General features: G+C 47.0%; 49 protein-coding genes, 1 tRNA gene and 1 pseudogene (1 of these 51 cut by a window edge). 33 read left to right on the top strand and 18 right to left on the bottom strand.

Going from position 1 to position 57,671, the window contains the following annotated elements:
• The 14 genes from ACSHX2_RS01790 to ACSHX2_RS01725 form a co-directional block, all read left to right on the top strand.
• Positions 1-308, top strand: the final stretch of a protein-coding gene (locus ACSHX2_RS01790; protein WP_435689993.1) for a hypothetical protein. The gene continues 1,636 nt to the left of window position 1, outside the view; only the last 308 of its 1,944 coding nucleotides appear in the window; the start codon falls outside the window, past its left edge; it ends in the stop codon at positions 306-308.
• Positions 309-334: 26 nt separating this feature from the next.
• Positions 335-868: a hypothetical protein gene (locus tag ACSHX2_RS01785; protein ID WP_435689992.1), complete on the top strand. Its 534-nt coding sequence runs from the start codon at positions 335-337 to the stop codon at positions 866-868.
• Positions 850-1,386, top strand: coding sequence for a hypothetical protein (locus ACSHX2_RS01780; protein ID WP_435689991.1), 537 nt, complete (start codon positions 850-852; stop codon positions 1,384-1,386). Before ACSHX2_RS01785 ends, ACSHX2_RS01780 begins: the two co-directional genes overlap by 19 nt.
• Before the next feature lie 178 nt (positions 1,387-1,564).
• Entirely contained in the window at positions 1,565-3,277 is a 1,713-nt protein-coding gene (locus ACSHX2_RS01775; RefSeq protein WP_435689989.1) for a type II secretion system protein GspD, read from the top strand.
• 30 nt (positions 3,278-3,307) lie between these two features.
• Positions 3,308-3,853: a hypothetical protein gene (locus tag ACSHX2_RS01770; protein ID WP_435689987.1), complete on the top strand. Its 546-nt coding sequence runs from the start codon at positions 3,308-3,310 to the stop codon at positions 3,851-3,853.
• Positions 3,850-5,544 carry a GspE/PulE family protein gene (locus ACSHX2_RS01765; protein WP_435689985.1) on the top strand — a complete coding sequence of 565 codons (1,695 nt, stop codon included), beginning with the start codon at positions 3,850-3,852 and terminating at the stop codon, positions 5,542-5,544. Before ACSHX2_RS01770 ends, ACSHX2_RS01765 begins: the two co-directional genes overlap by 4 nt.
• Complete coding sequence (locus tag ACSHX2_RS01760) at positions 5,537-6,691, top strand: type II secretion system F family protein (protein WP_435689983.1); 1,155 nt, start codon at positions 5,537-5,539, stop codon at positions 6,689-6,691. Before ACSHX2_RS01765 ends, ACSHX2_RS01760 begins: the two co-directional genes overlap by 8 nt.
• 19 nt (positions 6,692-6,710) lie before the next feature.
• The gene (locus ACSHX2_RS01755; RefSeq protein ID WP_435689982.1) at positions 6,711-7,115 is read left to right on the top strand and encodes a hypothetical protein; all 405 of its coding nucleotides are present in this window, start codon (positions 6,711-6,713) and stop codon (positions 7,113-7,115) included.
• Positions 7,116-7,117: 2 nt separating this feature from the next.
• On the top strand, positions 7,118-7,531 hold the full coding sequence (locus tag ACSHX2_RS01750; protein ID WP_435689980.1) for a type II secretion system protein: 414 nt from the start codon (positions 7,118-7,120) through the stop codon (positions 7,529-7,531).
• 12 nt (positions 7,532-7,543) lie between these two features.
• Positions 7,544-8,008 (top strand): hypothetical protein, encoded by a 465-nt coding sequence (locus ACSHX2_RS01745; protein WP_435689978.1) that lies wholly within the window; start codon positions 7,544-7,546, stop codon positions 8,006-8,008.
• A gap of 97 nt (positions 8,009-8,105) precedes the next feature.
• Positions 8,106-8,777: a hypothetical protein gene (locus ACSHX2_RS01740; RefSeq protein WP_435689976.1), complete on the top strand. Its 672-nt coding sequence runs from the start codon at positions 8,106-8,108 to the stop codon at positions 8,775-8,777.
• Entirely contained in the window at positions 8,777-9,460 is a 684-nt protein-coding gene (locus ACSHX2_RS01735; protein ID WP_435689975.1) for a hypothetical protein, read from the top strand. Before ACSHX2_RS01740 ends, ACSHX2_RS01735 begins: the two co-directional genes overlap by 1 nt.
• Positions 9,461-9,462: 2 nt before the next feature.
• Positions 9,463-9,885, top strand: a complete 423-nt coding sequence (locus ACSHX2_RS01730; RefSeq protein ID WP_435689973.1) for a hypothetical protein — start codon at positions 9,463-9,465, stop codon at positions 9,883-9,885.
• Between the two features lie 106 nt (positions 9,886-9,991).
• Positions 9,992-11,758 (top strand): protein kinase domain-containing protein, encoded by a 1,767-nt coding sequence (locus ACSHX2_RS01725; RefSeq protein ID WP_435689971.1) that lies wholly within the window; start codon positions 9,992-9,994, stop codon positions 11,756-11,758.
• Positions 11,759-11,777: 19 nt separating this feature from the next.
• Here the strand turns inward: ACSHX2_RS01725 and ACSHX2_RS01720 are convergent, their stop codons facing one another.
• Together ACSHX2_RS01720 and menD are read right to left on the bottom strand one after the other, a co-directional pair.
• Complete coding sequence (locus ACSHX2_RS01720) at positions 11,778-12,389, bottom strand: YcbK family protein (RefSeq protein ID WP_435689969.1); 612 nt, start codon at positions 12,387-12,389, stop codon at positions 11,778-11,780.
• Between the two features lie 397 nt (positions 12,390-12,786).
• Positions 12,787-14,355: a 2-succinyl-5-enolpyruvyl-6-hydroxy-3-cyclohexene-1-carboxylic-acid synthase gene (gene menD / locus ACSHX2_RS01715; RefSeq protein WP_435689967.1), complete on the bottom strand. Its 1,569-nt coding sequence runs from the start codon at positions 14,353-14,355 to the stop codon at positions 12,787-12,789.
• A 110-nt stretch (positions 14,356-14,465) separates the two neighbouring features.
• Between menD and ACSHX2_RS01710 the strand changes: the two genes are divergently transcribed.
• Positions 14,466-15,626 carry an acyltransferase family protein gene (locus ACSHX2_RS01710; RefSeq protein WP_435689965.1) on the top strand — a complete coding sequence of 387 codons (1,161 nt, stop codon included), beginning with the start codon at positions 14,466-14,468 and terminating at the stop codon, positions 15,624-15,626.
• 257 nt (positions 15,627-15,883) lie between these two features.
• Positions 15,884-17,515 (top strand): SpoIIE family protein phosphatase, encoded by a 1,632-nt coding sequence (locus tag ACSHX2_RS01705; RefSeq protein ID WP_435689963.1) that lies wholly within the window; start codon positions 15,884-15,886, stop codon positions 17,513-17,515.
• Between the two features lie 51 nt (positions 17,516-17,566).
• Here ACSHX2_RS01705 and ACSHX2_RS01700 read toward each other — a convergent pair whose 3' ends face one another.
• The 5 genes from ACSHX2_RS01700 to ACSHX2_RS01680 form a co-directional block, all read right to left on the bottom strand.
• Positions 17,567-19,678: a RecQ family ATP-dependent DNA helicase gene (locus ACSHX2_RS01700; protein ID WP_435689961.1), complete on the bottom strand. Its 2,112-nt coding sequence runs from the start codon at positions 19,676-19,678 to the stop codon at positions 17,567-17,569.
• The gene (dgt, locus tag ACSHX2_RS01695; protein ID WP_435689959.1) at positions 19,679-20,959 is read right to left on the bottom strand and encodes a dGTP triphosphohydrolase; all 1,281 of its coding nucleotides are present in this window, start codon (positions 20,957-20,959) and stop codon (positions 19,679-19,681) included.
• 53 nt (positions 20,960-21,012) lie between these two features.
• Positions 21,013-21,906 carry a bile acid:sodium symporter family protein gene (locus tag ACSHX2_RS01690; RefSeq protein ID WP_435689957.1) on the bottom strand — a complete coding sequence of 298 codons (894 nt, stop codon included), beginning with the start codon at positions 21,904-21,906 and terminating at the stop codon, positions 21,013-21,015.
• A 115-nt stretch (positions 21,907-22,021) separates the two neighbouring features.
• Positions 22,022-22,516 (bottom strand): hypothetical protein, encoded by a 495-nt coding sequence (locus tag ACSHX2_RS01685; protein WP_435689955.1) that lies wholly within the window; start codon positions 22,514-22,516, stop codon positions 22,022-22,024.
• 133 nt (positions 22,517-22,649) lie between these two features.
• A tRNA-Arg gene (locus ACSHX2_RS01680) sits at positions 22,650-22,721 on the bottom strand.
• Between the two features lie 163 nt (positions 22,722-22,884).
• Between ACSHX2_RS01680 and miaB the strand changes: the two genes are divergently transcribed.
• A complete protein-coding gene (gene miaB, locus ACSHX2_RS01675) occupies positions 22,885-24,261 on the top strand; it encodes a tRNA (N6-isopentenyl adenosine(37)-C2)-methylthiotransferase MiaB (RefSeq protein ID WP_435689953.1) in 1,377 nt (458 codons plus the stop codon).
• Positions 24,262-24,340: 79 nt separating this feature from the next.
• On the opposite strand, the gene ACSHX2_RS01670 is transcribed toward miaB, so the two are convergent.
• A complete protein-coding gene (locus ACSHX2_RS01670; protein ID WP_435689951.1) occupies positions 24,341-25,363 on the bottom strand; it encodes a hypothetical protein in 1,023 nt (340 codons plus the stop codon).
• Between the two features lie 477 nt (positions 25,364-25,840).
• Between ACSHX2_RS01670 and ACSHX2_RS01665 the strand changes: the two genes are divergently transcribed.
• From ACSHX2_RS01665 to ACSHX2_RS01655, 3 genes are read left to right on the top strand one after another with little or no spacing between them, the layout of a single operon-like run.
• Positions 25,841-27,277 (top strand): Wadjet anti-phage system protein JetA family protein, encoded by a 1,437-nt coding sequence (locus ACSHX2_RS01665; protein WP_435689949.1) that lies wholly within the window; start codon positions 25,841-25,843, stop codon positions 27,275-27,277.
• A 30-nt stretch (positions 27,278-27,307) separates the two neighbouring features.
• Positions 27,308-28,099, top strand: a complete 792-nt coding sequence (locus tag ACSHX2_RS01660; protein ID WP_435689947.1) for a DUF4194 domain-containing protein — start codon at positions 27,308-27,310, stop codon at positions 28,097-28,099.
• A 38-nt stretch (positions 28,100-28,137) separates the two neighbouring features.
• The gene (locus ACSHX2_RS01655; protein ID WP_435689945.1) at positions 28,138-31,479 is read left to right on the top strand and encodes an SbcC/MukB-like Walker B domain-containing protein; all 3,342 of its coding nucleotides are present in this window, start codon (positions 28,138-28,140) and stop codon (positions 31,477-31,479) included.
• Between the two features lie 97 nt (positions 31,480-31,576).
• On the opposite strand, the gene ACSHX2_RS01650 is transcribed toward ACSHX2_RS01655, so the two are convergent.
• The 3 genes from ACSHX2_RS01650 to ACSHX2_RS01640 form a co-directional block, all read right to left on the bottom strand.
• A complete protein-coding gene (locus ACSHX2_RS01650; protein WP_435689943.1) occupies positions 31,577-32,158 on the bottom strand; it encodes a thioredoxin family protein in 582 nt (193 codons plus the stop codon).
• A gap of 37 nt (positions 32,159-32,195) precedes the next feature.
• Positions 32,196-32,741 (bottom strand): hypothetical protein, encoded by a 546-nt coding sequence (locus ACSHX2_RS01645; protein ID WP_435689941.1) that lies wholly within the window; start codon positions 32,739-32,741, stop codon positions 32,196-32,198.
• A gap of 95 nt (positions 32,742-32,836) precedes the next feature.
• Positions 32,837-34,684, bottom strand: coding sequence for a DNA topoisomerase IV subunit B (locus tag ACSHX2_RS01640; protein ID WP_435690219.1), 1,848 nt, complete (start codon positions 34,682-34,684; stop codon positions 32,837-32,839).
• A 226-nt stretch (positions 34,685-34,910) separates the two neighbouring features.
• Between ACSHX2_RS01640 and ACSHX2_RS01635 the strand changes: the two genes are divergently transcribed.
• The 3 genes from ACSHX2_RS01635 (at position 34,911) to aspS (ending at position 41,878) form a co-directional block, all read left to right on the top strand.
• Complete coding sequence (locus ACSHX2_RS01635; RefSeq protein WP_435689939.1) at positions 34,911-38,609, top strand: Calx-beta domain-containing protein; 3,699 nt, start codon at positions 34,911-34,913, stop codon at positions 38,607-38,609.
• Positions 38,610-38,661: 52 nt separating this feature from the next.
• The gene (gene hisS, locus ACSHX2_RS01630; protein WP_435689938.1) at positions 38,662-39,963 is read left to right on the top strand and encodes a histidine--tRNA ligase; all 1,302 of its coding nucleotides are present in this window, start codon (positions 38,662-38,664) and stop codon (positions 39,961-39,963) included.
• Between the two features lie 85 nt (positions 39,964-40,048).
• Complete coding sequence (gene aspS, locus ACSHX2_RS01625) at positions 40,049-41,878, top strand: aspartate--tRNA ligase (protein ID WP_435689936.1); 1,830 nt, start codon at positions 40,049-40,051, stop codon at positions 41,876-41,878.
• Between the two features lie 136 nt (positions 41,879-42,014).
• Here aspS and ACSHX2_RS01620 read toward each other — a convergent pair whose 3' ends face one another.
• A complete protein-coding gene (locus ACSHX2_RS01620) occupies positions 42,015-42,617 on the bottom strand; it encodes a PEP-CTERM sorting domain-containing protein (RefSeq protein ID WP_435689934.1) in 603 nt (200 codons plus the stop codon).
• Between the two features lie 297 nt (positions 42,618-42,914).
• On the opposite strand from ACSHX2_RS01620, the pseudogene ACSHX2_RS01615 reads away from it, so the two are divergent.
• Positions 42,915-43,193 (top strand): annotated as a pseudogene (locus ACSHX2_RS01615) (amino acid--tRNA ligase-related protein); the annotation flags it as partial.
• Positions 43,194-43,641: 448 nt separating this feature from the next.
• Here ACSHX2_RS01615 and ACSHX2_RS01610 read toward each other — a convergent pair.
• A complete protein-coding gene (locus ACSHX2_RS01610) occupies positions 43,642-44,178 on the bottom strand; it encodes an aspartyl/asparaginyl beta-hydroxylase domain-containing protein (RefSeq protein WP_435689932.1) in 537 nt (178 codons plus the stop codon).
• A 303-nt stretch (positions 44,179-44,481) separates the two neighbouring features.
• Here ACSHX2_RS01610 and ACSHX2_RS01605 point away from each other — a divergent pair, with 303 nt between their 5' ends.
• From ACSHX2_RS01605 to ACSHX2_RS01585, 5 genes are read left to right on the top strand one after another with little or no spacing between them, the layout of a single operon-like run.
• Complete coding sequence (locus ACSHX2_RS01605) at positions 44,482-45,243, top strand: sulfotransferase (RefSeq protein WP_435689930.1); 762 nt, start codon at positions 44,482-44,484, stop codon at positions 45,241-45,243.
• A 3-nt stretch (positions 45,244-45,246) separates the two neighbouring features.
• Positions 45,247-45,753: a hypothetical protein gene (locus ACSHX2_RS01600; RefSeq protein ID WP_435689928.1), complete on the top strand. Its 507-nt coding sequence runs from the start codon at positions 45,247-45,249 to the stop codon at positions 45,751-45,753.
• 26 nt (positions 45,754-45,779) lie between these two features.
• Positions 45,780-46,349 (top strand): phage tail protein, encoded by a 570-nt coding sequence (locus tag ACSHX2_RS01595; RefSeq protein ID WP_435689926.1) that lies wholly within the window; start codon positions 45,780-45,782, stop codon positions 46,347-46,349.
• 12 nt (positions 46,350-46,361) lie between these two features.
• On the top strand, positions 46,362-47,081 hold the full coding sequence (locus ACSHX2_RS01590; protein ID WP_435689924.1) for a PEP-CTERM sorting domain-containing protein: 720 nt from the start codon (positions 46,362-46,364) through the stop codon (positions 47,079-47,081).
• Positions 47,082-47,093: 12 nt separating this feature from the next.
• On the top strand, positions 47,094-47,396 hold the full coding sequence (locus tag ACSHX2_RS01585; RefSeq protein WP_435689922.1) for a hypothetical protein: 303 nt from the start codon (positions 47,094-47,096) through the stop codon (positions 47,394-47,396).
• Between the two features lie 278 nt (positions 47,397-47,674).
• On the opposite strand, the gene ACSHX2_RS01580 is transcribed toward ACSHX2_RS01585, so the two are convergent.
• From ACSHX2_RS01580 to trkA, 5 genes are all read right to left on the bottom strand, one after another.
• Entirely contained in the window at positions 47,675-48,373 is a 699-nt protein-coding gene (locus ACSHX2_RS01580) for a potassium transporter TrkG (protein ID WP_435689920.1), read from the bottom strand.
• Between the two features lie 91 nt (positions 48,374-48,464).
• A complete protein-coding gene (locus ACSHX2_RS01575) occupies positions 48,465-48,605 on the bottom strand; it encodes a hypothetical protein (RefSeq protein ID WP_435689918.1) in 141 nt (46 codons plus the stop codon).
• Positions 48,606-48,766: 161 nt separating this feature from the next.
• Entirely contained in the window at positions 48,767-49,354 is a 588-nt protein-coding gene (locus ACSHX2_RS01570; protein WP_435689917.1) for a PEP-CTERM sorting domain-containing protein, read from the bottom strand.
• A 537-nt stretch (positions 49,355-49,891) separates the two neighbouring features.
• Positions 49,892-51,376 (bottom strand): TrkH family potassium uptake protein, encoded by a 1,485-nt coding sequence (locus ACSHX2_RS01565; RefSeq protein WP_435689915.1) that lies wholly within the window; start codon positions 51,374-51,376, stop codon positions 49,892-49,894.
• Positions 51,377-51,388: 12 nt separating this feature from the next.
• Positions 51,389-52,735 carry a Trk system potassium transporter TrkA gene (gene trkA / locus ACSHX2_RS01560; protein WP_435689913.1) on the bottom strand — a complete coding sequence of 449 codons (1,347 nt, stop codon included), beginning with the start codon at positions 52,733-52,735 and terminating at the stop codon, positions 51,389-51,391.
• A 175-nt stretch (positions 52,736-52,910) separates the two neighbouring features.
• On the opposite strand from trkA, the gene hprK reads away from it, so the two are divergent.
• The 4 genes from hprK to ACSHX2_RS01540 all read left to right on the top strand — a co-directional run bounded on the left by hprK (position 52,911) and on the right by ACSHX2_RS01540 (position 57,628).
• A complete protein-coding gene (gene hprK / locus ACSHX2_RS01555; protein WP_435689911.1) occupies positions 52,911-53,894 on the top strand; it encodes an HPr(Ser) kinase/phosphatase in 984 nt (327 codons plus the stop codon).
• Positions 53,895-53,989: 95 nt separating this feature from the next.
• On the top strand, positions 53,990-54,253 hold the full coding sequence (locus ACSHX2_RS01550; RefSeq protein ID WP_435689909.1) for an HPr family phosphocarrier protein: 264 nt from the start codon (positions 53,990-53,992) through the stop codon (positions 54,251-54,253).
• A 74-nt stretch (positions 54,254-54,327) separates the two neighbouring features.
• Positions 54,328-56,103: a phosphoenolpyruvate--protein phosphotransferase gene (gene ptsP, locus ACSHX2_RS01545; RefSeq protein WP_435689907.1), complete on the top strand. Its 1,776-nt coding sequence runs from the start codon at positions 54,328-54,330 to the stop codon at positions 56,101-56,103.
• A gap of 49 nt (positions 56,104-56,152) precedes the next feature.
• The gene (locus ACSHX2_RS01540; protein WP_435689905.1) at positions 56,153-57,628 is read left to right on the top strand and encodes a carboxypeptidase M32; all 1,476 of its coding nucleotides are present in this window, start codon (positions 56,153-56,155) and stop codon (positions 57,626-57,628) included.
• Positions 57,629-57,671: the final 43 nt, after the last annotated feature.

Genomic DNA, 57,671 nt, shown 5'->3' with positions numbered 1-57,671 from the left:
ATGCCTCCAATAAAAAGATTCCGGTCTCACGTAATTGGGCAATCACCGGCCAAGCAAACAAAAGCGGCAAACGCCTACTCGACAATCTCAATACCCGCGGAGGCATCATCGACGTATTTAAGCAAATTGAGACTACCACTGGAGACAACTCCTTCAACCCCGAGCTATACAATCGTACTCCGATTGCCGACATCCAAATCTCTACCCAGTCATCGAAAGTAAGTAACGATCCCTACACTTACAAATTCAGCATGAAACTGACCCAAAAATTTAATAATCAGGATCCACTCACTCTCCCTTCCAAGTAATTACTCTAAACAAAACCTTTTACGAAATGAAGAAATTTTATATCCAGTCGATAAGCGTCTTCTCGATCATCATCCCCCTCATCATCATCATCATAGCCTGGGTAGCCATAACCGTCGTGAAATCAACAATGCTCGGTGATTTTGAAAAAAACAAAGTCACCTACCAAACCGATCAATCACTCAACCAACAACTAAATATCCTCAAGAAGCAAGCCGGCTACGCCCAATACGTCCCACAATGGGAAGAACTCATGCAGGGTGACAGCTTTGCGAAAATGAATGGCCAGCTCGAGAAATCAATCGAATCAGCCAACAAATCAAAAACCCTCACCCTCACAAGCCAAAAACGTGAAGGCCGCCCAAACTTAGGAGTTGCTGGCCCATATTCAGCTTACAGCTATGGAATCCAAGGCACCTACGCTGAAGTTCAGCAGTGCCTTCTAGACCTCGAATCTAATATGCCTAACAGCATGCTCACAAAGCTCACAATCAATGCATCCAATAGCGGTAACTTCTATAACTTCAACCTCAATTTCACCACATGGGAACTCACCAAATAATCCTCCTGGTTTCATCTTTGCTAGCCTTACTCGCACACTCTGCTGATGACAACAAGAACGCCCGTTTCGAGCTAGGAGTCATTGACCAGTTCGTTATCGACCGTGGGGCAGAACTAGCTCTAAATGGTCGCAGCATTGACCCGTTCGGCAGACCTCTTGACCCAAACGTGAAAATCGAAACTCCAAAAGATGAGCCCGCAGTCGCTATCAAACCGCAAGTACAGCGCGTCCTCATCGAGAAAGAAATCACCCGTTTAGCGAAAAAAGCGAACATAGTAGGTCGCAGTATGATTATTGAAGGCCAACCCTATTTCCGAGGAGATACAATCAAAGTCAAAGTTAAAGGTAAAACTTTCCCTCTTAAGATTACTTCCATCACACGTTCGAAAGTCACTTTTTACGACGCAGATGATAAAAACGTTATCTCGCTCGACATGAATAACCTTCCAGATCTCCCACTCGGATCAAACGAAGAGGTAGACCTCGAAGGCAACCAAAAGACCCACGAGCTCAAGTAGTTAAAAATGCCGAAGCTAGCCTTGGTCACAGGAAAAAAAGTAATATTTAAACAAAAAAATAATTCAAACCTAGCCTAGAAACACTGAATAACTAGTCGTTAGATTAAACTTGCAGTCTAACAAGTTCCCCTATCTAATAAAAATAATCTCCCTACATATTAACAACATACATAAAACCATGAGAAGCTACACAAACAAGTTACTACCAAGTACTCTTGCCGCCTTCGCGCTTTATTCAGCGACGGCTCATGCGCAAGAAGAAACAACTCCAACCCCACCTCCAGCCCCTCCGGCTGTGGATACTGAAGAAGTAGTCATAGAGACATCTGAAAATGTGATCCCGACACCAGATGTTGCAGACATGACTACAACACCACCTGCTCCGGCCCCAGTTCTTCCAGGTGAAGAAGTAGCAGCTACTATTGAAGTAGAAGATACCGTTGTAGAAGTCGCTCCAGCTCAAGAAGAGCTCGAGGACGGAATGCGCCTAAACGATGCAGATCTCAATACAGTTTTTGAAGTTCTAGCGCGTGATGCTGGACTCTCCTACTTCCATAATAACCGTATCGCAGGCGAAGAATTTAAGGTGAACGGGTACCTTCGTGACGGTGATACAATTATCCAAATGGAAGACCTTGCGTTTAACAATGCACTCACACTCCACCGCCGCGGCAACACCATTTACGCTCTCACTAGTGACCAGCTTAGCCAACTTCCAGCTACTGAGTGGAACTACAACCTTCGCTATCTCCGTTCCCCTAACATGAAGGAACACATCAGAGAACTCGTATCTCCGCTTCTCAGTCCGAACACAGGTATTGTCAATTATGAAGAGAAGACAAACACTCTAATTATCATCGACACCCCCTACAAAATTGAGCGCGTTAAAAGTCTTCTTGAAAGAATTGATCGAGCCAAAGGTCAGATCGTAGTAGAAGTTAAAATTTACCGAGTCAACACATCAGCGGGTCAAAGCCTTGGTTTTGACTGGTCTGATTCACTTGGACCAAATGCTACTATCCCTACAAGAGCTGTTCTAGGAGTCAATAATCTACTTGGACTTCCAACAGACCTTACCACTCCTCTGGCAGCAAGTGATCTAGTGTTCTCACCCAACACTATCTCAGCAGTCCTTACAGCACTTAACGACGGTGGGGTAATCAAGCTTCAAAACAACCCAGTAATCATTACTGAAGATAACGAAGCTGCATCAATCACTATCATTGACCGTATTCCTATCATTACTACTGAATCCACTCAAAACAGTTCTGGTGGCAATCCAACAGTAACTGAAGAAGTTCGCTACAAAATCGATGAAGAAGACTCCACAGATCCAGAGGACACACGTGAAATTGGTACCACCATTTTCGTAACTCCGACACTCCTACCTGATGGAACCATTCGCCTCATGATGCGTCCACGAGCAGCAAGTGTGACTCGTTATGTTGAAAGCCTTGCCACAGGTAACTCCTATCCAGAAGTACGCGAGTCAACACTCACCACTATTGCTCGTATTCCAGATGGTCATTCTCTCATAGTTGGCGGCTTCTTCCAAGAGAGTGAAATTGAGGAGGAAACTAAAGTGCCCCTTCTTGGTGACATCCCAGTCATCAACTTTTTCTTCAAGAGTAAAACGACAGCAAAAGTACAAAGCAGCCTTCTCTTCGTAGTAACACCGAGTAGTTACTCTCCTGAGAATCATTCTTCGCACCACCGTATGCACAACAGAATTGAATCAAACCTCCAAGTGCGAGACAAGGACACTACATGGGATGATGAATCCAACTATGACCTAGAGAAGCCCAATCTAGAGCGTACATGGAACAACATCAAAAAAAGCGTAGCTGAGCCTGTAGAGTCTTCGAATAAGCGTCGTAACTACCGTCGTTAAGAAACCCTATTACGTTCCACGCTACTCAAGATGCAATCTGCAGATAACAGCGCAATCACTGAATGGCATAGCTATGCTCTACAGCAAAGCTCAGACATTTTCCTCAAGTCCAAAATCGCGACTAAGGAAGAAGTCTTCACCATAACAGAGCAATGCTTGAAAGCGTGGAAACAAGGCCTCGCTGCTGAGCCCCTTCATAGGCTCGCAGCCCTGGAGGATGACGATGAAAATCAATTTGAGGCAAGTATCGAGCGCTGGAGCGCCGTGCTTGCCTCACTAGTCACTCCAGTCATGCCCCCGGCTCCGTTTGCGTCGAAAATGATGACTCCGAATGGCTTCTATGAAAAACATGAGCCAATCTTCGAACTTGCACGCTCCCTACAGTGCCCTATCCTCTATAATGAAGATGCGGATGTAATAGGAGTGGGATCTATCAGTCCTGTCACCTGTACTATCTTTGCTCAAGCAGTGCATGCATACATCAGCGAAACCCAAGGCATCCTTCCATATATCACCTGTGTCCGACTCAACTACACGTCCTGGAAGGCACTCAATGCTAAACACTTTATACGATGATTGAATTTGATGGCCTTCAATTCAACGAGCTGATCTCAAAGCAGCTCATGCAGAGCCTCGGCGCTCATGATTCAGAATTCTCTGAAATATCACACGATCAAGTCCAAAACCGCGTTACAAAAACTACCTTTATGGCTGCGGTGGCTCAACTCAATGGTCTAGCCTTCTTCCCAAAAGTTGCGGAATTCTGTGATGGATCTTTACTGGAAAAATGCGACCCATCCACGTTAACTCGGGGTGATTTTACGCCCCTCTGCGTACACAACAACATTCTACTAATTGCGGTAGTCAACCCTTGGAACACTTCTGCTGATGAATATATCATGCAGCGCTTCCCTGAACTCGAGCTAGCTAAGATCGTAACTCTGAAATCTGAGATTTCTCGGACGATCGAAGCGACATCTGCTGGCGGCGGACCAAGTAGATCCGAACTTGAGTCGATCGAAGTTGAAGACTTTGAAGAGCACACCAAAGACTTTGACGTCACCTCTACCGACTGGGAAGAACCCATGGCATCCCTCACAGCCAACATTATGGCGGATGCCGTGAAACAAAGGGCGTCAGATGTACACATCAAGGTTGAGAAAGAGAGTTTCTATTATAGTTTCCGCGTCGATGGCAGTCTAGGAGACAAACGAGAACTACCCATGAAGTTAAAGGATCGTATTGATGCCTTTCTCCTCAACCTCATGAACCTCCCAACAGAAATCCGCGCTACAGCCGTGGGTATTTCAGGGCGCTTTACTATTTCCTATTTCCACCGCCCTATCGATATTCGTTATGAACGCCACCGTACTTATCGTGGATACCACGTGACGATGCGTTTGTTAGATAAAGGTCACTTAAACGTTACACTAGGGAAAGGTTCACTCGCGTTCGATGAAGAAACGCTTTTTGCTGTACGCCAAGTGATGAAAGTTCCTGCTGGAATTATCGTAATGAGTGGACCTACAGGTTCCGGAAAATCAACGACTATGAACGCGATGCTGCGTGAACTAAACAGACCAGATGTAAATATTCTAACCCTAGAAAATCCGGTAGAAGATGAAGTTCCAGGTATTACCCATTGTGACATGAAGTCAGCAGCGGAGTTCAAACCGATGATTTCATCCTTCATGCGTTCTGACCCAGATATTATCCTGATGGGTGAGGTGCGTGATATAGAATCAGCCGAGCTAGCTATTGAGGCAGCCGTGACTGGCCACAAAGTTCTTACAACTGTGCACACAGCTCGAGCCTCCCAGATCATTGAACGTTTTGAACAATTAGGAATTGAGCGGTGGAAAATCGCCCAAACGCTGAAAGCTGCATGTGCTCAACGCCTCCTGAAAATACTCTGCCCTTATTGTAAGGTTGAGATAGACGGTCTTTCTGAACTTGACCGCAGGACATTTCAATTAGATGATAGCTGGTCCAACAAAAAACTCTACGAAGCACACCCTGAAGGCTGCCAAGAGTGTCGTAATTCAGGCTATGCCGGACGTACTGCTATCTTAGAGATCATCCCCATCACCCCAAAAACTTCTGACCGGCTCTCCAAAGGAGAGATCTCCCCCTATGACCTGGAAGTACAAATTGCCGAAGAGGGTATTCTACCCAACCTCCGCCGCAGTGGCCTCAAACTGCTTGAAGCCGGAAAAACTGACCTCAATGCAGTCAGCAAAGTAATCGATATGACATCCGATGAATAATTCACAATCTCCACCAATAGCAACTGATTCTGCGACGAAGCCTAAAAAAAAGAGTCTAGGCCAAAAGGAAATAAAAATCCCGTTTCTCGATTCGGGCAAACCCAAGACATTTAAAACGAAGGCCCTTATTCAATTTTATCGTGGGGTGGCTTCGATGTTACGTGCTCAAATCAATACAGCTGATGCACTTAAATACTATGCTGATGGTTTGCCCGATAAGGTGATGGCTGATGCTTTAATCGAGATCAAAGAAGACATCCAAGCAGGCATATCAGTTTATGATGCGTTCAAACGTAGTAAACGCTTCGACGACATGACACTCGGACTGGTCAAAGCTGGCATGGACTCAGGTAAGCTTGACACGGCATTCAGTGACCTAGCAGAACGTGCTCAGACAAACATGAAGTTCAAAAAGCAGCTTCGTAAGATTGTACTCATTCCTTCATTTGTATTTCCCGCACTTATTTGTGCATTCATCTACTCTCAGGCCAGAATCGTCCCTCAAATCAAGGAGATGGTGGTCACTGGTGATTATGAGCCTCAAGGACCTGTACGATTTTTCTTCACCTTAAGTGATTTTGTCATCAAATGGTGGCCACTAGGAATCGCTATTCTAATTGCTATAGTTGTTTCTTTTGTCGTCTCAAATAAGCTACGACAAGGAGTACTTGTGCTAGCAATGTCAAAGATTCAAATTTTAAGAAAGCTCATCCAAGGATTCCGTCAAGTGACTTTCCTTGGTGTCATCAAGCTCCTCCACTCCAATGGTATTAATATGGCAAAAGCCATCCGCACCTCCGCGACAGCAGTCAAAGGCACTCCCTACGAAGCTGAACTACTCAGAGCTGCTGACCAGTACGAGAAAGCTGGCGTACCTCTCGCTATTGCTTTCACTAAATACACATCAGTAGACGCTCAAGTAGTCCACATGATGGCGATTGGTGAAAAATCCGCATCAATGAGCACGCAGCTCGACATGCTTGTAGAAATGTACGAGATTGATTGTGATCAATATATGGAGGATTTCACCAATATACTTAATTTCTTCGTTATGGGTGGTGCGGTTAGCCTTGTTGCCTTCGTTTTCTTGTCTGTATTTATGCCAGTCTTCTTGATGGGGCCAGAGATGATGCAACAAGCAATGTAACTTAACCTAAGTAAGTATTATGTTTCAGACAAAACTAGACAGATGGTTAAAAGAAAACCTCATCTACGAACATCATATCAAAGTAGTCAGCCTACCTGAAAAACTTCCTCGAGGTGTAAAAGTTTCTGAACTCCCTTCAAAGAATTACCACTATTTATTGATTGCTAAGAAGACCCAAGTTGCGGAAAGGCTCATAGCTCAACTCACACATACAGGATCTGCCTTTTCAACTAGGATCGCTGAAGGCTCTCATTGGTACAATCCGCTTATTAACAATAAGAAAAAAAGTTTTACGTTCCGAATTTTCTGGTGGGTAGTTGTCTTAATTATCGCGTATATACTCTATATACAAATTTCGATCTTCCTTGAGAGCGAATTTTTCTTTAAAGTAAAACAAGATCTCATAGAATTGCTCGGTAAATAATTATGAACACCACAACTCAACTCCCCGGTAAAAAAACGCTTCAACCGAAAGGTGTCACCCTCGTGGAGCTGTCCGTGGTGATGAGTGTTCTCATCATCTTAGTTTCAGCTACTACTTTTAGTGTGTCCGCCTACAAAAACTGGAAAACGGGTCTACAAGCGGGTGAAGACCTTAAAGCTATCTATCAAGCACAAAGGCTCTACCTAGCGGACAATCCTACTGTCGCCCCAGGCGCGCTTACAGCTGCATTAATCATCCCCTACTTGCCAGGAACGAATCCAGTAGCATTACCCGTAATCAACGACCTTGATGGCAATGCTCTCGCTATAACCATCACTGTGGTCCCTCCAGTTTTCGCCAATGGATACGACCCTTCCCCTCCAGCCAACAATGGAGTTTGGGATGCTGGTCAATAATCATTCAAAACAATGGGGACTGTGATTCGGAGCCTTACCGCCCTTCTTTTTTGTGCTTTTGTAACACTCCATGCAGCCCCTCCTGCAGCGCTAGTTGTAGAAGACGACACAGTACCCCAAGGCTATGACTTGTATGGGGAATATGAAGTTCATTCAATCATCCGTGTAAGCTCAGCCAAATCACGTTCCGTACCATTGCGCAATACGGTTTATAAAGTCTACTCGAACGGCCAAAAACTCCGCCTCTACCAAGAGGGGCTTGGCTCAGTTTTTCATAGCTATGAGATCTATCGAGCTGACGGCATTTCAGATCAGGATGATAACGGGAATATCTCTATCAAGCCGGGACTACAAGCTCGCCTAATCACAGATAACCTCGTCAAACAAATTTCCGTCACCCAGCAGAAACTCACCATCACTCAGTTTCCTCCTCTCTCAGACACTGTAGTGATTACCTACGCAAAGCTCGCTCAATGACCCCCATACCACTAGGGCTCAAAATGAATAAACTGAATACTGGTAACTATTGACTCCACCAGCTAAGACCAACTCGTAACACAGATACTACTTTTTCATGTCTCAGACAAATCAGAGCGAGATTACGCTCACCTATAAGTTTTTACTCATACTCAGCACCTTGAGTGCCGTTTTTTTTTGCTACCTCTATGTCACAAAACCTTGTGAGACAGTCATTTTGACGGAGCAGCCAAAGTCTGAGCAAATCGAACCTAGTCCAGAAGAAATAACGACAAGCCCAGTCAATAGCTTTGAAGCACTTTCTTCGAATTCTTTACCTTGTGAACTCTCGAGTAACTCAACAGAAGACACTTCTGATAATACACTAGATGGGATACCCCTCCCCCAAACTCCAAGTACTGCGGACAATATTGGATGGGAAGAGACAAACGACAGAGTTCAGCATGTCGTCACCGCTGAATATGGAGCTCAGAGTCAGCGAGTATTGATTGAAATACCTGTTATCTACAAAACACGCGGCCTACGCCTCGGTCCAGATCAAGCCAACGAAGCTCAACGTGTTCTCAGAGCTCTAAAAATCTATCAACAACAGATTAAGAAGCTTCACCAAGACGGGGAAAACATCCAAATGGCATGGAACTCGCTACTTCTATCAGCTCAACCCATCGAAGCTCTTCGAGCCGACAGCCCGTCGATCCCTCAAACTAGCTCCAGCAATCCCGCTCTTCTCAATGAGAACAGCGCACAAACCATTAAAGTTTCCCAATAATGAAAAAGCGCACACTTATCGCCAGTCTCATTTCTTGTCCCATATTGCTCTTTGCGCAGGACTCTCCAGCGGTGATCATCGTAGAAGAAGATGAACTCACTTTTGAAGAAGCTGCAGATGCCATTATGCAAGAGGAAACAGAGGAGAGCTTTCCAGGAGAAGATAATGGAGTTGAAGCAAAAGACACTGAAGATGACTTCTCTGAAGTAGCTGAAAATCTCGAATTCCTCGCTGAAATCCCTGACGAGGTAATTGAGGAAGAATTCACTCCAGAAGAGCCTGTCTTAATAAAAACTGAAATCCCACGTCCGATAGAACTGGCTCAAAAGCAAGCTGCAGATGTCATCTTAAAATCCCCCTGGGCTCCCAAACCTAAGCAAACTCCCCCAAGTGGTTGGCGCTATATCCCAGCACCCGCAAGTGAGGCACACCCGATGGAAATCTCTCTCAAGAACGGCAAAACCCTCAAACTATCTGTGACTCCCCACAAACTAGTCCCGGAAGACTCTCCAACCATTGTTCAAGCCGTAGAACCTGGCTACAATCCAGATCAAGGCTACCAACAAACCAACAGTGTATCTGCCCGTCTCCAATCAACAATTGACACACTATCACAGGCATCTAGCTCCCTTGACTCGAGCATTGAGCAACTTAGCCTCTTGGTGAACTCTCTTCCTAAATAGCAATGAACTACATACTCGCGATTGTCTGCGCATGCATCACTGGCATCGCGATTGGCATAGGCATAAATCATAAGCTAGATGACAAAAACTCAGTCATTATGCCTGCTGATGCAAGCTCACCACTGAGGCCAGTCTCCGACTTTGAGCATTCCTCTGATGAGAGTACCTTCACTGAGCTTGAGATTGGTGAAAACTTTGATTCTACCGCTTTAAGCCAAATGCAGGAACAACTCCAGCAACTCATCGCTCAACACGAACAAATGCAGAACCACCAATCCGAATTGAACCGTGAGGTCAATGCCATCCAATTCAGACTGGACACCCATAGTGAAAGTTTCAGACCATTACGCTCAGAGCGTGACACTCAAACGACTCCTCCCACTGCACCACAAGGCGTCAGCCCTCTCCTCCCACCACTCAGGTAACCCCTTATCCCTCGCCTGTTAGTAAATATAAATGCCCAGCATTAAAATGCTGACATCCCAGTTAAACATAGCGAAAGCCTAAAGTTTTGCTCGTCCTACCTAGAAAATGAAAGAGAGACACCAAATTATCGAACTACTTGGCACAGGCGGCTTTGGTAGTGTGTACAAGGCGCGTGACACAGAACTCGACCGCGATGTTGCAATCAAGCGGCTCAAGGCTGAAAAATTTGAAGACAATCAAGATCTGAAAGAGCAACTACTCGCTGAAGCTAAAATTCTTGCGGGTCTCAATCACCCGAACATCGTGACCATTTATGATGTAGTGAATTCTCCAGAAGGAGGCGAGATCATCATGGAGTTCGTCTCTGGACTTACTCTTGATAAATACCTTGAGGCTGGCCCTCTTAGCTTAGCCCAATTTTTATTTGTCGCACCTCAGCTTCTTAGTGCTCTGCAGACTGCTCATGAAAATGACATTCTGCACTGTGATATCAAGCCGACCAACATCATGATGCGTAAGCTCGGTGATGATAATTTCGAGACCAAGTTACTCGACTTTGGCCTTTCTCCGTCACGTGATGAACCAGACAAAAAGTCTACTAAAAAGCTCTTAGGATCTATCCACTTCATGGCACCAGAGACCATGGACTCTGGTGATTTCTCAGAACAATCAGATCTCTATTCACTCGGATGTATTTTCTACTACTTACTCACTTCTGCATTCCCTTTTCAAGGCGACTCACCAGTGCAAGTGATGGCTGCTCATATTCAAAATCAGTACACCCCGATCAAAGAACTGCGTTCAGATCTGCCTGAAAGCCTTTGCCAATGGGTTCAGGGATTCATGCAGACTAAACTAGAAGATCGTACAATGAGCGCCAAAGAGGCACTCAATGACTTACTGGATCTTCCGGAGCTCGATATTCTTAAAACAATTTCTGATGCTACTGAACGTTTGGGTAAAAACCGAACAATGTACTACAACCTCTCCGCTATGAAGCAGGGGTTAAAGACCGAACAAGTACGCCTCTCTGATAAATACAAAAGCGAGTTCACGAATAAAAAGCCGAAAAAGACATCTGCACCGCAATCAAATGTACCTATCGCCGAGCGCTATCAACAGGCTCGTCCTGAATCTCTTTGGTATTTCTCTATTGATAATGTCCGTAAGGGTCCTGTCCACTTCACTAAAATCTGTGAACTCATTGCACAAGGCTACGTGCAACCAGACGATACCATTTGGCATCCTCGCATCGGCCAGTGGACTCCAGCAAACCAGATCCCTGAGTTTAAAGATGAGTTCACTGAAGGAGAGAAGATGCCTCCACGGCCCAAAAAGAAAAAGCCGGTTAGTTTAAGAAATACAGCGAAGATCAAAGCTCAGCAAGTCATCCAAAGTCTCAACCTGCAGCAACAAGAATTTTTCGAAGAGGAGGAATACACCTCACCCGTAGAGATAATTGTCGTCCTTTCAGCCTCTATAATCACTGTAGCTTTGATCTTATGGAATAAAGATATATGGCAATTAGCTATTCTAGGATTTGCTACTTTTCTGCTTCTATTTGCCTTTGTATTCAATCGTATACGTATGAAGCAGCAAGATACTAAATGGTTGATCTCCGGGCTTATACTTCCATTGGTTTCAGACCTTATATTTGCCATATTCCGACCGCGCAAAGGAGCCCAGTGTCTTATACTCATGGTGCTGGCCGTCGCTTTTATCGGCTACGCGACTTCACATAGGTATACCGATGACTCCATCGGCAAAATGCATTTAGACTTCTTAGGAAATTGGAAGAGCTGGAATATAGCCATCCCTAATATGGAATTGCCAAAGCTCGAACTCTCAGAAATCAAGATCCCCTTTCTCTAGATCGGCATAAATAGCAGCTTCACCAATCTGCTTTTGAGCCACGCGTGTCTACGTGGGTGAAACTCGAGTAGGTACCGATTCCGCCGTTAAAGAGCCCTTCGGATCGTAGACGCCTAGCAATACCAGCAACAGTACGAGGGCTCACACCTTTGAAACGCATATCAACGGCAATATTCTGCATGTGATATGAACGAGATTTACCACGAACCGCACGGTTATATGTGGGACTACGGTAAATCGACAGTAGATCATCCACTGGGCGCTTCATTCTACTCGCCATCATATCAATAACCCGAAGGATTGGCGCAATACTCTTCCACATATAGCGTGGTGGCAGGCTATTTCTAGTACTACCACGTGTTTTAAAATGAGGTGACAGCACCATTCGTGGAGTCACATTAACAAGTTTAAGACCTTTAATGTAATTCGCGTAGCGTAGGACATCCAGTCCCTTTTGGTCGACCCAAGACTGGGGAATACCAGCTACGGGCTTAGTTGAGTAGAATAAACCAGCCTTCGCGTTTTCAATACCGATGTAGGCTGTTGTCGCAAATGCTGAAATCCAACCAAGAAAACGTCGACGGCTAACGAATGTTAGCGGGGTTTCTTGTTTGGTGTTCGTTTCCTTCATCCCTTACTTTTTTGCACATTCCGTAAAGCGCTTACCAGTAGAAAATAGCTGATTTTGAACTAATTCTACTTATCTTCTATTCTCCTAATTTTTTTGAACAATTCCTAAAAACTGTGACGTTATATTTTAATCATTCTCCACCAGATAGCTAGGATTTACTCACCTTTCATAGTTTTTAATAAATCATATAGCGCAAAGAGCATAAGAAAACACACTGTGCCAAAAACACCCAACCAGTAGCAGATGAACAATACCATGCTAGAGCTCAGCCAATCATCTGCGACCCAGCAACCAATTGCTACCAGCCCGACACTTAAAAGCATGGTTCCTAGCAACCACCTCCTTCGAGTGTCTCTATGATGTAAAATTGCCCTAGTTAGCTGAACCCACTCTTTCATCAATCTATGATTCTTAGTTGAGCATACGCCTCCCAAAAGGCCTCTGTCTGACTTTTGCTTGGTACTAATTCTACAACGAGAGGTTTTTCTCCTCCCTCAATCTCAATCTCGTCGACACTACTGGCTAGTTTATAATCCATCCCCCACATCTCAGCCCACTTTTGGAAATGAAATTGGTGAGCATTTGAGACAATCTCCTGAGTGGGCTCTGACATTTTTTTCACACGCGGTAAGCGCTCAAAAATCCTCCCTCCTCCATTATTGATAATTACAATCACTCTACCACTGGCATCACAGCCATCGAGTAGAATGGGGGCTGACATGTCATAAAGCGCTGTGAGGTCTCCCAACACACACCAAGCGTCTTCCAAGCCATGAGTAAGTCCAATCCAAGTACTGAGTTGTCCGTCGATTCCATTTGCTCCGCGATTCGCTCGTACATGCTCGATAGGATAGTCTCTCTGCGCGAACTCACTCCACTCTCGAATCGGTAAGCTATTACCTAAATATAGGCTCTCTGCGACACTCGCATAAACGGACAATGTACGGATCATCCCAGGCTCACTATCCGGGTAACCTTCTAACAGTTGATCGATCTGACCCCAGCGGCGGCGGCTGAGACGCAAAACATCGAGCGCGTCACCAAGTTCTCCTACTTCACCGAGCCCAGAAAGCACACGAGCGACATCACCTTGGATCACCGTACTCTCACGAGCCAAACCAGAGAAGCCAGTACGCGTAATCGAAAGAACTTCGATTTCTTTATCCTGTTCTAAATCTCTCCAAAATCGTCCCACTGGCACATCACCAATACGGAGAACTAATGACGGTTTAGCATGTGCTAATAGATACTCGGGGCTGGGTACCAACAAGGGGCCCAGCAACTCACGCAACCCTGAAGTAGGGTCAGCAATCACTGGCACTTTAATCTCCTTAAGAAAACCAAACACTTCCTCTCTATCCTCAGGTTCTATTCCTCCAAGGCAAACGACTAATCCTGACCAAAATTTCTCGAAAAAGTGCACGAGACTATTCACCTCAAAATTATCTTTTTTCCGCTTAAAATCACCTAAGGCAGTATTCACTGGGTGAATAACTTCATCCTCTTCCAAACAAATATTGAGATGGATAGGAGCTCGACCAGACCATTTCCCTAGATCAACTCCCTCTTCCGAATCAACTTCGATGCATTCCTCAACATAGGAACTAAAAATACCAACCTGCTCGATCGACTGAGGCGCACCGGTGCCGCGGTACTCTGAAGGACGATCCGCGGTTATGAGAACTAAAGGGCGCCCCTGATAGTAAGCCTCAACCACAGCAGGTAAAAGCTCGGCTACTGCGGTCCCGGAAGTGGTCACGACAGCGCACGGCTCACGTGAGTCCATTGAACGGCCAAGAGCATAGAATCCGGCAGAACGTTCTTCAAAATGAGACCAGATCACTGCATCGTCGCTAGTGATCAAAGTTTCTACCAGACTAAGATTCCTAGCTCCAGCACAAACTACATATTCTCTAACACCAGCTTGTAAGCATGCCTCAATAAGGGCTGTTCCCGCGTTCTTCACGCCACATCTCTATCGAATCAAAACTAAATCACAAAGCGCGAAAAGATATTTGTTTCCGCACTGGACGCTCATTGCTTGCTGACTAGCATCTGCCCCATCTTTCTCTACCCATGACCGAGCCCAAATCAGACACCTCAAAATGGCATTCATTCCTCTCTCGGTTTGGACGTGTCACCAGTTCTGGCTCATACCTGCCAGAGATCGACGGCCTCCGTTTTGTGGCCATCATGGCTGTGATCCTCTACCATGCTCACCTTTTTTTCTTCGCCAAACCAATCCCTAGTTGGATTCACTTTCCCATAACTTGGGACTGGCTTAATTTTGCTATGGGCCAGGGCTGGTTTGGTGTTCAGGTCTTTTTTGTAATTAGCGGATTTGTGTTAGCGCTTCCATTCGCTGGGCATTTTCTAGAAGAAAAAAAAGCCGTTAACCTTAAAACCTACTACTCTAGGCGAGTTGTAAGAATTGGCTTACCTTATTGTATAGCACTCACTCTCGGCCTCTTATTCGCGTTCGGCGGTGATCTCTCTATTGCTGAAGCTCTCAAGCGCTACGGAGCGGGACTACTCTATTCTCATGGTCTCATTTATGATGGAGCTCTCAACCCCATTCTTTTTGTTTCTTGGACACTAGAAATCGAAATCCAGTTCTATCTCTTAGCTCCATTACTCTGCGCTGTATTTAGACTCAAGAAACTACTCGTAAGAACTCTCGTCCTAACAGCTGGAATTTTCAGCATTCAGCACCTCTCAGGATTTCTGAATCACTACTTTGCTAGTCAGCTTTGGTCGCATTCTATCATCGGACAACTACAATTTTTTCTAGCAGGACTCATGCTCGGAGACTTCTACATCTCTCTCTGGAAAAATAAACCGAGGACGCTTACCTGGTTCTGGGACGTCATTGGTATTACGGCCTGGCTATTTATTCCTCTCGCACTCAAACTTCCCTCTTTTCATTCTTGGCTAGCTTTTCTCCTACTTATTTCCTTTAGCTGCGTACTACGTGGTAAACTACTAAAACGCTTACTTTCACTCCCACTCGTAGCAACGATCGGCGGAATGTGTTACTCTATTTATCTCTTCCATGGAGCTCTACTCTACAGTCTTTTCTTTAATTTCATCACGCCCATTTTCGGAGATCATAAAGGTAGCTGGCCTTACAATTTACTTCCTCTAGTAACTCTCATTTCCCTCACTATATTAGGCTGCTTTATTCCTTACTACTTTATTGAACGTCCTTCTATGCAATGGCGTGGAAAGAAAAAATAAAGCGTAAGGACTACGGAATTTTCAGGAATTCATAGTCTTTTATTAAAATGGCTAATGTGCCATGCACTCGTACTAGATTTTCGTCCCTAGAGAACTCGTCTCACCTAGATTAACTGTGCTCCTGTCTCTTGATTTTGGTGATATTCCCAACTAAGGAGACACAGCTAACATGCTTAGTTTCATTTATGACTGTCTTTTTTTGAGACATCTCATTAGAATAGTAGCCCCAGAAAACCGTCCCCCCATCTAACAAATCTATGCAATTCCCAACCCCAGCCAGAAATCTGAGATATATTTGTTATCTAGGACTTGTGTTTGTATTATCCTTCGTGATTTTTGTCATTGCGCGTGAAAGACATATCCATCGTGAAACCGAGCTAGATACGAAACACTATGGAGAACTCCTCTCATCATATCTCTGGAATATCGATAACACAGCGGCGCAAGAATATGTTAGAGTCATTGCAGAGGGAAATGAATTTAATTCGATCATAGTAAATCACGATGATGGAACTCAATTTGTTACATACACAGATTCGAGTACTCCTGGAGAAATTGAACAATACCTATCAGAGCTAGGCCTCATCCGCACCATCAGCTCTGAACGCCCCATTTTTTATAAAAATAAAAACGTGGGAACCATTTACACAGAGCGTGATAATCGCAATTTTTACACCTATTTTTATGTAGCTCTACTCCTCTTACTGACACTCACAGTGATTGCTCTAATTAGAATTTCACGGATTCATTACGCTCACCAAAAACAAATAGAACACGACCTTAGCGAGAATCGAGAGCGTTTACAAAGTGTTGTTTCCACCTCTCCACTCATCACATTCTCTCTCGACAGGCGAGGCCATTTCACGGTCTGCGAGGGCATGGGAATGAGTAAATTACACGACACACCAAATGACATACTAGGTAAGTCTATAGAGCAAGTGCATCACGACCTCCCCACTTCTGTGGACGACTTTCTACAGGCTTTACGAGGAGAGAGCTTTAGTGCAATCCGTAAGACCTCTGACCGCACCTTCGAAACTTGGTACACTCCAATGAGAGAAGATGGCCATATCACAGGAGTGATCGGTGTGGCTACTGACGTTACCGCCGCTATCCAAGCCGTAAATTTGCTCCAAGAAGATAAGCATGCACGCCAAAATGAACACCAACTGGCCCAACGAGCACATCAATCATTCCTCCCAAAAAAAATACCGCAACTCTCTGAATATGATGTCGGGTTTTTGTGTAAACCTTCTAAAAGCATAGGAGGAGATTACCTTCACTTTGAAGAATCTCCTCATAAGCTCGCTTTTACATTTGCAGAAATGTCGGGTCATGGGGTCTCCTCAGCACTCCTTGCATCGATTTTCCATACCCAGACTGAGTCCATACTTGCTGATGATTCCATTACCTTGAATAAAGCATTTTTAAAAATCAATGGCCTGATCCACGAACTTTTCCCCGAAGGACGCTTTGCATCCACTTTCCATGCCCAACTAGACTCAAAGGCTCATACCCTGTCTTATGTCAAAGCGTCTCCTGAGCCAGCCATCATATTTCGCAAAGGTGAAAAGCCGAAAGTCGTTGATGGCGGTGGCCCTGCAATAGGCCTTCTTCCATCTGAGCTCCTCAACGAGAAATCATTTAAACTACAGTCCTTAGAACTCGCACCTGACGACACCATCCTCGTCTACTCGGACGGAATAGTCGAAGTAGAGAATCGAAAAGGGAAGGTGATCGAACGCAGAGAAATCATCGAATGGGTTGAAACAGAAATCGACAAATCGCCTCAGCAAATTGTCGATTCCATCTACCGCCGCGTCTTGAGCCATGCTGGTAATAAAGAAATTCTAGACGACATCAGCATACTCGTTCTCCGACGCTCCTAGATTACTCCACACCATAGCGGTATTCTACGGTGTACTCATTACCAATAGGATCTAACCGTAAGTCTGAATCACCGTGATAAACTGTGCTAGGTAGCGATCAGCCTTAGCCTCACCCACCCCACGAATCTGCCTGCCGGCTTTAATGGACTTCGGTCTCAAACGCGTAAAATACTCCAGCGTCTTATTGGGAAACACTGCATACGCAGGGACATTTTCCGCCTTCGCTATTTCAAAACGCACTTGCTTGAGCCGCTCAAACAACGCCGGATCAAATCCGACCTCATTCATCTCCACTCCCTCGTCACCAGTAACTGCAGATTCTTCCTTGTGAACGCTTGGCCACACCAGAGTAGTAGTTGCTTTCCCTAGCATCACGGTTTCACCTCGTGGGGTAATACTCACTAGCGGGTACTCGCCTTTCTGGGTATAAATAAGCCCCGCATCATGCATGGCATGAAAAAGTTCATTCAAATATGCCGTTCCCTCTGACTTTAAAATCCCGTAGGTGCTCAAGGCGTCTAACCTATTCTTTTTAACCTCTTGAGACTTACTCCCCACTAACATCTGTACGATCCTTCCCCGACCAAAACGCCCCTCCCACTTTCCTCTCACCTTGTTACTCATCCGCGCCACACCACTAAGCGCTTTGCGCAAAACTAACACCTGAGCATCCGTCCCCTCACTGGCATCATCACCAAACTTACTCCGGCACACGTCACAGCTGCCACAAGGGGCCGCGTCTGCCTCACCGAAATATTCCATGATCCATTGCTGTCGGCACATCCTAGCGTAGCAAAGCTCCACCATAGCTCCGAGCTTGGAACTATCGCGCCGCTCCTTCTCTTCTAAGGCTTCTCGATCAATACCGATCCGACTAGTCAGAACGTCTGGCTTCAACAGTCGCGTGCCTTTCGCCCGCGAACCAGCCACATCAAATCGCTCAATCAGGCCATGCCGTAGAAGAGCAACCAGCGCGCTGCCTACTGCCATCCCATTTTTAACATCAGCTCCATCCTTAATCTGCTCCATCGTCTGATGCACCTCAAACTCTGGATCTGCCTGATTCTGCAAATACTGATACACGCTACAAATAGTCGCATAACTCGGATTCACTCCTTCAATAAAAAACTCCTGAGTCCGTGTGTCCGCATAATTAAAGAGTAATTCACAATAGGCCGCTTCTCCATCACGACCAGCACGGCCAGCCTCCTGATAGTATGCCTCGACACTTCCTGGGATCTCAAAATGAATCACAAAGCGAACATCAGAACGGTCAATCCCCATCCCGAAAGCATTTGTAGCCACCGCCACATCAGCCTCCTTGTTGATGAAGACATTTTGAGTCTTCTCACGCATTTCATCACTCATCCCACCGTGATAGGCGATACAGCTAACTCCCCAGTCATGGAGCATTTCAGAAACCTCATCTACCCGCTTACGAGTCGCACAATAAATGATTCCCGTCTTCCAACGCTTCACCACCTCACGTATCCGCTTGTACTTTTGATCGTGTTTAGAAACCGCTGTGATCACCAAGGAGAGGTTCGGTCTAGCAAAGCCACTCACTACCTCAAAGGGCTCACGCAGATCTAACACCTTAAGAATATCCTCTCTCACCACAGGTGTCGCCGTCGCCGTCAGAGCGATACATTGCGGTCGCCCTATCCTTTCTAGCGCCTTACCTAAACGCATGTAATCTGGCCTAAAGTCATGCCCCCATTGGCTCAGACAGTGTGCTTCATCTACCGCACAAAGCGCCACATCCACATCATCTAAAGCCCGAACAAAGCTCTCCACCTTAAATCTCTCGGGAGCCACATACACCAACTTGTATTCACCAGCTCGCATCCGAGAAATGCGATCACGTTGCTCAGGCAAGCTCAGTGTGGAGTTAATCATCGTCGCTGGGATCCCCTTAGCGACTAGGGCATCCACCTGATCCTTCATCAAGGCAATCAACGGACTCACCACCAAGGTCACCCCACGAAGACAGAGAGCCGGCAATTGATAACATAGCGACTTTCCGCCACCCGTTGGCATCACTACCAAACCATCTTTACCGGTTAAAATATTTCCAACGACCTCCTCCTGTGCATCCAGAAAACCGTCAAAACCGAAATGCTCCTTCAGAGCATCCAAAGGCTGTTTAATCACTCGCTCCATTTATACTAAATCCCCTATCGATCCAAAGTCTGCTACGAAAAGGCGCTTATACAGACGTGCTGTCGATCCATCTGTTAGACTCGCCAAGAAGTCACACAGCAAACGCTGCTTGTGCTCAGGCTGCTCGGCCTCAGCTATTTCAGCCGCAATATCACCAGGTAGCAAGTGGTACATCTGACCCTCTCCGTTTAAATAACGATCACATAGTAGATTCCACAACTTCTCTAACATGTAATTCCCTTTAAATTCTAACTGGTTGAGTTCCGTCGATAGAAACACCACATCAAATGCTAATTTTTTAAACACTTCAGACTCCTCCCGCATTTTCTCATCGACCACCAACTTGTAGTGATAACGATTAGAAACCGCGCTCATCCAGTTATGATCCTCCTCCAGACTCACTGCTTGCAGATATTTACCTATACGCCTGCCCATCATCGGCTCCAGCCGATCTCGACGGATCGCATCTAATAAGTCACCTAGAGCCGAGCCCTCAATAATGCTGAAGCCATTAAGCTCTGCCCACTGTTCAATTTTCTGAATCGTCAAGAATCCTGCGCGCACACTGTCAGCTAGGTCATTGAGACAATACGCCACATCATCTGCCCAATCCATAATCTGGCACTCTATCGCTTTGAACGCATCGCGCTGCTTGCCTGGCGTTTGCTCAATGGCGAAATCTCGACCATCGAACACCCAGTCCAGATAGCCCATTTGCTCATCGTAAATAAAATGATTCTTCGGTACCTTCCCGCCATTTTTCGATTTCAACTCAGACCAAAGAGTCTTGTACTTAAGCACGCTATCTAAAAACGCTCGAGTAGGATTCATTCCCGACTTACGAGCCGTGAAAATCCGTTCGGTCAACAAGCGCAACGTTTGGGCATTCCCCTCAAATCCACCCGCATTCGCCATCAATCGATTCAAAGACGTTTCACCAGCATGACCAAACGGCGGATGCCCTAAGTCATGTGACAAACAAGCCGCCTCGATTAAATCTGAATCGATGTAGTAATCTTTCGAAAGAAACTCTGAGGTCTTATTCAAGTATTGGCAGATCGATCTGCCGATCTGTGCCACCTCTAGCGAGTGGGTCAACCGTGTGCGATAAAAGTCATATTCACCGCTCCAGAAAACCTGCGTTTTACTCTGTAGCCTCCGAAAAGAAGGCGTGTGTAACACCCTGTCTCTATCAATCTGAAACGGGGTACGAAAGTCATCCCTCTCAGGCTCCTCCTTCAGTCTCTCAGTATCAAACGCAGTATAAAATCGGTTTTCCATAGGACGCAGCGCTAGCTTATGCAGCCAGCACCCTGCGACAATACTTTTCCAATCTAAGCTCTCACAGACTCAACATCACCGTCACCTGCGCGGCCACGAAACTTACTCAAGTAGACAACAAGAGCTGCTGGCACCATCATCCATAAACTATACACTATCGGAGCGATCGACATTTGGGCGTTTTCTAGAATCACTTGCGTAACCGTAAGAGCCACTAAGCCATTTTGTAGCCCAACCTCTAACATAATGGTCATGCGTTGTGCTCGATTAAGCTTCGTTAATAAAGCTATTCCAAAGCCTATCGCCATCCCACCTAAGTTTATGAGTAAACACGCAGGTCCAGCTTGCAGCGCGTATGATGTGAAATTCTCAGCTCCCAGCTCAAAATATCCGGCGGCAATCACCAATAAAAAAACGCCAATCGATCCTCGTCTTACGACATTTTCCACCACATCTAACTTCTCTTTCAAAAACTTCCTAATCCCCATTCCAATGATTACAGGAATGACAGAAATCACTAATAATTTCACGACTGTTGAAACCACAGGTAGAGAAAACCCATCATTGTCTAAACCTTGCCAACTCAGCCCCCAGCTCACAACTAATGGAATAGTAAAAGGAGTTATGAATCCAATAATCGCTGTAAGGCATACTGAAAGCCCTACATCACCTTTTGCCAGGTAAGAGAAAAGATTAGAAGTCACTCCACCAGGACATAAAGCTATTACCAATACCCCAATAGCGACTAAGCCACTCATTCCTAAGCCTGAAATAATCCCAATTGCTAATAGCGGGAGCAGAACCAACTGGCATATTGCCCCAATAAAAAATGCCTTGGGAAACTTCGCGACTCGAGCAAGATCACTTGGCTTCATTCCTATCCCCACTCCAGTCATCACCAAAATCAGAGCAATTGGCAGTGCTATTTCTATTATCTTCTCAAACATACTAACTAATCTATGCTGATAGCCCGTAGTATTTTATACGACCGTTTGCAAGAGTTAGCTCTCCGATAACTACACTAGTTTATTCCTGAAACTGCACACAGCCTTATGCCCACCTCTATTTAGGCTTCGCATTTTTTGCCTCTATAATTTCATAGTGCCAATTCGAACCATAAATTCTCAGTAACTCAGATTTCAGAAATTCACGATCCACGGACTGGTGCTTCCGAGCCAATACCGCCAATACGAAAGCATCATCGTCGATCAAACCTTCAGAAATCTTCCACGCCAGACCACCAGAGAGCTCACAGCCTGGCCACTTTGATTTCCATGACCAATATACCTGCTTCTTACGGTCTTTTCTACGGTACACATTCTTAGATAACCATACTCCTACCACTCCCGAAGCATTACGCGTGGTCAATCTGTTAACCTCATTCCGGCGGGATTCTGGCAAACTTGACTTCAATTCAGAAATCCAGCTTTGTGCAGCAGACTCCGCAGACTCCCACGAGCCATATTTCTTCAAGCTGAAATTCTCTTGGTGCTGCGTAGCATCTCTCATTATTCGTGCCATCACGACCTTCGTTTGTTTGTTTCGAGTGAGGTGCATATCCACATATTTAGCCGAACATCTCTATACAGCAACTTCAAACACACCCACAACAAGCTAACAATTAAAGTGATAGATCAGAAAAAATTCTACATCGAGCGAGGCAATGAGACGATCTACACTATCAAACAAATACCCCGGAGCGGAGTCGAACCGCTATCTAAGCTTTAGGAGAGCCTCGTTCTATCCATTGAACTACCGGGGCATTAATTGTCTGATGACGGCGTTACGCTAGAGTCAGTTGTTAGCACTGGCAAGTCTGCAATCCTCTTGCAATCTGTTGATTCCGCGTTATATCCCCCGAACTCGATAGGCCAAGATCGCTGCTGATTTGGCTAAGAGATTCACCCTAAAAGGATAGTAAAACGATGCCAAACGTATTCATCAAAACTTACGGATGCCAAATGAACCAACGTGATTCTGAGCAAGTCGCTCGGATGTTCACTGAAGGTGGGTATACAGTCACAGGCGACGAGTTCGAAGCCGACGCTATCCTCGTGAACACATGTTCCGTACGCGATCAAGCGGAACAAAAGGCACTAGGGAAAATGGGCCACATGGGCAAACACCGCACGCTCAAGCCACACGTAGTCTACGGCTTCATGGGCTGCATGGCTCAATCCCGTGGACAGGAACTCTTTCAAAACATTCCACATCTCGATGTCGTTGTCGGCACACAGAAGTACCATAAAGTATTCGAATACGTCGATACCATCCTACAGAGCCGCCTTGAGCGCCGGATGGACGACCTCGAACTGGCTTACAAAGGTGACCATATTTGTGACGTTGCTGAAGAAAAGGACTCCCAAAATACTATCAAGGATCATGTCAACACGACGACAGATCCAACAGCTTTCGTCTCCATCATGCAGGGCTGTAACATGAAGTGCTCCTACTGCATTGTCCCCGACACACGTGGACGTGAACGCGGGCGCCCGATCGCTGACATCGTTGCTGAATGCACTACTCTCGCCAGTCGTGGCGTGAAAGAAGTCACCCTACTTGGCCAAATCGTCAACCTCTACGGCCGTACAGAATTCCCCAAAGTTGACGGTAAATCACCATTCGTCCAGCTTCTCGAAGCCGTCCATGAAGTCGAAGGCATCGAACGCATTCGCTTTACCTCGCCGCACCCAGTTGGCTTTCGCGACGACCTCATCACAGCCTTCACCTACCTTCCAAAACTCTGCTCCCACATCCATTTCCCGATGCAGAGTGGCAGTGACAAAATTCTCAAAGCGATGCGTCGCCCGTACAAAAACGAGAAGTTTGTAGAGATTATCAAGAAGATGAAGACGGCTCGTCCAGACATGGCAGTCACCACCGACATCATTGTTGGCTTCCCAGGAGAAACTGAGGAAGACTTCATCGACACGCTGAACACCGTTAAGGAGCTCGAGTTTGATAACTGTTTCGTGTTCCGTTACTCTCAGCGCCGCAATACTCCCGCAGCGGAAATGCTTGAGCAACACACTGAACAAACGAAGGAAGACCGTAACCAGCGCCTCCTTACTTTAGTCAACGAAATAGCTCAGCGCAAGAACCACGCCCTTGTAGGTAGCGTTCAAGAAGTACTCTGCACTGGCCCTTCTAAAAGCAATGCTGACACGCTCAACTCTCGCACTCCGCAGAATAAGATCGTGATTCTCGAAGGCAACCCAGACCGACTTGTTGGCAAGGTATTCAAAGCTGAAATCACCGGCTGCACAGGATACACACTCTATGGCACTCCGCTCATAGATTAAAAGATACTACAGCCCGACACTTTAATAAAAAGAGCGAAGCGCCTTACGGTGCTTCGCTCTTTTACTAAAAAAATCTAGCTTACTTTTTCTCTGGGAGAATGCCGCGAGCTACAAGATTGTTGATACGGCGTGATACATCCTGAAGGCCGTCTACCACAGCATCTGTGTAACTACGTCCATCCATTGTATCTACTCCGTGACCTTCGATCGATTCACGCATAGGAGCGAGAGCAGCATCTTCGTGATGGAAAAGCTCTACAATCACTTGGGTCAACTTCCCAGTCTTCGCTGATGCTTCGAGCAGTGCTGCGATCCAGCCATCATCACTTGAGAGACAGCCACGTGTTGTCTTCGCAGATGCGTGGAACATACCGAACTCACCAGAATCAGCGATCTGCTTAATGAGCGCCACATTCTCTTCCTGAGATAAAGGGCCGTCGCCACAATGTGCAGCATCGACAAGTAGCTTGAAGAATTTAGTACCAATTCGGTCATTCAATCCCTTAGCAACCTTCCATGCGCGTCCACTATCAGTAAATGTCGTAAACTCAGTCCCGCGTAGGAACTCAAGATGCCACATTTCAAGCGTCGAGTTTGCAATATCAGCCTCTTCATACACACGCTGGTGCACCTTAATCACCTGCTCTACTGCAGCATCAAATTCAGCACCTTCCTTACGTGGCTTACCTGCAAGCCATTCTTCGAATGAAGTGGATCCTACCTGAGTAGCACCAAAACGCTTTGCAGTTTCGACACCTTCTACAAGCTGAGCTACCACAGCATCTTCGTCCTCAGGATTCATCGGATCAGCTCCGCCCACCATGAGGATAATGTGAGTCACAAGGCCCAAATCCTTCAATCCTGTGTACATCTCTGTGAGATCTGCATCGTCAGTTCCATTGAACTGGGAGATCTGCACTGAATTGATCTGCACTGGTGAACGCTCAATCAAAGTACGCATCTCTGAAATTGCAAAAAGCTCACCATTCGCATCGCGAGGAAGCTTACCATCTTCACCAGGTACTAGACCTCCAACAAATTTTACATGCGTAGGACAAACGCCGAGCTCAATATCCGCTCTAAGTGTGATTGGTTTTTCCATAATATAGTGCGCAATCTGACACTCTAACCCCGACCCGTCAACCCCATCTCACAGCATCTACGTATTCCTCAGCGACCACTTCTCCGTAGACCTCCTTCGCTTCACCTAAACTACCAATATTGATGTGCTAAAAAACTCATCGAGACGAAGACCGCTCTGGCCACTCTGACTCAATTTCTCTCTAATAACGAAGCCAGCTCCCCTCTATTCAGAACAATCCATTTAGGACACTATAGTAATCAAGAGAACTTAACTATTAAGGTGCGTCTTTATAAAAATTTACATCGCTTAGACGGGCCGTCACAGCTGAAACCTTCATAAATAATAGCTAAAACGACTTATTCACAGCTTACTCACTTTAGGCATCCTAAGTATTTATAAGCTACATTCTAAAATTTATCACCACACATCCATAGTCAGCATAAAACTCTTTTTCTCACTTCCCCATATAGAGTGACCTCCTAGGGTCTACGGATTGTGAGCCTCAGCCAACAAATATTTCGAGACACCCCGAGCCGCTTTTTCGCCGTTCTAACATGGCGTTATGGCAGACTCTACATTGATGCGCTTGATAAGATCGAGGAAATCCAGCGCCATCGTCACGGTGTCGGGCTCACTCGTGTGGAACTCATCCAGACATGTGAAGATATTATCGAAACAGGCCTAGAACACATCCAACTTCCTGATGACTCAGCTGAGGATGAGGAACAGACACACATAACGGCTCCAGAAATGATTCGGGTGATGCTTCAGTCAGAGTGGATCGAAGAACCGAAACGCTCGGACTACCAGCGTGTTTACTATCTCGATAGCCGCGCAGAGCTCTTGTTAGAGTGCCTCCGCCGCATGGCTTACCCTGAGCAAGTCACCTTCACTGATAAGCTTCACCTCGTATGTTCACGCATCATGGACAAAGATGCCTTTGAGAAACATCCACTTGCCGATCTCGAAGCATGCACAGACAACCTTCGCTATGGACTTCAGGAACTGCGCTCTATGCAGCAGAGCATGGCTCGCCTCACTCAGCGTCAGCTCCGCTCGGACTCACTCAAGCAAAACCTACAAGTCCTCTACGATGACTTCTCAGAAAACATTGGTCAACGAGCGTACAAGTCACTCATCGACCTAGACATCCCTGTCCGCATTCCGATGGCTCGCGAGCAGCTCGCAAAAATCCAATCCAACCCTGCAGTCATCGCCAAGATGGAGCTCGCATGGTTAAAACGTCGCCCAGAGCTCAGCGCAGACGAAATCACCATAAATGTTCATGATGCGCTGCAGAACACAGCGAACTTACTAGACAGCGTAGAACCGCAAGCCGAAGCTGTAGATCGTCGTGCAGCCGACTTTGCGCGTAGATCTTTCGCCCGCTTCCGCTACCTACAGGAAGTCTCAAGCGGCCGCCGCTCCGAAGTCCGTAATCTTTTCGAGCTCATCAACGAGCAATATGCCGAGTGTAAGCTCAATGCACTTCCAGAGCAGTTAGAACTTCCTAGCCTCAAAATCCCAGCTGTCAGCATGCTCGCTGGTATCGACTCACTCTTCTCTCCGCGCACACTCAGAATCAAGGGAGCCCAGACACCGCTTGATGACTTTTATGACGATGACGACTCACTCTACGCCCTCGAGGAAATGAGTGATAATATCAACTCATCTCTAACCACTCGCCGAGCTAACAGTTTCTTCCGAGACCTCAATATCGACACCAATGGTCTAGAATCTAAAGACCTCCCGACAAACGTAGAAGACTGGATTCTTAATACTGTAGGTCTCCTCCTCCACAGCGACACCCTCGAGAGTGAATACGACATCACTACACCGCGTGACGAAATCACGCACGACACACTCCCGTCACCATCCTTAGTCGAGGAAACCTACCTCGACCCATTCACCATTTACCCGAAAGCGCGTTAGCCCAAAACCTAACACACCCATTTTCATCCGATGAACGACATCACTAAGGAACCAGAAAACGAACAATCCCTGTTCAACTCCAATTTACGCGATCGTGACCGTTCCATGCTTCAGGACGTCGCCCACAGACTCCTTGCGCATGGCTCACTCCTGCGCGGACGTTCAGCTGAGCGACCACTTTATGACTGGGCTATCGAGCACCAACCATGGCTTGAAGAATGGGCCGCATTGTTAGGTCTAAAAATCATTATCCAGCGAGATGACCGCCTCATCATGGCGATCCCAGAGGTGCCGTCACTCACTCGTAAGCTCAAGCGCGATGAAACACTCGTGGCACTAGCGCTCTGGTATGACTTCGATGTCGAGGTCCGTGAAAATGGTGCCCATGATGTCTACTTCAATGTCCGCGATTTCAACGAGCAATTCCAGAGTAAGTTCCCAAGCATGCAGCCACTCTCACAGTCGCGCATGAAGGAAATTCTCCGCCGCTTTGCGCGCTTTAATCTCATTGAAATGGACTGGGAAGACGACTTCACCGACTCCACTATCCAGATTCTACCCACCCTCCGTTTCGCCATCCCGTTCCCAGGGATAGAACAATGGGTCAAGGCCGCCAGCGCATTTGACGCCGAGACTGAGGACTCCATTTTAGAGGAAGAAGTCAATGTCTTAGACGACGATACAGAATCTGACGAAACCCCTATCACTTCTCCTATAGAAGAAGAAACGGCTACTGAGCCATCCTCTTCTGAAAAACCTCTGCTCGACGACGAAGAGGAAAATGATGACGAACTCGGCCTACTCGACAACGAAGAAGAGTAACTTAACACTTTGAACTTAAAACTTAAAACTGTCTTCTCATGAGCCGAAAAATCGAACTCACTCGCATCCACGCCATTAACTGGTTTGGCTACCAAGACATCTTTGACATCCATGGCAACCTCCTTATTGCAGGTGTCACTGGTTCAGGAAAATCCATTCTAATGGATTTGATCCAGCTCGTTCTCATTGGTGATCAAAAATCAAAATACAACCAATCGGCAACGGGTAAGGCATCTTCACGCACACTCAAGTCCTACTGTCTTGGAGATACTAAAGACGAGATCGATGGACTTCCGCAGTACATGCGTAATGACGGAGCCACTACCTACGTAGCTCTTGAATTCACTTGGCCGAATTCCGAGAAGGTCGAAACCTGGGGCCTTCGTATCGAATTCGACAGCGCGGCTCAAAATCAGGCATCGCGCCGCCACGGATTCATGATTCCACGCCGACTCGACAAAGCCGACTGGATTGACCAATTCGACTTCCCTCTCGACTGGCCAGGCTTCCGTGACTTTGTTGGAGAGTGCGAAGGACGCGTCTTCGACACCATGGAATCCTACCGTCGTGAAATGGCTCTACCCAGTCATCTCAACTACGATCGGGAAACTCTCGATTACCTGCTTCCGGCAGCCATGTCCTTCACCTTCTTGGACAACTTCAACAAATTCTGTCGTAACTACGTCCTTCCACCAGACGAAGTCCGCATCCAAGAGGTTCGAGATTCCTACCACGCATTCCTGTCTCTGCGCAGAGAACTCACCGCCTTGCGTCGTCAGCTCGATCTCTTAGACATCATTAGCAAAGACTTCAAAACCAATAAGCAGTCGCTTATCGACAAGAAGCTCTATGCTGACATCTCGCGTGATCTCAAATGTGAAGAGCTGCGCGACATGGTTGAAGAGCTCGAAGATGAAATCAAAGAACTCGAAGAACAAGCGAAGTCCGAGAACACTCGCGAAAACGTACTCGAGGTCCAACTCAAAGAAGGACGTGAACGTCGTGACATCCTTCGAGATGCACTGAACGAGACCGAAGATGGCCGACTCTTCCTCCACATTCGTGAAGACAACCGCAAGCTAGTCACTCAGATCAACCAACTCCGTGAAGCGGGTCAGACCATCGGCGAAGCCCGTGTCCTACGCTGCCGCATGATCCGTAACTGGGTCGAAGCTCTGCAGAAAACCGGTATCAAACTGCCACACACCATGGTCAAGGCTGTAGAGAAAGCTCTCAAAGCCACCGAAGAATGCGAACTCCATGAGCTCACAGAAAACCTCGAAGAACTAGCAGACTGTGTGCGTAATCTTCACTACGCATCCAAGGATTCCGAAAAACCACTTCGCGAAGAAGTAGAGAAGAAGGTCAATAAACTACGCGCGCTCTCAGCTCGTTTAGAAACACTCGACCGAGGAAAAGTCAGTCAGCGGTCAGCATTATTAGACTCGATAAATTCCTCACTCCCACGTCGCCGCAATGGTGACCCAGCAGCCTTCGCGCTCCGTGAACTCTGTGAAGTGAAGGACGAACGCTGGCGTCCAGCTATCGAGATCGCCTTCACGCGCAAGTTCGCTGTCGTCGTAGATCCAGAGAACTACCGCTACGCAGAAACTATTTATCGTGAAATGAAAGGTGGCGCCCCTGGGGAGTCACTCATCAATCCTGATCAAGCGCTCGACCTCAATAGCCGCTGTGAACCGAACTGTCTCGCAGACCTCATCGAGTGCCACGACCCTGTGGCTCAATCGATCGTCAACCACCTCTTCGGTCGCCTCATCTGCGTCGAAGACGCAAAAGATCTCACGAAGTATAATGCCTCGATTCTCCCAGATGGCTTCACCTACCGTCGCCCATTTGCGGAACGCCGTTCCCATTATGACAATATCCCCTACATCGGCAGCAAAGGTCTAGAGCAGCAAAAAGTCACTCTCGAAAATGAGCGCACCAAAGTACGCAAAGAACTCGAGCGACTCCAGCCACTCGCTGAGTTACTCGCTGAGTGCGACCAAAACTACCGTCGCCAAAAACTCGACAGCCCGAGCCTCGGAGCACAACTTTCCGACCTCCAACAGCTCAAGAGTTGTGAAGATCGACTCCAAGAAAACATCAACCGCCTCAGGACAATTGAAGACGGTGGCTTCGAAGAAAAAGAAGTCGAACTCGGAAACCTCGACTACACCCTCTCCGGCTACGAACGCGAACTCAAAAGCTTGCGTAAATCCGAACTCAAGCTCGAGCTCGGCCGCCGCCAAGGCAGCTTAGAGGACTTCCAAGAACAACTCGACAAATCTGAATCTGAGCTCACTCGCTACCGCGCCGAAACAGTAGGTCTTGGTGAACATGCCGAGCGACGTCTACAACTCTATCAGAATCTAACTACTGAATTCCCAGCTCTCGATCTTGCAGTTAGTCAGGCTATCCGCCTCGAACGCGCCTGCATTGACCGCGGCCACCTATCCTGGGCTTCCGTAGTCGAAACTCGGAAGCAGCTTGCACGCGATTTCCCAGTCTATAACGAATTCTCTCCAGAAGACGAAGAGAATAAAGCGTGGGACGAGCGCCTTGAACGTATTTCAAACAGCGACATCCCAGCCTACGAAAGTAAGGCTGAACGCGAAGAACGCAACTGGCAGGATATCTTCCGCAAGCAGGTTCTCGTCAAACTCCGCTCCGCGCTCATGCGTGTCGACATGACACTCAAGCTCCTTAACAAAGAGCTCAAGAAACCCATCGGCGTCCACCTCTACCAGATTCGTAAGAAGCGTAATCCAGATTACGCAATCTATCAGAAGCTCGTCGACAATAGTGCTCTTGCAGACGAAGGGTCGCTCTTCTTCGAATCTATAGATGCTGAGACGAAAGAAGAAGTTGAACGCATTTTCGACACTCTCGTGGAAGATCCTAACAATGCTGAAGCTCTCAACTTCCTGGATTACCGAAACTACTACGACTACGATATGTCCGTGCTCGACACACGTGACCCAGATGGCCGTGAAACATCGGTAGACAAACAGTCTGGTAAATTCTCTGGAGGTGAAAACCAATCACCTTACTTCATTGCTATTCTAGCCTGTTACTTACGAGCCTACCACCGCTATGAACGACGCGGTAAAGAGCCAAGCATTGGCCTAGTTCCTATCGATGAAGCCTTCTCCAAACTATCAGGTGAGCGTATCCGAGATTGTATCGACGCTCTCACTCAGCTCGGTCTCCAAGGAGCATTCTCGATGTCTTCAGGAAACATCCCTTACGCCATCGACCTTTGTGACCAAACCATGGTGGTCTCCAAAAAAGAAACTAAGAAAGGTCGCGTGAATCACATCCGCAACATCGCAGTTTCACTCACACGTAAGGAAGCCACAGAGAAGTTGATGAAATAATTTACTCATAACACCCCCCCTCACCTTGAGGGTTTTTAAGAAGAGAGCCATTACCGGCTCTCTTCTTTTTTCATCTGTAATAGCAGCACATTCGAGCTTAGCCGAAATAGCTTGGCTCATTGCCTGGCTTCCACTTGATGTTACATCCTGTGGCCGGCTTCGTTTCTAGAATAGGCGCTCCGTCTTCGATCAACTGGCGAATCGCAAGTTTGAGGTCACGACCATCAATCAGTAAATCATTCTTCGGACGGGAATCATCGTACTGACCCGCATAAAACAGACAGCCATCTTTATCTAACAAGAAAAAATCAGGTGTACATGCCGCGTGAAAGGCATGCGCCACCTCTTGGCTTTCATCATAAAGGTATGGAAAACTCCAACCATATTGCTTCGCGAACTCCACCATTTTCTCTGGCGAGTCCTGTGGGTAATTTTCTACATCATTAGAGTTAATCACCACGACGTTCACTCCCCAGCCCTTCATCTCAGTAGCCATCTCTCCCACTTGCTTGGCCAGATGAATCACAAAGGGACAGTGATTACAGCCGAACATAACCAAGGTTCCCTTTCTGCCCAGCAACTCAGCTAAAGAAAAATCCTTACCCGCGCCATCAGGCAACGTAAAATCAGGAGCTTTATCTCCTGCCTGCAATGTAAATGTCGATGGTACTTCAGCCATGCTGCGGATTCTAGCAGCACCACGAAAGGGTCAAGAACTAAGCAGATTTCTTCTCAAGCTTCGCGGCTCGCTTAGCCTCTTTCATCTGCTGTTTTCTCAATTTAAACTCAGCTTTCAGTTCTTTATGTGTCACTCGAGTTGGACCAAATAACTCAGGAGCTTTAGATAGTGCGACTAATCCCACAATCCCTATCAGAGTACCCAGCGGAATATTAAGAAGCATCAAGGAACAACTGATAAAGCCCATGGTCCGGCCCCATGTAGCACGCGTCGCTAAGCCGATAAAACAAACTAGTTGGAATACAGCCATAAGCGATAAAAGGCCCACCCCATAAACCATTGACTCATCTGGATCATTTGGCTCGTTCCATCCAAAAATGAGTAACCCTGCTATGACAAGACCAGCAATTAACACCAAGGCTGCAATCGCAGACACATTACAAGAGCGATAATACAGCTTCTTAAACGCCTTCTCATCGAGGCTTTTATAATCCCTCAACTTCTCATTGATACGTGCTTGAATGGAAGATGCATTCACTGGCTGCTCTACTAGCGGAGCTTCATACGGATTATCGACACTCATTTACACGTTTTCTATCTAAGAACACACCTCTCACAAGAAAAAAGCCCCACTCTAACAGCAGGGCTTTCATTTGAAATTCTACACTCATCATTCTATCAAACAGCCTCTTCACGAAGAACCTCTTCACGGAGGTTGTCGATAATGTAGAGCTGACGATCAGGAGTGTTCTTACCCATATAGAAAGTGAGCATCTCTTTGAGACTCTTGCCCTCCTCCATAGTCACTGGGTCGAGTCGCATATCCTCGCCGATCATGAACGCGAACTCGTCAGGTGAAATTTCACCAAGTCCCTTGAATCGCGTGATCTCGGCCGCTTTGCCACACTCTTTAATCGCATTCTCACGCTCTGTATCATCGTAACAATAGAATGTCTTCTTCTTGTTACGCACACGGAAAAGTGGAGTTTGGAGAATATAAACATGCCCCTCACGAATCATCTCAGGGAAGAACTGTAAAAAGAATGTCAGCAGCAATAAGCGAATATGCATACCATCCACATCGGCATCCGTTGCTACCACTACCTTGTTATAGCGAAGTCCTTCGAGACCATCTTCAATATTCAGAGCGTGCTGGAGCAAGTTAAACTCCTCATTCTCATAGACGATCTTCTTGGTGAGACCGAAGGAATTTAGCGGCTTACCACGTAGTGAGAACACCGCCTGTGTTTCCACATCTCGGCTCTTGGTGATAGAACCACTCGCTGAATCACCCTCCGTAATAAACACCGTAGTTTCCTCACGGCGCTTGTGCTTGGAATCTAAATGTGCACGGCAATCACGAAGCTTTTTATTGTGCACCTTTGCTTTACGCGCACGCTCGCGGGCGAGCTTCTTCACACCTGAAAGTTCCTTACGCTCTCTCTCTGAAACGAGAATGCGCTTCTGTAATGCCTCGGCCACTGCAGGATGCTTGTGCAGATGGTTATCGAGATGCTCTTTTAGGAAATTGAGTACAAAAGTACGTACGGTCTCCCCATCTGGAGAAACCGTAGTGGAGCCTAACTTTGTCTTTGTTTGAGATTCGAAGACTGGCTCTTCCACTCTTATAGAAACGGCGGCCTCGATCCCTGCACGAATGTCAGATGGATCGTACTGTTTCTTGAAAAAATCACGGAGAACCTTCACCACAGCTTCGCGGAAAGCGGCAAGGTGTGTTCCGCCTTGAGTCGTGTGCTGACCATTCACAAAAGTATAATAGCCTTCTGAACTACTCGTTGAGTGCGAGAAACAAATGTCCAGATCCTTACCACTGAGCATGATTGGTTCATACAGTGGTTCTTCATCCATTTCCTCACGAAGGAGGTCTAGAATTCCGTGCTTCGACTTAAATTTCTTACCGTTATAGACCACACAGAGGCCAGGGTTGAGATAAGAATAGTAGCGACACATCTTCTCCACGTATTGCTCGCGGTAGCGTGTCTTCTGCGGGAAGATACTACGGTCCATATCAAAGGCGATCCGCGTTCCATTAGGAGCGTCGTCTTTGACTGTCGTCTTCATCTCCTCGATGACCTCACCTTTACTAAACTCAATCGCCTTGGTTTCGCCCTCGCGCCACGCTTGGATTTCGAAGAAAGAAGAAAGTGCGTTCACCGCCTTGATACCCACACCATTGAGACCCACCGACTTTTTAAATGCCTCGGAGTCGTACTTCGCGCCAGTGTTAATCTTGGCAGCACAGTCCATTAGCTTCCCCAGAGGAATCCCCCGGCCAAAGTCACGCACTTCCACGCGCCCCTCACCATCAATATTCACATGGATCTCTGATCCATGTCCCATGACATATTCGTCGATCGAGTTATCAATCACCTCTTTAAGCAGAATATAAATCCCGTCTTCAGGGCTGGATCCATCCGCTAGCTTGCCGATGTACATCCCTGGGCGGAGCCGAATATGCTCTTTCCAGTCTAAGCTCTTGATATCGTCTTCTGTGTAACTTGCCATAAGTGGGTCTTCTAATTTCGCTCTAATGCTTAACTTGCCTAAAATATCAGCAGGACGCAACATCTATTAGAGGATGCCTACATTCACAGAATTTAAACTGTCAATATCTCAGTCACTTCAAGCTCTGAAAGCCTAGGCGAAACTGTTCACTTGTCCCGACTTACCCAAACTATGGATCAAATAATAGTGACAGACCTGTAGCTATTTAGATTATATATATCATTCCATGAAATCTATCCGCATTCTAATCCCCATAGTCCTTGTAGCCCTTGGGTGTTACTTATCAATAAAGAAGAGGCCAGAGAGCGCCAACTCAAATACGAATAGTGCATCGCAATCATCACTAACAGATGACCTTACTTCTAAAAGTGAAAATTCTATCTCTACCACATACAGTACGGCATGGAAATCAGCCTCTTCAGCTCAAAAGTCTGAACTCATCAAGAAAGCTGAACTTAGACGCGACCATTTTTTACAATTGATGCGTAGTAACCCGAGTAAGGCTCTGCAGCTCTCGCTTTCGATCAGCGAACAGTCCAATCTACCTAAAGAGCTTCAGCCGTACTTTGAGCAAACTTTCAACCATACCACCGAGCTTGATTTACTTTGGGAAACTACCATCGATGAAAATGGCCAACGCCTCTGTCACCATCGCAATACCATCACTATAGATGGTCAACGTATCGAAGCTATCACAACCAGCAAGGAGCCACTCTCTCCACTCAAACAAGTCCCTCTTTCAGGGATCATTCTTGCAGACTTAGCGGTTCTTTCTCCTTCAGCAGTGACACCAGTACCTGCTGCCGATCTTGTCGCTGCAAAAGAACGCTACCCTCTGTCTTCGTCGGTAAAAATCGACCCTCTCACCAGAAATGAATCATCTCCTGAATTCTCAGCCATTATCGGTGGTGAGATCCACCAATTTGAATCACAGCAAAACATAGCCTACGTCGACTCCACATTAATTGAGTTCAGGAAAGCTGCAGAGAAAACGTACAAAAAGAGTTTCGAATCCCCCTTCCAATGGCTCGCTGGAAACACTGGAGGAGACAATGGGGAAGGTGTCGCTGAAACTCCGTATCAAGAAGATCAAATCGACGTCCTTTTTATTCGTGTCGACTTCAGTGACTTCACTGGTGAACCCATTTCAAAAGCAGCACTGGAAACAACACTTTCTACGGTAAGCTCTCACATTCAAAATAATTCCTACGGAGCTGCTGACATCAATTACACCGTGAGTAACACTCACTATCGCATGCCGTCAACGGGTGCTAGCTATGCAGTTGCTGACGACAATGATGGAATCCAAACCGATGCTCGTGCCTTGGCTGCTGCGAACTACACAATCGCTAACTATGATGTGATCGCTGTCTATTTCCCCAATCTAAGTGGAGTTTCCGGCTCTCAAATTACTTATGGAGGATTGGGCTCAATCGGTGGAGCAAACCACTGGATCAATGGCTATAATAGCGTCGGTATTATCCTTCATGAATTCGGCCACAACTACGGACTCTACCACGCCAACTACCACCACCCAGAGCAAGAACTCAGCGGTTCCTACCAACAAGCGGGAAGCCTCGAATACGGAGACATTTTTGACGAAATGGGAAGTGGTAGCTCACCCGAAGCACATTTCAGCCCACTCGCAAAAAATTATCTAGACTGGCTTCCTGATTCGAAGGTGGAAACCGCTACAACCAGTGGCACCTTCACCATTCACCGCTTTGATGATTCCAATGCGCTTTCCAATGCCACGCTTGCACTCAAAGTCCCTATGGATGGAGATGTCAACTACTGGGTCGGCTATAGGCAGCTCTATACTTCGGCTAGCTATAACTTGAGCAATGCCGCCTATGTGGTTGCTGAGAATCTTGCCAGTAGCCGTGAAACAAGCCTCATCGACATGACTCCCGAGTCCACAGCTAGTGAGACTAATGACCGAAGAGATGCCGGTCTCCCTGTAGGTGGAACATACTATGACAACACAGCGGGCGTCCGGTTTGATGCTCTAGAAAATGGTGGCACGGATCCAAACCAGTGGATCAAAGTCCAAGTGACCTTTGACCCACGCATCCAGGTAACTTCCACGTCCCTGGAAGTAGACGAACAACAAGCCATCGCTAGCATCACTGTTAGTAGATCTTTCAACTCTTCCGGCCAAGTGCAGGTCGACTACGCCACGGCTGACGGCTCGGCGACCTCCAGCTCTGACTACTACTCTGTGTCCGGCACTCTCATTTGGGCTGATGGTGACTCAGCCGATAAAGAAATACGTATTCCGATTCGCCCTGATACTTCGAACGAAGGCACAGAGGACTTCACTCTCCAACTCTCTGGAGTGATAGGCGGCAAGCTAACAACAGATGCTGTAACCGTCTCCATTCTGGATGCCGGTCAGCGCTGGACTTCGTTCGCTCCTGATTTTTTCAATACCACCGTCAATGCTATCACTCCACTAGACAACGGTAAAATTATCATCGGTGGTAATATCGGCAGCGGTATTGGCACATCAACCGCAATACGCCACATAGCACGTCTCAATAGTGATGGATCAGTCGACTCTAGCTTTATCACAGGAACGGGATTCAATGGAGTGGTAGAAGCTCTCACGCTTCAAGACGACGGAAAAATACTAGTCGGTGGTGACTTCACATCCTACAATGGAACAAGCTGCAACCGTATTGCGCGCTTGAATAGTGACGGAACCCTCGACACCTCATTTGCAACAGCTGTCGGCTCAGGAGCTAACGACACAGTGCGTTGTATGGCTGTAGAAGCGAACGGCTCTATTCTCGTAGGTGGTGATTTCAGTACCATCAATGGTCAGATTGACGGAGGTTTGACCCGCCTACTTTCCTCAGGTGTTCGTGATAGTGGCAATTCGCTCAACCTACCCTTCGATACAGGGTTCGGCACATCCATCTATGCCATTTTGCCTGAAAGCTCAGGCAAGATCATGGTAAGTGGCACATTTTATGTTGCCTGGACAGGAAGCGGATTTCGATCAGGAATCGCGCGCTTAAATACAAACGGCAGCAGAGACAATAGCTTTGATCCGGATGCAGGGGCGCATGCTTCTGGATCAACAGGTAGCCTACGAACAGTGTACTCCATTAAACAACTTAACAACGGAAAATACCTCATTGCTGGATCATTCGATGCCTATGATGAAACTAATGTTAACAAGTGCGCTCTCATCAATGACGATGGATCTATAGATTCTAACTTCACCGCTCCATCCTTCAATAATACAGTCCAAGGCATCGTCATACAGGCTTCTGGATCATCGGTAATGGGAGGCAGATTCACCTCACCAGCAAACAGGCTAGAGCGCGTCATCACAGATGGATCAGTAGACGCGACCTTTAATCAAGGAACTGGCGCAGGAGGCCCAATCTACTCAATAGTTGAAGACAGCTCTGGCAACCTATTCATTGGCGGAAATTTCTTTAGTTACAATGGCATATCTTCACGCCCGATTGTAAAAATCGTGGGTGGTAACTCGAGATACGATCTATGGGTGAAAGCTAATTTCACATCCTCCCAAATAGTTAGCGGCGTCACTGATAGCAGCGATGACCCAGATGGCGACGGTATCATAAACCTCTTAGAAATGGCCTTCTCAACAGACCCTAATAGCTACTCTCAGGCTATGGAATCCTATCAGACGGCACTTCACTCTGCTAATTCCGAGCAATACCTAGAAGTCTCCGTAGATACTCAGGCACTCTCTGAAGGCACCTGGGTGCTCGCGCAGTTTAGCACCGACCTCGTCAACTGGTTACCAACCACTCCCACCCCAACAACAAACAGCGTCTACGAGATCATTCAAAATGATAGTTCAGGATACACAGTTCGTGATAAGACCCCGATTTCGGCAAACTCCGCACGCTTCGGTAGAATCATCTTTCAAACTGCTGAGTAGCTTTAACTGATTCGAAACCCTCGAATCTCATTAGAGAAAGTTTCTCATTCTCATGAACCACTTGAAACTTGAAAGTTTAAGTGGTTCATGCACGTTGCTCGGCATGGCCGACAAGCGCTTCAACTCACTTCCAGGATTCCGAGACTTTGCACCAGATGACTGTGCAATTCGTAACTACTTCTTTGCCGCTTGGCGCAGTGTGGCACATCGCTACGGTTTCATAGAATATGAGGCACCGATTCTTGAAGAAACAGCACTTTACCAAAAGAAGGCCGGCGACGAACTGAACACCCAGCTTTTCCGTTTTGTCGACCAAGGTAACCGCGACATCACTATGCGCCCAGAGCTGACCGCTTCACTTGCACGTATCGTATCTGGTCACCAACGTAACTATCCCAAGCCCATGAAGTGGTTTGAAATCGGCCAGTGCTTCCGCTATGAGAAACCACAAAAAGGTCGTGGCCGCGAGTTCATCCAGTTCAATGCCGACATCATCGGCGAAGACGATCCAGCCGCTGACGCTGAGCTTATTTCAGTTGCCATCGACACCATGCTTGAGCTTGGCTTCACCGAAAAAGACTTCGTGATCCGCGCATCTGACCGAGAGTCATGGCTGAAATTCTGCGCAGAAAATGACGTAGAAGACACCACTGGCTTCCTCGGCATCATCGATAAAATTGAACGCGACAAGCCAGAAGTCGTTTCAGAAAAGCTTTCCAAGTACAACCTCACTTCTGAGTTCGTCCACGCCTTCATCAATGATCCAGCAAACGCTTCCCCAGCCTTCCAGCAGATTCAGCAGAACCTCGAAGCACGCGGACTAGGTGAGTACCTCAAGCTCGACCTCACCATCGTGCGTGGTCTTGCTTACTACACTGGTACCGTTTTCGAGATTTTTGATACCTCCCACTCGATGCGTGCAGTCGCTGGTGGTGGTCGCTACGACGATCTTCTCAAATCACTTTCCAATGGAGTGGTCGATCTCCCCTGCACCGGCTTTGCCATGGGCGACATGGTTATCCGCAACTTCGTGGAGGAAACTCCACACGCGAAAGCAAAAATGGATGCTTGGCTCAAGACTCAGAACGCATGCGACATCTACGTGGTCATCGCCGATGAAACCCAACGCCTCAACGCGCTCAAGGTAGTCACCGAACTCCGCAACGCCGGCCACAAAGTCGATTATTCTATGGTCGAAGCCAAATTCAACAAACAATTCAAGACCGCCGAAAAGCTCGGCGCCACAAAGGCGATCATCGTTGGGTCAGAGTTCCCGCAGCTACAGCTCAAAGATCTGAGCAAAAGAACAGAAGAAACCCTTAAACTAGAGCAAGTCATCGCGACTCTCTCCTAATTTATCCAAGCCAAAAAGCTTGTAGCTTTGACTCGACAATTCGAGTCACATAGCTACACCCACCCATCTAAATCATTTTTTCGACATGAGAACACATACTTGTAACGGCATCAGCCGCTCAGACATCGGCAACACAGTCACCCTTATTGGTTGGGTGAAGTCCAAGCGCGATCAAGGCGCTGGCCTTATTTTCATCGACCTTCGCGACCGTGAAGGCGTCACCCAGGTAGTGTTCAAGCCTGAAAATTCCAAGGAAAACTCTGACATCGCTGAGTCTCTTCGTTCAGAAGACGTTATTCAGGTCACAGGAACTGTTGAGGTTCGCCCTGAGATCGATGGCCAATCCACTTTCAACGAAGACATTGCGACAGGTGAGGTAGAACTCATCGTTTCTGAAATCAATGTGATCAACCGTTCTGAGGTACTTCCATTCCCTCTCGATAAAGAAGTGAACAATGAAGACCTTCGTCTCAAGTACCGCTTCCTCGATCTCCGCCGCCCGTCCATGACGCGCAACCTCAAGCTACGTCACCGCATCACTAAGACCACTCGTGACGTTCTGGACGAAGAAGGCTTCCTCGAGATCGAAACACCCATCCTTTCTAAGTCTACACCAGAAGGTGCGCGCGACTTCCTCGTGCCGTCCCGCCTTCACCCTGGTAACTTCTACGCACTTCCACAGGCACCTCAGCAATACAAGCAGCTGCTTATGTGTGGTGGTGTTGAAAAGTACTTCCAGATCGCCCGTTGTTTCCGTGATGAAGATCTCCGCGCTGACCGTCAGCCAGAATTCACACAGATCGATATCGAAGCATCGTTCGTCACTGAAGATGACATCATCGGTCTTGTAGAGAAACTTCTCGGTCGTGTCTTCAAAGAGTCCATCGAAGCAGACGCACCAGTATCATTCGACCGCATCACTTATAACGAAGCGCTCAATACATACGGCTCTGACAAGCCAGACCGCCGCTTCGGCATCCACCTCAATGACCTGAACGACGTCTTCGCAGACTCTAAGTTCAAGGTGTTCTCTGGAGCTCTTAAAGCTGGCGGCTGCATCAAAGCAATCAATGCGAAAGGACTCTGTGGCGCAACTACAGGTCAGATCGACAAACTCACCAAAGCTGCGATCGAAGCAGGCGCTAAAGGCCTAGCATACATCCAGGCTCGTGGACCTAAGCCTGAAGACTGGCGCTCACCGATCACTAAGTTCCTCAGCCCTGAAGAACTCACAGCAATGCAAGAGAAGCTCAACATCGAAGAAGGTGACCTCATCCTCTTCGGCGCTGGCGACTGGGACACCGTTTGTGATGTCCTCGGCCGCGTACGCCTCATGTGTGCTAATTTCCTCAACCTTCTCGAAGGCAACAACGAACTCAACTTCCTCTGGGTCACGGAATTCCCGCTCCTCCACTTCGACAAGGAAGAAGGACGCTGGCACGCAGTGCACCACCCATTCACACGCCCAGTCCCTGAAGACGAAGCTAAGCTCAAAGCGGGTGAATACGAAGGACTTCGCTCACAAGCCTATGACGTGGTACTCAACGGCTACGAACTCGGCGGTGGTTCTATCCGAATCCACGAAGCTGAGCTACAGGAAGCCATGTTCACTGCTCTCGGAATCACTGAAGAAGAGAAAAAGTCCATGTTCGGACACATCCTTGATGCATTCTCCTTCGGCGCGCCACCACACGGCGGTCTCGCTCTCGGCCTAGACCGCGTAGCTATGCTCGTCTGTGGGACTGACTCCATCCGTGAAGTCATCGCCTTCCCTAAGAATAACCGTGGAGCAGATCTCATGTCCTATTCTCCTGCAGAAGTTGACTTCAAGCAGCTCCGCGAACTCTACGTAAAGAGCACCTTCAACAAGGACGACAAAAAAGGCCTGCAAAAGCAGCAGCCTACTAAAGCGTAGTTTATTCAAAGGATGCTTCTCTATAGCATTTATAATGCCTGAACCTAATCTCGGTTCAGGCATTTTCTATTAACACCACAGTCAATAAAAAAGCTCAGGCAAATGCCTGAGCTTTTGGAAATAAATAGTAAGAAACTTACTTACGGCGACGGCGAGCTAACAAGGTAAGACCACCAAGTGCACCAAGCACAGCTGAAGAAGGCTCTGGTACAGCTGCAGGACCAACATGCGAGATATTATTTACTACAGCACTTGAGGCAACTTGTGCATCTCCAGCATTAAATACAGTAATACCATAGTCCAAAGTACCTGAAACTGTCGCTTCAAAAGAGAAAGTACCACTCGTTCCAGTTGCATCATCTGTAGCATTAGCTAATGCCACGTTTGTCTCTGTACCATTTAAATCAATAGTGACGAACAAAGTATCAGGATATGAAGTGGTCCCTAATGTTTCAGCATTTGTCCAAACCCAATCAAAGGTAAAGAACTCACCAGCTGTGATACTAATACCTTCATCCTTCAAGGCTGAGCCATCAGTAGCGTTACCAACAGAATTCGCAGCATCAAGAGTGCCTGTAGCAATATTTAAGAACGCTTCGATTTCAGCATCTGTACTAGTGCCTGCCAAGAGGGTATAACTTCCGCCGCCATTATCAGTGACAGAACCTAAAGTGGTTATAGCAGCATTTGCTGTAGGGATTGCAGCAAGAGCGGCAAGGAGGAATAGTTTATTTTTCATAGTAATTTAATAATTATAATGGATCTACCACCACACACGTAGGGGGAAGACGCAAAATCGAGTAATTCAAAAAAATATTCCTGTCAAGGGTTACACTCCATATTTCACTAGAAATATACTCATTATTTTAAATGATCGTAATAATACTTCTACATAGCGCAGAAATTAAGAGTGCTAGCACTGCGTTGATTTAACCCCATAAAACGACCTTTGTGACAATCGAATAGAACTTAACATCGAAAAAGATGATCTCCACCTCTCCGGCTGTAGTACCATTAGAATTCACTAGCTGAAGAAGAGAAGAAGTCCATGTTCGGACACATCCTTGATGCATTCTCCTTCGGCGCGCCACCACACGGCGGTCTCAGCCTAGACCGCGTAGCTATGCTCGTCTGTGGTACTGACTCCATCCGTGAAGTCATCGCCATCCCTAAGAATAACCGTGGCGCAGATCTCATGTCCTCTTCTCCTGCAGAAGTTGACTTCAAGCAGCTCCGCGAACTCTACGTAAAGAGCACCTTCAACAAGGACGACAAAAAAGGCCTGCAAAAGCAGCAGCCTACCACAGCTAAGTAATTAGCTCACTTATCTAAGTTCAAAAAAAGCGCTTCCGAGAAATCGGAAGCGCTTTTTGTTTAAAGTCGAGCCTCTTAAAATAGCTCTCTAATACATCGAAAAATGAGTTAACTACTCTCTAGGTGAGTTCTCCCCATGCTTGAAACACGAGTAACACCATTAGTAGACAAAGGACCACAAGTACGATCATAATGAATTAAATATTGGGGGTTATAGTACAAATTTATCGTCTCATTATTAAATAATGAGAAAACGACGACGTCCTCCTTTTAAAGGGAAACAACAATTAAATAGGAAGCATAAGTTGTGCCAATAGCGACACATTTGTGAGCTCAAAGAAAAATAGTCACTTCATAGCTTCTACAAAGCGATGAAATCAGCAGCAATAACACGCCGTGAACCCTAGATACCCCAGTCTCGAGATAGTAAAACCGACTCGACCCACAGCTTAACTCCTCATAAATTCACGCACTTCCGGTGTCACAGGCGCATCGATCACCATGTGTACGCGCGTCACCGTGCTTGGATTATAAACCGAGTGAGGATCACTCAGTCGCAAGTACCAGCATTCCCCTTCACGCATCACCACCCGCTCTCGATTCAGCAAAAATTCGACCTCCTCACTCGTTCTAATAGGAATGTGCAATCGAACCGCCCCCTCATCTAGAGATAAATCATGATCCCGGTGCTCTTTGATCAAAGAGCCCGGCGACAAGGACATGAGCCGTACAGCATGTAACTCGAAAGGAAACTCCCCGAGCACCTTCTGAAAGTACTCACACTCCCTGAGAAACGGAGTGTCTTCGAAGCTATCACAACTCGGGTCAGAATAACACATCATCACAGGATGCTCAGCCCCTTTCGGCCCACGTAGAGGTAAGACATCCCACTCCCCTTCGTAATTCTGAGTTACAAAATGGGCAACCCAGTCAGATCCCTCAAGCTTCTCTAAATCACTTAACAATCGCTGAGGAGAAAACTTCATTGGCAGCCTAAATCTATCTAAAGTAATCATGGTAACAACAATCATTCCTACGAAAAAAACAGCTCCAGTCAACCAATTCTAACAGAAATCACAAAACAATTTATTTAGTTAGAAATATAACACCTAACTGTTAGCCTCCACACGGAAAAACCCGCAATCAACTTAATAACAGGTAACTATTAAAAAATAAAACAACCACAAAAAACAAACAATCAATTAGATTTATAAAAATACCACTCGCCACCTCGGTGATATTTGAGTATTCAAGGTCTGTCGTTTTAACTTTTACAGATCTTTGGCTCATTGAATTTAGAATCTAACAGATCCCCAATTATCATCCTTTCGCCTATGCTGCGTTCGGGCACTACGCTACTACAAAGACTACTTTGTTCAGCGCCGAACACCCTTATTTACGGTGACACGGTAGGGCAGGAAGTAGAGTTCTTCACGAATTACGCCTCCATGCGCGAGCAGATGCTAAAAGCTCAACAAGGAGCTATTGAGCCAGTGAGATCAGCGGTTCTCAAGGGAGATGTTTCGAATTTCATCACAACCCTCTCCCCTAGCCTCGAGGGAAGTATCAAAGGATTCCAAGCTGCCTGCCTAGCATCGCTAGATGTCTGCCGCACTGAAGCTCTCGATGCGGGCCGAGAAGTCTGGGGCTGGAAAATAGCCGGGGCAGAGCCGAGCTCTCTCGCTCGCATATCCCAATGGTACCCGAAAGCGAAGTTCGTATGGGTCGAACGTAACCTCCCAGATTGCCTCTCCTCAGCGAAGGCCGCAGGCATGCTTCAAGGTGAAGCGGAAGCTAGAAATTTTGTAGATAGAGCAAAGGCCTGCCACCAAGCCTTTAAGCAACTCTCAGCTGATAAGCTCATCCTAGATTATCAATCAATCTTGGAGGACCAAGAAAATACAATCACTCACCTAGAGTCCTTCACTGGAGCAAAAGGAATCGACCCTACTGTATTCTCCGAACGCATCAATCAATTTGGCAACTCCTCCTACATCACTCCTTCTCCGCTTACGGAAGAAGAAGCTGCCACCACACTTTCGCACTACTAGCATATGAACCAAGACAGCATCACTGATCAGATTCTCGCTTTCCTCTCAGAAAAGGATATCCCTTACTGTCTCACTCCCCTTCCCGATTCTGGGTTTTTGCCTGGCATCAAGCTCGACCGTGGGACCCTTCACATTGATCAGGAACAACTTGCCTATCCTGGAGACATTCTCCATGAAGCCGGCCACGTCGCAGTCACTTCGCCTTCTGAGCGCATAAACCTCTCTGATAAAATCACAGGCTCAGCTGCCGAAGAAATGGCAGCCATGGCATGGTCCTATGCTGCGGCGATTTCACTGCAGATCGACCCACACATCGTATTCCACGCGGATGGCTACAAAGGCGGTGGAGCACACCTCGCCGCTCAGTACAGCGAAGAAGAAACCGGAACCAACTCCTGCGCCCCCGGAGTCCCCATGCTCCAGTGGTTCCGCATGACCGAATCTTTCCCCAAAATGAGCCAATGGCTCAGAACTGTTGAAGACCCGACACAAGCTCTCCCTACTGCATAACAATAAAACAACTATATAAAACCACTATGTCTACACCATTAATCGGCACCGTAATCATGTTCGCTGGCACCTTCGCTCCACGCGGATGGGCTCTCTGCCAGGGACAGCTACTCGCTATCAGCTCAAACACAGCACTCTTTTCTATTCTCGGCACAACCTACGGAGGTGATGGCCGCACTACCTTTGGTCTCCCTGACCTACGCGGACGTGTCCCAATGGGAACAGGGCATGGACCGGGTCTCACAACGCGTGTTCCTGGACAACTAGTAGGAGCAGAAAGCGTCACCTTAACGACACTAGAAATCCCATCACACACCCACACATCATTGCCTGCAGCTACACATAACCTTACTCTTCAGACCTCTGATGAATCAGAAGAAAGCTCACCCACAGGCCATGTCCCAGGCCCTGTAAGTGGAGATTCCTTCGGTCCAGCAGGTGCTGGCACTATGGCTGCAAACGCCGTTACCGGAGCCATTAATGTAACAAACACAAACGCAAATACTGGTGGCGGGCAGTCACACACCAATATGCAGCCCTCACTCGCTATTAATTTCATCATTGCGGAAATAGGTATCTACCCTTCACGCAACTAAGCTATGACCACCATGAATATTTATAAACGCACAACGAGCCTAGCCTCAGCCATCGCTCTAAGCTCAATTTGCATATCTATCTCAGCACAAGCTGCTGTACCTGCCACGCTGACAACATACACTAACCGTACACTCTGGGAAGCTGCTGTAATTAGTGCTGGATTCACTCTACAAACTGAGGACTTCAACAGCTTCAATGCACAACCAATTAGTGCTTCCTCCCTTGCTGGTATAGATAACTTTCAGCGTCAATCACTCGCTCTACCATCAGTTGGCCTATCGCTTTTCCACGCCAATACCACTGAAGAGTTTGATGACAACGTCGTCCATGTCGGCCCCGGTGAGGGCTTAAATATAGACGGAACCAATCTCATCCGAGTAGATGATAACCCCGACAATTTACAAATCACAGTCTCAGGAGTATCACTCAGCGCGTTTGCTTTTGATTATAAAGGCTATGGAGGTTCAGGAGAGGGCCTAAATGTAACAATCAATGGTAATATTGAATACCTAGGTGACATAGCTGTAGCAGACCCCAACGAGGCTGACCCAGCGGCTTTCTTCGGCTTTGTGGACACTGACGCAAACAATGTCTACACCCTCTTCCAGACTACTGGAATTGATGGTGCAATCGGATTAGACAACCTCTCCGTGGGGCGCGTCCCTGAGCCATCATCGAGCATCCTTCTAAGTATCGCAGGGCTTTTCCTTATAGGAAAAAGAAAACGTTAACTACTGGAACAGATGATCAAAAAAAGTTTAGAAGAAAATCAAGAGCATATCCTAGCGGCTTTACCTGCTGAATTCCATAAATCCTTCAAAGCGGAAATGGCAGCAGCTCCTGACAGCCTCGATGTATCGCAAGGCGACACTATGGAGAATATCAAAACAGAGCTCCACTACCACCCAGATGTAGACGCAACTGTGATAGGTGAAATCAATCTAGAGGCGCATAAACCTGCGCCCCCCTTAAGCGAGGCCGAACAGAAAGTAGCAATGGAAGAAGAGCTGAAAAACACTCTCTCAGAAATCGAAGCCCAAAGTTGATAACCTGAAAGTATCGAAGCCTGAAATCATAGCCGCTCCCCATCTAGGTAGAGCGGCTATCTCTTTTTACAGAGAGCCATGCTCACCAATAAAATATCTCTAGCCATGAATGAGAACAAACTCAGCTTAACACTATTCGCTGTAAGTATCAGCAATCTAGCTACTGCCACCATCACTACCCATCATTGGAACATGAGGAAATTCTAATTTCCAGACGAAACTATAGAGTACAGCTCAGGAGGCTGAACTAATAGCCAACTAGATAGCTCAGCTCTTTATTAGTATTTCCTACAAAGCGATGGAATAAACAGCACTAACACGGCGTAAAGTTCCAAACGGCCAAGAATCATGAGAAGGCTCAAGAACACCTTCGTCGCCGGTAAAAAGTGAGCGAAGTTCTTAGTCGGCCCCACCTCACCAAAACCTGGGCCTATATTAGGCAAGGTAGCGAAAACCGCTCCCACTGAGGTCACTAGATCTATATCGTTCACAAACTCCAGCACCCCCATAAAGAAAGATGCGATGACAAAGAGAAAACAATAGAGACAGATAAAAATGACAGTCTGAGACCGAGCTTCAGGATCAAGCGAATTACCATTGACCTGCATTTTGAAAACCTTGTTAGGCCGAAATGCTTTTACCACCTCGAAACGCGCAGTTCTCAGTAATACTAATAACCTAGAAACTTTCAGGCCACCTGCCGTGGAACCGGAGCAACCTCCTAAAATCATCAGCAACGCAATATGCACTAATGCAAACCCTGGCCACTGCTCATAGTCGACGGTGCCGAAACCAGTAGTAGATGCGATAGAGATGACAATGAACCAAGCGTGCCTCATTGCAGGCCAGAAGCCTTCCGTATCTTTTGCTGCTATCCCTATGGCGATCATGATCGCTGCGGAAAAACAAATAAGGAAAAACCATTTTCCTTCTTCTTCAGACTTGAGACGCTTCCAACGCTTCCTAATGCATAACAACCCAGATTAGGAAGCTCACTGAACAAATCAGCATAAAGAGGCTGAGCCATAGTTCGATCAACCAACCATATTTCTCTAAAGATCAGCCCTTCTAGACCTGACACCAAGCCTCATAAGTAAATCTCCATGTAATACAATCACCAACAAGAATATGACGCTCAACTGGATAGCCATCCCATCCCGCGGTGAGATAGTAAGTGCCGCTCAACTGCATGCCATTATTGCCTCTCATAACGAACCATGATTACGGATACGGCAAAAGAAAGACTCACCTCACGGCGAGCCTTTGTAAAGTTCTTGGATGTATACCACCCAAGACCAGTCGAGCGAACCGACTTCAAATCTAAACCGTCGCAGATATCATATCGAGTGATTGATAGGCCCCGCCTATCATTATTTTTTACGGCGCATCATCAGCGCTACGCCCCCAAACCCGAGTAAGGCAGCGGAAGATGGTTCAGGAACAGCGGCGGTAGCAACGGATGTACTAGTTAAAACGAACACCGATGAACCAGCTGAAACCGTAAAGATGTCAGTACCATGAGGGCCAGCAGCCGAAGATCCAGTATTGTTAAAGAAATTAATATCATCAAACTGGGCAACCAAGTCTGTATTAGCATCAAAAACCGCTGAATTCTGCCAAACATTCCCGACAATACTGCCGGCGTCAGTGGAGAACGCCCCGTCAACTGACGTTCCATCTAACAACAGATAAACAGAAACGCTTGGGTCGTTCATATTTGATACGTCAGCAAATGAAGAAGTTTGAGATGCAAGGGAATCGTCGAAGGTAAGCGATCCAGTTAAAGTTCCTGTTCCACTGGTAAGTGTGTAATTGAGGTTGTGCGTTACTAGTGCAGCACTACCAACACCAACACTACACGCACCAATCGCACCAGCTAATGCTAGACCGCGTAATGCACCAAATTTCTTGTTCTTTTTTAAGATCATTTTTCTTTGTTTTTTGTGTTTTGTTTTCAACCCAATCAATCAGTGATTGAGCAAAATATTCGTGCATCACATTGTTAGCCATTATCCATCGTTCGTTTAGGGTTTCCTTTACGAAATCAAGGGCGCCGGATACGGCGATGCCAATGCCCTTAGACCAGCGAAGCCAATGTGTGAGATACAGCTCGGTTGACTCCAGAGAATAGAGTCGACCTTGCTCATAAAGCCGAGCTGCGTGTGCAAATTTTTCGGTAAGTTTTACCGTGAGGCGGTCTACAGTTTTATCACTGCACCGTGGGGTCTCCACAGGTAAGAACTGCACGCCCAGAAAGCCTTTGCTCGACTCACCACACCACATCGCCAACAAGACGGGGGGGAGAATGTTATCAATAGTTGAATGGGGAGCTAAGGACATGGGGGTACCGGTTCGATTTAAAGACTTAGCACAGATTGTCAAACAGTTAAAACGGTCGTTAAACCTAGGTAGATCCAATTCGCAAGCTCTGTAATACGGTAACAACTTCACCTTTTGCATTGAAGTTCCAGCTTTCGACATCAGCGGCTAACCCCTTAGTATTTCCTCCAAAGCGATGGAATAAATAGCACTAACACGGCATAAAGCTCTAAACGACCAAGAATCATGAGAAGGCTAAGAAAGACCTTCGTCGCCGGTAAAAAGTGAGCGAAGTTCTTAGTCGGCCCCACCTCACCAAAACCTGGGCCTATATTGGGCAAAGTCGCGAACACAGCTCCCACTGAGGTCACTAGATCTATGTCATTCACAAACTCCAGCACCCCCATAAAGAAAGACGCGATGACAAAGAGAAAACAATAGAGACAGATAAAAATGACCGTCTGAGACCGAGCTTCAGGATCAAGCGAATTACCATTGACCTGCATTTTGAAAACCTTGTTAGGGCGAAATGCTTTTACCACCTCGAAACGCGCAGTTCTCAGTAATACTAACAACCTAGAAACCTTCAAGCCACCTGCCGTGGAACCGGAGCAACCTCCTAAAAACATGAGCATAGCGATAAGCACCAGCGCGAATCCCGGCCATTGCTCGTAATCCACAGTACCAAAACCTGTGGTGGATGCGATAGAGATGACAATGAACCAAGCGTGCCTCAGTGCAGGCCAGAAGCCTTCCATATCTTTTGCTGCTATTCCTATGGCGATCATGATCGCTGCGGAAAAACAAATAAGGAAAAACCATTTCCCCTCTTCTTCAGACTTCAAACGCTTCCAACGCTTCCTAATGATAACAACCCAGATTAGGAAGCTCACTGAACAGATCAGCATAAAGAGGCTCAGCCAGAGTTCGATCAACCAGCCATTCCCCCAGTCAGAATAATAACCAATACTCGCATTGTGCGGGCTAAACCCGCCTGTTGAGACAGCTGTAAACCCGTGACTCACAGCATTGTACCAAGTCATACCCATGGACTTCAGACCAAGAATACAGATCGCTGTTATCGATAAATAGACTTTCCAGAGGCTCACTGCGGTATCACGGATACGCGCCGTACTAGCCTCACCCGTCTGGAACGATGACTCATTACGAAATAACGATTTCGTCCCCACTCCTAAATAGGAAAGTAGGGCAACAAAGAGTACAAGAATCCCTAAACCTCCCAACCATTGCGTCACTGATCGCCACATCAGAATCCCGCGTGGCCACGCCTCAATATCCGTCATCACAGTCGACCCTGTGGTCGTAAAACCAGAGACCGATTCAAACAAAGCATCTGCTGGTGCCATCGAAGGCTCACCAAACAAATAAGGTAAGCCTCCGAAAACCCCTGACAGAATCCACCCCAGCCCCACGATAACCACCCCTTCACGGCGTGGAATCTTCTTAACCTTACTCCAGCCGAGTAACATCATCCCACCACCGAATGCCGCAGTAATCGCAGCAGATTTCATCAGCGACATCATCGACCATTCGCAGGCGCAATTGGGGTCAAGAGCGGTAAAAACACCACAAAAAAACATGGCGATACTCTCAAGCAGAAGTAGAGCTCCAAGAATTTTAGCTAAAATACGAAGATTCATCAGAATTAGAAATTAACGAACCAGTTTAAGAAACTTCTTACGAACGGCAGAAGTTACCATGGCATAAACCACGTCTCCAGGCTCTAGAATATCATCAGGCCCTGGCACTGAAGCATGCATTCCGTGAATACGTGCTACTAGCACACACCCTACTGGCCACTCGACTTCGCCAACCATCTTCTCCGCGACAATACTACCACTCTGAACTTCGGTTTCGATCACCTCACCAGCCCCCAGTTTTTTCACCGTATGGAACTTATCAGAAGTAATGTATTTCTCTAAGTCACGCCGAGTCGCTTCCCTAGGACTGACTGCTGCTAATATTCCAAAATGCCGTCCAGAACCTGAGATTGCCTGCGCATAATCTGCACGGTGAATCAAAGTGAGACAATTTTTAGTCCCAAGATTATTAGCCTGGAGGCAAGTCATCACGTTATCCTCATCACTGCCAGAAGTAGCCACAAAGAAATCAGCCTCGCCCACCTGCTCTTCTTCCAGCTCAGCAAGCACCGTACCATCAGTATTTATCACTGTGGTGTTAGATAGCCTATCGGTAAGCTCTTGAGCTCGTTTCGGATCCTTTTCAAAAATTCTCACACGGCAGTTCCAGCTTTCCAGCATCTGCGCCAGAGTGAAGCCATACTCACCACCACCAAAAATCACTATCCGCAACTCCTCGTCCTTTACAAAACCCTTTTGCAGACGACCAGCAAGTGTGCGCAACTTTCTCGGCTCACCAAAAATAGTCACTACATCTCCCACCTCTATCGTATCCTTCGCTGTAGGCACAAAGCTTTCACCGCCTCTAGTCACAGAGCCTATCCGTGTGCGCTCAGGCGCTTTCAGCTCCATCAGAGTCTTACCGATAGCATCACTCTTTTCACTCACTCGAACCTGCTGCAGCTCGATACGACCACGTGCGATTTCCTCGACAACGAGCGATTCAGGGTTTCGAATAAATTTAGCGAGCTCGATAGCACTCAAACGCTCAGAGCTAAAGATATGATCGATTCCGAAATGGCTTCGGTAGTCAAAGAGCCATTCTTCACGTTGTACCTCAGGATGCACACGTGCGATCACCTTTTTGGCCTGTAATTTTTTCGCTACAGATGCAGCCATCACATTGATCGTGTTCTCACTAGTGAGAGCTAGCAGTAGATCACACTCACCAATCCCTGCTTCTAGCAAGGTGGAAACTGAAGTCCCGTTTTCACAAATAACACGCGCGTCCAGAGACTGCTCGAGATCGCTTGCAAGCTGTGGATTGCTCTCAATCACGGTGATGCTATGCGCTTCACCTGATAAATGGGTTGCTAGATGCCGTCCCACTTCACCAGCTCCGATAATGATTATGTTCATAATTAACGCAATGCTCCGCGCTAGTAGATGTTCACAGTTTCTTTGCGTCAATCCAGCAAAAAGTCACTAACAGATCAGCCAATCTCAACCAACTCACTAAAGCATCTCTCTAGCCTAATAAAATCTAGCAGTTTTTAGCATTTTATCTAGAGTAGATCCCCCCTATGCTCCCGTCATGGACCGTAAGGTAAAAACAGTTTCACACATCACTGTAGGTGAATTTTTTGAACGTCATGGTGAAAGCCTCAAACTCTCTCCCATCAATTCAATAGAGGGCTTCTCAAAGAAAATAATTGAACCCTCAGTAAACCGTCCAGGCCTAGCTCTAGCTGGTTTTCTTGACCACTTCGCCTACCTCCGAATCCAAGTATTAGGCAATTCAGAAGTCGACTACCTCAATGCGCTCGACGAGCCAACTCGCCGCGAACGTATGCGGAACATTTTTCTAGAGAACCTTCCCTGTCTCGTTGTTTCCCGCGAAGCAATAGTACACCAAGATGTCATCGATGTAGCAAACGAGCACGGAGTGAGCATATTCCGTACCCCGCTCAGCACCATGCGCTTTATCAACTCCGCCACATTCTATCTAGAACACGATTTCGCGCCCACCACTACTGCCCATGGCTGTATGCTAGAATACCGTGGCGTTGGCGTGCTAATTAAAGGTAAGAGCGGTTCTGGTAAATCTGAAACAGCCATCGGACTCGTCGAAAGGGGCGGAGCACTCATCGCGGATGATCATGTGAAAATTCGTAACGTGAATGGTGAGCTCACAGCGTACACTGATGACTTTTCACGTGGATTCATTGAAATGCGGGGCATCGGAATCATCAACGTCACAAACATCTACGGTCTTGGATCTATTCGACCTGACGCTTCACTCGATCTCATTGTAAACCTCCGCCCATACTCTGATTTAAACCAAGTCGACCGACTCGGAATCACCAGAGAAACGGAAGACGTCCTAGGCGTGGAAATCCCTTGTGTCGATATCCCCGTAGCACCTGGTCGCGACACAGCTAGATTAGTCGCAGTCACAGCACTCGAGCTCCAGCTCAGAAGAATGGGTTACGACATGGCGGCAGAGTTTAATAACCGACTAACGGAGAAACTCGCAGGGAACTACACCCCTCCTAACAATGCAACTAACTCATGGTAAGCTAATTCCAAATTATTATAAAAAATCACTTCCACTTCCGATCATCAGTCATTACTCTCCCATAAATCCCTTCCATTATCTACCTATCAAAGCCAATGCCTACTCAGGAATTCACCATCACTAACAAACTCGGAATTCACGCTCGCCCTGCAGCGCAATTCGTCAAAACTGCAAACAAGTTTGACGCAGATATCACTGTCGAGAAAGATGGCGAAGAGATTGACGGCAAAAGCATTATGGGACTAATGATGCTCGCGGCTGGCCATGGATCCACACTCACTATTACAACTGAAGGCCCCGACGCTGAAGCTTCGCTTAAAGCTGTAGGTGATCTTATTGCACGTAATTTCGAGGAATAGATTCAACAGACCAATTATTCACTCCATACACGAGCCGAACACTGCGGCTCATTGCGTTTTGCCCATTCCATTTCATGCCTGTATTTCCGACAAATGAAGAAACAGTCCTCCAGGGCACCGCTGTCTCTCCAGGCCTAGCATTTGCTCCGGCACATATTATAGCCAGAGGCCTTCAGGCTCCTGAGATCTACGAAATCAGCCACGTACACGTTGATACAGAAATCCAACGTATCCACGATGCTCTTAGAAAAACTAAAGAGCAAATCGCCTCGCTACAGAAGCACATTGAGGAAATCTCTGACGAGACAACCGACGCTCAAATCTTCGAGGCTCACATCATGCTACTTTCCGATAGCAGCCTGATTAAAAAAGTCGAAAAGGCAATCCGTGAACGCCTCCAGAATGCGGAGTTCTCCTTCTACGCGATCATACAGAACTACGCGGAGGCCATTCGCCGAGTCAATGATCCCTATTTAGCGGAACGCGCCGCTGATATAGATGACATCGCTCAACGCGTTTTAAGAAATTTTAGTGCCTCTAAAACACCCACTCCGGAAGACGAAAGCCCAGAGCACAGCCACATCATTATCGCCCATGACTTATCACCATCTGATACAGTTTCCATGGACCGTAAGCGCTCGCTAGGATTTGCGACAGAACAAGGAAGTGTCAACTCTCACACAGCCATCCTAGCACGCTCACTTGGCATTCCAGCAGTAGTCGGCCTGCAAGGACTCATTATTGAGATCCAAGCACTCACCAATACCATTCTGGATGGCTACACGGGTAAACTCATCATCAACCCCAAGCCTTCGACTGTCGCTTACTACAAGGACATACAGCGCAAGAAAAAGGCAGATGAAGTTGAATTAGAAAAAATTCGGACTCGCGCGACATCGACCATAGATGGACGCGACATCATACTTTCTGCTAATGTAGAATTTAACCATGAATTCCCACTCGTGGAGTCAAGCGGCGCAGCAGGCATCGGCCTCTTCCGCACCGAGTTTTACCTACTCGGACAAGGCGAGATCCCATCAGAAGAAACGCAATACCAAGTCTACGCTGAAGCGGCACGATGCACACAGCCTCATCAGGCCATCATCCGCACACTAGACGCAGGTGGAGACAAACTCCCTGCTGAGCCCCTCCCTGAAGCCGAGCCAAATCCATTCCTAGGCTGGCGCGGCATTCGAGTCTCTCTCTCCCGCAAAGGAATGTTCAAAGAACAGCTCCGTGCGATATTACGCGCTAGCGCCCATGGCCGACTAGGCGTCATGTTTCCACTCATCTCAGCTATCGGCGAACTCATGATGGCCAAGAGCATCCTTCAGGAGTGCATGGACGAGCTCGATCGAGAAGGAACACCTTACGACCCAGGCATCGAAGTAGGAGTCATGATCGAAGTTCCCTCTGCCGCCATCATGGCGGATGAACTCGCTAAAGAAGTCGATTTCTTCTCAATCGGCACCAATGACCTCATCCAGTACACCCTTGCTGTAGATCGAGTAAATAAGCACGTTTCCAATCTCTACAAGCCAACCAACCCGGCAGTCATTCGCCTCATTAAAATGACCATTGACGCAGCCAATGCAAACGGCATCTGGACTGGAGTTTGTGGTGAAATGGCTAGCGATCTCGCTCTCACACCTCTACTCATCGGCCTCGGTGTCGATGAAATGTCTGTTGGCACTCACCAGCTCCCTCGTATTAAGCAAGCGATTCGCTCAATCTCACACGCACAGTGTGCAGGCCTTGCAGACCAAGCGCTTAAAATGCGCTACTCAGGAGATATTTTAGACCTCACGCGTGACTTTGCTCTAAAAAGTTACCCTCAATTATTCAGCTAGGCGCCCTGACACTTGTCGTGATACTTAATCATGATAAAAAGGGAGCAGAATGTCAGAAGCATACCACTCCTTAGCGTCCAAACATCGCGAAATCGTACTCATTCACAGCACTGCTGCAATTCTTGACTGGGACCAAGAGACCAACCTCCCGCGGAAAGCCCTCAATTACCGAGCCGAGCAACTATCCTACCTCTCTGGAAGAATCCACCAACTCTCGACTAATGAGGAATACCTAGACACCCTCGAAGCAGCTGAAGACATTGGAGCAGTGGACACGACTCAGAGAGCAAACCTCAGAGAATGGCGCCACCAATTTAACCGCTCTAAAAAACTCAGCAAAGGCCTCGTTGAACGTGACTCCAAGACATGTTCACTTGCTAAATCAGCATGGATAGAAGCACGGAAAAAATCTGATTTCTCTATTTTCGCACCTCATTTCAGTGCACTTCTCGAGCTCGCTAAAGAAAAATCCCAACGCTGGGGATACGAAGACGAAGCCTATGATGCGTTGTTAGACAATTATGAACGTGGAGCTCACACTAAAGACATTGTCCAAGTATTTGGCGAATACGAACCAGCGCTCGCTGAACTCGCTCGAGCAGCTGTAGAGAAGTCGAATATATCTCCCGCCAGAGATTTAGAAGGGCACTTCCCTATATCAGCTCAAAAGGTCCTCAACCAAGAAATCGCGGAGTCGATTGGTTTTGATTTCGACTCAGGAAGAATCGACACCACAACACACCCTTTTTGCACGACACTAGGCCCACATGATATCCGACTCACTACTCGCTACGATGAAGCTGACTTTACCGCTTCGCTCTTTGGGGTGATGCACGAAATGGGACACGGACTCTACGAACAAGGACTGCGTGCCAGCGACTTTGGCCTACCCAGTGGAACTGCAGCATCTCTCGGAATCCATGAATCCCAGTCTCTCCTATGGGAAGCACACGTCGGCCGCTCCCCCAGCTTTTGGAAACACTGGTTTCCTAGAGCCCAAGAGCTCTTCCCTCAGCTTCTAGATTGGAGCCTTGAAGAGTTTTTACAAACCATCAATCGTGCCAAATACTCATTCATTCGTGTCGATGCAGACGAAGTGACCTACGACCTCCACATCATGCTTCGCTTCGACATTGAGCGCCGCTTGCTCAACAACGAACTAAAAGTTGCAGACATCCCAGCAGCATGGAACGAACGCTTTGAGCAACTTTTCGGCATGAACCCACCCTCAGACGCCCAAGGTTGCTTACAAGACATTCACTGGGCCATGGGCGGCCTAGGCTACTTCCCAACCTACACACTGGGCAATCTGAACGCATCTCAGCTATTCCATGCTGCCACACAGAAAGAAGAGATACAAAAAGCATTTAACGAAGCGAATTTCACCCCATTACTCGACTGGATGAAACTGCATATTCATACCCATGGCAGCGTATACCTTCCACAAGAACTCATGCTTCAGGCTTCCGGCGAAAAAACAAACGCCAACTATCATTTAGAACACCTCAAGCTACGCTACACTTAGATTGCAGACAGAGCTCTCCAGCTAAACACATAACAAAAAAAGC

Origin of the sequence: Rubritalea sp., from assembly GCF_051252225.1 — a bacterium.
Lineage (GTDB): Bacteria > Verrucomicrobiota > Verrucomicrobiia > Verrucomicrobiales > Akkermansiaceae > Rubritalea.
The sequence above is the reverse complement of the archived record's forward strand: the minus strand, read 5'-3'. Positions and strand labels throughout refer to the sequence as shown.

Excerpts from the sequence above, each read along its gene's own strand:
- ACSHX2_RS01735 (WP_435689975.1), top strand. The coding sequence starts at position 8,777 with ATGAAAAAGCGCACACTTATCGCCAGTCTCATTTCTTGTCCCATATTG.
- ACSHX2_RS01770 (WP_435689987.1), top strand. The coding sequence starts at position 3,308 with ATGCAATCTGCAGATAACAGCGCAATCACTGAATGGCATAGCTATGCT.
- ACSHX2_RS01755 (WP_435689982.1), top strand. The coding sequence starts at position 6,711 with ATGTTTCAGACAAAACTAGACAGATGGTTAAAAGAAAACCTCATCTAC.
- ACSHX2_RS01725 (WP_435689971.1), top strand. The coding sequence starts at position 9,992 with ATGAAAGAGAGACACCAAATTATCGAACTACTTGGCACAGGCGGCTTT.
- ACSHX2_RS01575 (WP_435689918.1), bottom strand. The coding sequence starts at position 48,605 with ATGAGAGGCAATAATGGCATGCAGTTGAGCGGCACTTACTATCTCACC.
- aspS (WP_435689936.1), top strand. The coding sequence starts at position 40,049 with ATGAGAACACATACTTGTAACGGCATCAGCCGCTCAGACATCGGCAAC.
- ACSHX2_RS01655 (WP_435689945.1), top strand. The coding sequence starts at position 28,138 with ATGAGCCGAAAAATCGAACTCACTCGCATCCACGCCATTAACTGGTTT.
- ACSHX2_RS01730 (WP_435689973.1), top strand. The coding sequence starts at position 9,463 with ATGAACTACATACTCGCGATTGTCTGCGCATGCATCACTGGCATCGCG.
- ACSHX2_RS01740 (WP_435689976.1), top strand. The coding sequence starts at position 8,106 with ATGTCTCAGACAAATCAGAGCGAGATTACGCTCACCTATAAGTTTTTA.
- ACSHX2_RS01710 (WP_435689965.1), top strand. The coding sequence starts at position 14,466 with ATGACCGAGCCCAAATCAGACACCTCAAAATGGCATTCATTCCTCTCT.
- ACSHX2_RS01595 (WP_435689926.1), top strand. The coding sequence starts at position 45,780 with ATGTCTACACCATTAATCGGCACCGTAATCATGTTCGCTGGCACCTTC.
- ACSHX2_RS01765 (WP_435689985.1), top strand. The coding sequence starts at position 3,850 with ATGATTGAATTTGATGGCCTTCAATTCAACGAGCTGATCTCAAAGCAG.
- ACSHX2_RS01670 (WP_435689951.1), bottom strand. The coding sequence starts at position 25,363 with ATGGAAAAACCAATCACACTTAGAGCGGATATTGAGCTCGGCGTTTGT.
- ACSHX2_RS01645 (WP_435689941.1), bottom strand. The coding sequence starts at position 32,741 with ATGAGTGTCGATAATCCGTATGAAGCTCCGCTAGTAGAGCAGCCAGTG.
- ACSHX2_RS01720 (WP_435689969.1), bottom strand. The coding sequence starts at position 12,389 with ATGAAGGAAACGAACACCAAACAAGAAACCCCGCTAACATTCGTTAGC.
- ACSHX2_RS01540 (WP_435689905.1), top strand. The coding sequence starts at position 56,153 with ATGTCAGAAGCATACCACTCCTTAGCGTCCAAACATCGCGAAATCGTA.
- ACSHX2_RS01775 (WP_435689989.1), top strand. The coding sequence starts at position 1,565 with ATGAGAAGCTACACAAACAAGTTACTACCAAGTACTCTTGCCGCCTTC.
- ACSHX2_RS01640 (WP_435690219.1), bottom strand. The coding sequence starts at position 34,684 with ATGGCAAGTTACACAGAAGACGATATCAAGAGCTTAGACTGGAAAGAG.
- ACSHX2_RS01565 (WP_435689915.1), bottom strand. The coding sequence starts at position 51,376 with ATGAATCTTCGTATTTTAGCTAAAATTCTTGGAGCTCTACTTCTGCTT.
- hisS (WP_435689938.1), top strand. The coding sequence starts at position 38,662 with ATGAACCACTTGAAACTTGAAAGTTTAAGTGGTTCATGCACGTTGCTC.
- ACSHX2_RS01690 (WP_435689957.1), bottom strand. The coding sequence starts at position 21,906 with ATGTTTGAGAAGATAATAGAAATAGCACTGCCAATTGCTCTGATTTTG.
- dgt (WP_435689959.1), bottom strand. The coding sequence starts at position 20,959 with ATGGAAAACCGATTTTATACTGCGTTTGATACTGAGAGACTGAAGGAG.
- ACSHX2_RS01600 (WP_435689928.1), top strand. The coding sequence starts at position 45,247 with ATGAACCAAGACAGCATCACTGATCAGATTCTCGCTTTCCTCTCAGAA.
- ACSHX2_RS01585 (WP_435689922.1), top strand. The coding sequence starts at position 47,094 with ATGATCAAAAAAAGTTTAGAAGAAAATCAAGAGCATATCCTAGCGGCT.
- ACSHX2_RS01550 (WP_435689909.1), top strand. The coding sequence starts at position 53,990 with ATGCCTACTCAGGAATTCACCATCACTAACAAACTCGGAATTCACGCT.
- miaB (WP_435689953.1), top strand. The coding sequence starts at position 22,885 with ATGCCAAACGTATTCATCAAAACTTACGGATGCCAAATGAACCAACGT.
- ACSHX2_RS01780 (WP_435689991.1), top strand. The coding sequence starts at position 850 with ATGGGAACTCACCAAATAATCCTCCTGGTTTCATCTTTGCTAGCCTTA.
- ACSHX2_RS01590 (WP_435689924.1), top strand. The coding sequence starts at position 46,362 with ATGAATATTTATAAACGCACAACGAGCCTAGCCTCAGCCATCGCTCTA.
- ACSHX2_RS01635 (WP_435689939.1), top strand. The coding sequence starts at position 34,911 with ATGAAATCTATCCGCATTCTAATCCCCATAGTCCTTGTAGCCCTTGGG.
- ACSHX2_RS01620 (WP_435689934.1), bottom strand. The coding sequence starts at position 42,617 with ATGAAAAATAAACTATTCCTCCTTGCCGCTCTTGCTGCAATCCCTACA.
- ACSHX2_RS01705 (WP_435689963.1), top strand. The coding sequence starts at position 15,884 with ATGCAATTCCCAACCCCAGCCAGAAATCTGAGATATATTTGTTATCTA.
- ACSHX2_RS01610 (WP_435689932.1), bottom strand. The coding sequence starts at position 44,178 with ATGAAGTTTTCTCCTCAGCGATTGTTAAGTGATTTAGAGAAGCTTGAG.
- ACSHX2_RS01650 (WP_435689943.1), bottom strand. The coding sequence starts at position 32,158 with ATGGCTGAAGTACCATCGACATTTACATTGCAGGCAGGAGATAAAGCT.
- ACSHX2_RS01760 (WP_435689983.1), top strand. The coding sequence starts at position 5,537 with ATGAATAATTCACAATCTCCACCAATAGCAACTGATTCTGCGACGAAG.
- hprK (WP_435689911.1), top strand. The coding sequence starts at position 52,911 with ATGGACCGTAAGGTAAAAACAGTTTCACACATCACTGTAGGTGAATTT.
- ACSHX2_RS01785 (WP_435689992.1), top strand. The coding sequence starts at position 335 with ATGAAGAAATTTTATATCCAGTCGATAAGCGTCTTCTCGATCATCATC.
- ACSHX2_RS01685 (WP_435689955.1), bottom strand. The coding sequence starts at position 22,516 with ATGCACCTCACTCGAAACAAACAAACGAAGGTCGTGATGGCACGAATA.
- ACSHX2_RS01660 (WP_435689947.1), top strand. The coding sequence starts at position 27,308 with ATGAACGACATCACTAAGGAACCAGAAAACGAACAATCCCTGTTCAAC.
- ptsP (WP_435689907.1), top strand. The coding sequence starts at position 54,328 with ATGCCTGTATTTCCGACAAATGAAGAAACAGTCCTCCAGGGCACCGCT.
- ACSHX2_RS01700 (WP_435689961.1), bottom strand. The coding sequence starts at position 19,678 with ATGGAGCGAGTGATTAAACAGCCTTTGGATGCTCTGAAGGAGCATTTC.
- ACSHX2_RS01745 (WP_435689978.1), top strand. The coding sequence starts at position 7,544 with ATGGGGACTGTGATTCGGAGCCTTACCGCCCTTCTTTTTTGTGCTTTT.
- ACSHX2_RS01750 (WP_435689980.1), top strand. The coding sequence starts at position 7,118 with ATGAACACCACAACTCAACTCCCCGGTAAAAAAACGCTTCAACCGAAA.
- trkA (WP_435689913.1), bottom strand. The coding sequence starts at position 52,735 with ATGAACATAATCATTATCGGAGCTGGTGAAGTGGGACGGCATCTAGCA.